The organism is Janibacter sp. A1S7 (genome assembly GCF_037198315.1).
GTDB lineage: Bacteria > Actinomycetota > Actinomycetes > Actinomycetales > Dermatophilaceae > Janibacter > Janibacter alittae.
On the sequence record NZ_CP144913.1, the window covers coordinates 3,240,380 to 3,296,696 of the forward strand.

The window sequence follows — 56,317 nt, forward strand, 5'->3', positions numbered from 1 at the left end:
GAGATGGAGCCCGAGGAGAGCCTGCCCGCACTCCTGGCCGGTGACTTCGACCTGGCGCTGTGCGAGGAGTACCCGGCCCACCCGCGGGCCGTCCCCCGCGGGCTCGAACGCACCGACCTCGTCACCGACGGCCTCCGGCTCGCCGTGCCGCGGTCATGGGGTCGGTTCGATCTCGTGGACCTAGCGGACGCCCCCTTCGCCATGGAGCCGATCGGCTCGACCTCCCGGGACTGGGCCGCCGCCACCTGCCGGACCGCAGGCTTCGAGCCGGACGTGCGCTACACGACGAACGACCTGCTCGTGCACCTGCGGATGGTCGAGCGCGGGCTGGCCGCCGCGCTCCTGCCCGACCTCGTCCAACCACAGGACCGACCCGACGTCCGCCTCCGGCCGCTCGACGGCGGACCGGTCCGACGGATCTTCGCCTGCACGCGGTTGGGCAGCGCCCGGCGCCCGGCGGTCCGAGCCGCGCTGGAGGTGCTCGCCGGCTGACCGACGGAATACCCATGGGGGGTATATGCTTGATCTGTCACGGGCACCCCGACGACTCCCCGGCCGGACCCGTCACCAGCACAGGAGTAGGCAGATGAGTTCCACAACCGACGCACCCACACCCGTCGCGGCGAACGAGGTCGAGCTGGTCATCACCGGGATGACCTGCGCCTCCTGCGCCAACCGCATCGAGCGCAAGCTGAACAAGCTGGACGGCGTGAGCGCCTCCGTCAACTACGCGACCGAGAAGGCGAAGGTCACCTACCTCCCCGACATCGCCCCGGACACCCTCGTCGCCACGGTCGAGCAGGCCGGCTACGGCGCGAGTCTGCCTCGCACGCAGGAGGAGACGAAGGGGGATGACCCGGCGGTCTTCGACGAGACGGACCAGCTGCGCCAGCGGCTGATCATCTCGGCGGTGCTGTCGATCCCGGTCATCGCGATGGCGATGGTCCCGGCGCTGCAGTTCACCCACTGGCAGTGGCTGTCACTGACCCTGGCCGCGCCGGTGGTCGTCTGGGGCGCCTATCCCTTCCACAAGGCCGCCTGGACCAACCTGCGGCACGGCGCGACGACCATGGACACGCTCGTGTCGATGGGTACGCTCGCCGCGCTCTCGTGGTCGGTGTACGCGTTGTTCTTCGGCACCGCGGGCATGCCCGGCATGACCCACGCCTTCGAGCTGACGGTCGAGCGCGGCGACGGTTCCGGCAACATCTACCTCGAGGCCGCAGCCGGGGTGACGACCTTCATCCTCGCCGGGCGCTACTTCGAGCAGCGGGCCAAGCGCCGGTCGGGCGCCGCCCTGCGTGCGCTGCTCGAGATGGGCGCCAAGGAGGTCACCGTCCTCGATGCTGACGGGACCACCGAGCGGACCATCCCCGTCGACCGGCTCGCCGTCGGGATGCGTTTCGTGGTGCGGCCGGGCGAGAAGGTCGCCACCGACGGGGTCATCGAGGACGGCACCTCCGCCGTCGACACCTCGATGCTCACCGGCGAATCGGTGCCGGTCGAAGTGGGACCGACGAACGAGGTCGTCGGCGCGACGGTCAATGCCGGCGGACGCCTGGTCGTGCGAGCCACTCGCGTCGGGAGCGACACGCAGTTGGCGCAGATGGCGCGCATGGTCGAGGACGCGCAGACCGGCAAGGCCCGGGTCCAGCGCCTCGCCGACCGGATCTCGGGGATCTTCGTGCCGATCGTGCTCGTCCTCACGCTCGCGACGTTGACCTTCTGGATCGCGATCGGTGCCGGCCTGTCGATGGCCTTCACCGCGGCGGTCGCCGTGCTGATCATCGCCTGCCCCTGCGCCCTGGGTCTGGCCACGCCGACCGCGCTCATGGTCGGCACGGGCCGCGGCGCCCAGCTGGGGATCCTCATCAAGGGCCCGGAGGTCCTGGAGTCCACTCGCACCGTCGACACGATCGTGCTGGACAAGACCGGCACGGTCACCACCGGCCGGATGACGTTGCGCGAGGTCGTCGCCGCCGAAGGCGAGGACGAGGCGGAGGTGCTGCGCCGTGCGGGTGCGCTCGAGGCCGCGTCGGAGCATCCCATCGCCCGCGCCATCGTCACCGGGGCCCGGGCGCGGGTCGGGGACCTGCCGCAGGTCGATGGCTTCGCCAATGTCGAGGGTCTCGGCGTCCAGGGCCTCATCCCCGAGGGAGGTGCGAGCACGACGATGGTCGTCGGTCGCCCCTCGCTGCTCGCCGACTGGTCGATGCCGCTGGACGCGCACCTGCAGGAGGCGATGGTCCGCGCCCAGCAGGACGGCGGCACTGCCGTCGCCGTCGGCTGGGACGGTCAGGCACGCGGCATCGTGGTCGTCGCCGACGCCATCAAGGAGACATCGCCGCAGGCGATCAGCGAGCTGCGCGGCCTGGGGCTGCGACCGATCCTGCTCACCGGTGACAACGAGGTCGTCGCGCGTGCCGTCGCCGCCGAGGTCGGTATCGCCGCGGAGGAGGTCTTCGCCGACGTCATGCCCGCCGACAAGGTCGCCGTCGTGGAGCGCCTGCAGAGCCAGGGCAAGGTCGTCGCCATGGTCGGTGACGGCGTCAACGACGCTGCCGCCCTGGCCACCGCCGACCTCGGACTGGCCATGGGGACCGGGACCGACGTCGCCATCGAGGCCAGCGACCTGACCCTGGTGCGCGGTGATCTGCGCGTCGCCGTGGACGCGATCCGCCTCGCGCGGCGCACTCTGGGCACGATCAAGGGCAACCTCTTCTGGGCCTTCGCCTACAACGTCGCCGCGATCCCGCTCGCGATGGCCGGGATGCTCAACCCGATGATCGCCGGCGCGGCGATGGCCTTCTCCTCGGTCTTCGTCGTCAGCAACAGCCTGCGGCTGCGGGGTTTCCGTGCCCACTGACCACGGTGCCGACCTCCCCCTTCGTCATGGGGATCCGTCGGCTCCCGGATCGATCGCTAGGGTCGGTGCATGAGCATCCAGAGCACATCCATCGCCCGCCTCGACGGCACACCCGGCACGCTGCGCGACCTCACCGGTGGCGGGCCCGCCCTGCTGGTCAACGTCGCCTCGAAGTGCGGCCTGACCCCGCAGTACACCGCCTTGGAGGCGCTGCACGAGGAGTACTCGCCGCAGGGCTTCGCGGTGGTCGGCCTGCCGTGCAACCAGTTCGGCGGTCAGGAGCCCGGCACCTCCGAGGAGATCGCCGAGTTCTGCTCCGCGACGTACGGCGTGAGCTTCCCGATGAGCGAGAAGATCGCGGTCAACGGCGCCGACCGCCACCCTCTCTACGAGGCGCTCGTCGACACCGAGGACGAGAGCGGCGAGAGCGGGGACATCCGGTGGAACTTCGAGAAGTTCGTCATCGACGGCGACGGCGCGCCGCTCGCGCGCTTCAGCCCGCAGGTGACCCCGGACGACGAGCGCGTGGTCGCCGCAGTCCGGGCTGCGATCGGCTGACCGGCGCGGAGGTGGACGCGCGGGGTGATCACCGCGCGTCCACCTCCACCCGAGGGCGGCTCGGTGCCGGCTCAGTCCTGCACGAGTTCCGCGAAGACGACGATGTTGTCCTGGTGTCGCCGGGCGTTCTCGTCGTAGGTGCCCCCGCAGGTGATGACCCGTAGCTCCGGGCCCTGTGTGGCGCCGTAGACGTCGACCTGCGGGAAGTCGGCCTTGGGGTACTCCTTCACCTGGGTGACCTCGAAGGTCGCGGTGCTGCCGTCGGCGCGGTCGACCTCGATCCGGTCGCCCTGGCGGGTGTCGCCCAGCTCGAAGAAGACCGAGGGGTTGTGACTGCTGCCGGTGACGTGGCCCTCGAGCACTGCCGGGCCGACCTCACCGGGTGTGGGTGAGCCGTCGTACCAGGCGACGTCGTCGTACCGGTCCCCCGAGGGGACCTCCAGTCCGCCCTGGGCGTTGAGGCCGAGCGGGTGGACCGGTGATTTCACATCGATGGACGGCAGCCGCACGGCCACCGGCTTCGCGGCCGGCAACGCCTCGGCGACCGAGGGCGTGGGTGAGGCTGTCGATGAGGATGATTCGCTCGCCGTCGCACCGGACCCACCGCCCGAGGTGCTCGGGCTGGCGGAGGGGGTCTCCCCCTTCGTCGTGCTGGTTGCCGCCGGAGGGGCCGGCGGGGGCCCGACCTGCTGGGACGCTGCCCAGGCGATCGTGCCCCCACCGGCGAGGAGCAGCCCGACTCCCCCGGCGACGAGCCCTGCGCGTCGCCGACCGGAGCCGGGCTGCTTCGTCTGCATCAGACGATCAGGCGTTCGTGCGCTTGCGAGCAGCGAACAGGCCCGCTCCGCCGAGACCCAGGGCAAGCGTGCCGAGGGCGATAGCGGCCGGGTACTCGATGCCGGTGGTGCTCGTGCCACCGGTCTCGACGCCACCCTCGGGCATGGCCATCTGCGCCACGTCGAGCGTGCCGCAGGCGGCCGGGGCGGTCGCCTCCAGGGGCAGGCTGTCGTCGAGCGAGGACTTGGCGTCCCCGTCGTACTCGCCGGAACCATCGAGGTCCACACCGTGGGCGACGACGACGCCGTCACCGTTGGCGATCTGCTCGGCGATCTCGTCGGAGACCGTGATCGAGCGCGAGTACGTGTAGCTGTCCCCGGTCGGGAAGTTGGGCACGTCCAGGGCGGCCGACGCGTCGGTCTTGCCCGGGTCCTTGGTCAGCGAGACGGCAACCGCGCCGTACTGGCCGGCCGCGTCCATGGTCGTCAGAGCGCCGTCGGGACCGGTGCCCTCCTGGTCGTTGGTCGGGCAGACGTTCTGACCGCCGATGTGGATGTGCTGGGCGTGCGGCGCGTCGGCCGTCAGGCCCTTGGTCTCGAGCTTGATGTCGACCTTGTTGCCGTCGACGGTCGCCCACGCGGTACCCGAGGCGCCCGAGTCGTTGAGCTGGGTCAGGTTGGCGGTCGCTTCGTGACCGTCCTGGCCCTGGGCGCTGGCGCCAGCGGCCATCGGCAGCCCGACGAGCGCGGCGAGTGCGGTTGCGGTGGCAATACGTCGTGTCGTTCGCATGACAGTCCTCCTGTTGTCGGCGACGAGGTGCCGCCTTGGTTGCAGAGGGGCTTCGGGGCGGTGGATCGATCCGGATTGGACGGGGGGAGGATTTTTTTCGCCTCGGGCGTTGGGCACGGTGTGCCAGCAGATCCTCCCGCCTCCGTCGCCCGCTTGCTCGACCTCGGTGTCCCCGCCCTCGCCGGGCTCACCGCCGATGCCTTCGTCGACCTCGCCCCACCCGCGCCGAGCCCACACGCCGTGCCGGTCGTCGCACCATCGCTCGTGCCGACGGCAACCCTGGCGTCGCTGCTGCGTCACACCGACAAGCCGGGATTCGTGGTCGAGGACCTGAGCGACCTCGCCGACTTCGTCCCCATCGACGGCGACGAGACTCCGCAGACCCACCTGTGGTGGATCACCGGCGTCGAGCGCGGCGACGAGATGAGCAACTGGACGCCGACCGAGGCGCTCCCGGCGATCCGCGGCCGCGGCCGTGTCCCGCTGACCGTGAGTGAGGGCGTCAGCTGGCTGCTGCAGGAGCCCGGGCGCCTCGAGCGCGGGCGGTGCTTCATGACGATCGGCTCGCGCAAACCCCGGGCGAAGGGTGGACTGGACCCGCGGACCCCGGCGATCTGGATCAGCAACGGCACCGGGCGGGACGGACGTGAACGCAGGAACGCCCCCAAGGTCGGCTGGTGCTGGGCGAACAATCGGCACCCGTGGCTGGGCTTCGCCTCGGCGGCTCGGCGGCACTGAGGGACGCCGGCTCTGCTGGAGAATCTCCCGCTCCGCACGAGTTCGGAACTCCTGCGGAGCGGGGGATTCTCGGGTTACCCGATCATCGGGAGGCCGGTGTGACCCCGCCGGGCCTCAGCCGGCGTGCCGCTCGGCGTTGGCCACGATCGCGTCGTGCAGCCACTGCGCCGCGCCGGGCTCGATGTCCTCGTAGTGCTGGGTGAAGCGCGGGTCGGACAGGTACATCTGCGCCAGGCACACCTGGAACTCGTGGTCGCAGTCGTAGAACCGCTCGATGCTCGCGCGGTGTCGTTCGGCGAGGGTGGCCGCCGCGTCACCATCGACGGGCTCGCCGGCACGGACCGCTGCCCCCAGGTCGGACTCGAAGGTCTCCGTCTCGGCCTTGACCCGCGCCCACTGGGCCCTGGTCATGCCCTCTGTCCGCTGTTGCGACTGCCGCCACTTGTCGGTGTCGCCCCACCGTTGCTGCGCCTGCGCCTGGTACTCCTCGTTGTATCCGTCGCCGAAGAGGGCCTTGAGGTCCTCGGTCGTCGCGGGCCGGTCTGTCATCTCTGCCTCCAGGGCGTGCTCGATCGCGTCGACCAGCTCGGTCATCCGTGCCAGCCGGTCCCTGACCAGGTCGCGCTGCCGCCGCAGGTGGTCGACCACCTCGGCCCCGTCCGCCTCGAGCAGCTCGCCGATCTCCTCCAGCGCGAACCCGAGCCGGCGGTAGACGACGATCGTGCCCAGGCGCTGCAGGTCCTGCGACGTGTACAGCCGGTAGCCCGCACGGGTGCGCTCGGAGGGCGGCAGCAGCCCGACCTCGTCGTAGTGGTGCAACGTGCGCACCGTCACGCCGAAGGTCTCGGCCACCTGTCCCACCGTGAGCGCCTGCACGGATCCAGTGTGCGCCGGCATCGCGATCTCGGTCATGGGAAGACCCTCCTGCCTCACGTCGCGTGAGGGTCAAGCCCGATGCGCGAAGGGGGCCCACGGACCGGATGCTGATGCGGACTGGCCAGTGGGGTCAGACCGACGAGGCCGTGATCGAGGACACAGGACGATCACGATTTGTTCAAAGTTTGTCCAATCTTCCCGGCCGGCGGCTGCCGCCCCCTACGTTGACCACGGCGACACCTCGTCGCCGACAACAGTGAGGACTCCCAGCGAACGACACGACGCATTGCCACCGCAACCGCACTCGCCGCGATCGTCGGGCTGCCGATGGCCGCTGGCGCCAGCGCCCAGGGCCAGGACGGTCACGAGCTGACCGCCACCCTGACCCAGCTCAACGACTCGGGCGCCTCCGGCACCGCGTGGGCCATGGTCGACGGCAACCAGGTCCACATCAAGGTCGACACCCAGGGCCTGCTCGAGGGTTCCCCGCACGCGCAGCACATCCACATCGGCGGGCAGGGCGTCTGCCCGACCGGCGACATGGCCGGCGAGGACGGCATCCTCTCCACCGCAGAGGGTGCTCCCGCCTACGGTGGCGTCAAGGTCTCGCTGACCGAGGAGCCCGGCAAGACCGACGCCGGCGCTGCCCTGGACGTGGAGAACTTCCCGGCCGGTGCGAGCAACAACTACGAGCGCACGATCACCGTCGACGACGCGCTCGCGCAGCAGATCGCCAACGGTGACGGCGTCGTCGTCGTCCACGGGATCGACCCGGACGGCTCCGGCGAGTACGACGGGGACGCGAAGTCCTCGCTGGACGACAGCCTGCCGCTGGAGGCGACCGCCCCGGCCGCCTGCGGTGAGCTCGAGCAGGCCCAGATGGCCATGCCCGAGGGTGGCGTCGAGACCGGTGGCACGAGCACGGCCGGCATGGAGTACCCGGGCGCCGTCGCGCTCGGCGCCCTCGCCCTGGCCCTCGGTGGCGCCGGCTTCGCTGCCAACCGTCTGCGCACCAACCGCTGAGGTCGATGAAGACAGGACGGCACGGCGCTCACCGCACCCCCGGATGGGTGGCTGTGGTGAGCGCCGGGCTGCTCCTGGCCGGTGGGGGCACGATCGCCTGGGCAGCGTCCCAGCAGGTCGGGTCCCCGCCGTCGCCCCCGGCCACCACCAGCACGACGCAGGCGTCGGGGAGCACGGCCGCAGGCTCGTCCTCGACGACGTCCGCCAAGCCCTCCCCTTCGCCCACGACCGCGCCGATGGACGCCGCCGAACCCACCGCGGTGCACATCCCCTCCATCGACGTCGAGTCACCGGTCCACCCGCTCGGCCTCAACGCCCAGGGCGGACTGGAGGTCCCCTCGGGGGACCGGTACGACGACGTCGCCTGGTACGACGGCTCACCCACACCCGGTGAGGTCGGCCCGGCAGTGCTCGAGGGCCACGTCACCGGCAGCAGTCACAACCCCTCGGTCTTCTTCGAGCTGGGCGACACCCGCCAGGGCGACCGGATCGAGGTCGACCGCGCCGACGGCAGCACCGCGACCTTCGAGGTCACCCAGGTGAAGGAGTACCCCAAGGCCGACTTCCCGCAGGTCGACGTCTACGGCGCCACACAGGGCCCGGAGCTACGGGTCATCACCTGCGGGGGCACCTACGACGAGAACGCCCGGCGACACCAGGACAACATCGTCGTCTTCGCGGAACTCGTGCAGGACTGAGAACGCACCGGGTAGGCCCTCACCGCGCGCCCCACGGCTTCGACCCGGAGCGCCGCGCCTGCGCGATCAGCACCATCCTCAGCCCCGGGACTCGGCCACGACCACCCGTCCCAGCTCCTGCGTGCAGCGGGTCAGGGCCACGTACAGCCCGTTGTGACCACGCGGCTCGGCGATGATGCCGTCGGGGTCGACGACGAGGACCGCATCCCACTCCAGGCCCTTGGCGCCGGCGGGGCTGACGACGGGGACCTCTGCGGCGAGTGCCTCGCGCAGCGCCGACACCCGGGCGGCCGGGGCCACCACCCCGACCGTGCCGCCGGTCCACCGCGCTGCCAGCTCCTCGGCCGCGGTCGCGGTGGCGGCGGGCAGGCCCCCTTCGTCGACCTCCCGCACCCACGGGTCCATCCCGCTGGATCGCACCGCTCGCGGCGGGTCGTTCTCGCTCCCGGCGGCGGCGAGGACCTCCCGGGTCAGTGCCATCACCTCGCGAGGAGTGCGGTAGCAGATCGTCAGTCGCGACTGCCGCCAGCGCTCCCCCAGCACCTCACCGACGGCGTCCTCCCACGTCGTGTGCGCGTGCGGCGCCTCGGTCTGGTCGATGTCCCCGACGGCGGTGATCGAGTACCCAGGTGAGCGGCGGGCCACCATCTGCCACTCCATCGGGGAGAGCTCCTGCGCCTCGTCGACGACGACGTGCCCGTAGACCCAGTCGCGACGCTCCCGGGCGCGTGCCGCGGTGACGTCCGCCTGCCGGCCCGGTTGCTCCTCGTCGCCGAGGAGATCGGTCAGGGCGTCGAGGAGCGGGATGTCGCTGGGCGCCCATCCCGCCGGTTCATCGGCGAGCAGACGGCGGTCGGCGGCGTCGAGCTCGGGGGCCAGCGCGGCCAGTCGCTCCTCGTCCGCCAGCAGGGCGGTCAGCTCCCCACCCGGGTCCCGGTCCGGCCACCACTGCTGCACCACGGAGGCGAAGGGGGCATCCACCCCGATCCGCGAGCGCAGCGCCTCGACCTCCTGCTCGCTGAGCTCACCATCGACCGCCGCGCCCGACGCACCGGTGGTCACGCCCCGGTCGTCGTTGCGGGCGAGGTTCGCGTCGACCGCCGTCAGGATGTCCTCCAGGCCCTCCTCGGCCGCGGCGAGCAGCTCACCCGACCGGTGCGCGACGAGCTCGGTGACGACGTCGACGAGCTGGGCGTGGACGATCCGGCGGGCTGCGTGGTGGCTGCGCCCGGCGCAGGCGCTGCGGACGAGACGCGCGATCGTCGCCTCCGGGACGACGTACTCCTCGCCCTCCCACCGGATGGTCAGGTCCCCGGGGGTCGGTCGCAGCGAGTGAACGAGGTCGGTCAGCACCCGCTGCCACAGCGCCCGGCCCTTGACCTCGGCCACCCGACGGGACTCCGTCCTCCCGGGGCGCACCTCGGGCAGGAGCGTCTCGCAGGTCGCCGAGACCACCGCGGTCTCCCCCAGTGCCGGCAGGACGGACCCGATGTAGTCGAGGAATCGCTGCGAGGGCCCGAGCACGAGCACCCCCGCGCGGGCGAGCTCCGGATACGCGAAGAGCAGGTAGGCCACCCGGTGCAGGGCGACGACGGTCTTGCCGGTGCCGGGCCCGCCCTGGACGACGAGCGCACCACGGGAGGGCGCCCGCACGATCTCGTCCTGCTCGCGCTGGAGCGTGGCCACGGCGGTCCCCATCCGACCGGTCCGACGCTCGTCGAGGGCGGCGAGCCTGCCCCTGCGGCTCCACGGCGGTCGCGGTGTAGAACGGTCGGGCGGCCGCCGCTCGCCAGTCCAGCACGAGCGGGTCGTCGAGCTCGTCCTGACCGGGCACCCCGACCCGTCCGATCCGCCGGACCTCGCCGTCGATGGCGTCGAGCCGTCCGAAGACCAGACCCGAGTCCGCACGCTCGAGGTCGGTCAGCCGGGTGCGGATGGACCGTTTCGCCGTGGCGGCGACCGATCCGTCCTCGACGGGCCCGTCCAACCGCACGGCCAGCTGACCGATCACCTCGTCCCGGCGGGCCAGGGCGGCGTCGAGCGCCTCCTGCTCCTGCGCGATGGCGGCATCGGGGATCTCGTGGTCGGGCATGCATCTCCTGGGTCGAGGACAGCGGGGCGTGGCGACAACGGATGGTGGCCGCGTCCTGTTCCGTCCCTCCCGACGCGCGACCAGCACCGCTGAGGCGTTTTTGAGGTCTTCCCGACCGCACGCCGGTCACGCGATGGGACAGGCTGGAGGCATGACGACGATGTCTGCCCCCTTCTCCGGACGGCTACGCCGGGACGACTGCCGTGTCGCGGACCTGCGCGAGCTCCTCGCGCACCAGCCCGACGTGACCCCGCCGCACGCCGACCACGTCGAGCAGCAGGTGCCCGTCTACACCGCGGCCACCCTCCGCGAGACGCTCGGCACCGAGTCCGGCGCGACCGGGATCGAGGCCGAGCTCGCCGAGGTCCTGGCGACCGGCGCAGGCATCTTCGTCATCACCGGCGCGCTGGAGCACGAGGTCGTCGACCGGGTCTCCGCGGATCTCGAGGAGATCATCGCCACGGAGAAGGCGGCCGGTGGTGAGGTCGGTGACCACTTCGCGGCGGCCGGCGCCAACGACCGGATCTGGAACGCCCTGGAGAAGCTCGCCGTCACCCACCCGGGGGACTTCGTCGACTACTACGCCAACGACCTCCTCGCCCTGGCCGCCCGCGCCTGGCTCGGCCCCGGCTACCAGGTCACCAGTCAGGTCAACGTGGTCAACCCCGGCGGCGTCGGCCAGACCGTCCACCGCGACTACCACCTGGGTTTCACCTCGCCGCAGGCCGGCGAGCGCTTCCCGCGGCACGTGCACGACCTCTCTCCCGTGCTCACCCTCCAGGGGGCGGTCGCCCACTGCGACATGCCGGTCGAGACCGGCCCGACCCTCTACCTCCCGCACTCGCAGAAGTACTCGCACGGCTACCTGGCCTACTGGCTCGAGGAGTTCCAGGAGTACTTCACCCAGCACCACGTGCAGCTGCCGCTGGCGAAGGGGGACGCGGTCTTCTTCAACCCCGCCCTCTTCCACGCGGCCGGGTCGAACACGACGACCGGGGTGCGCCGGATGGCGAACCTGCTGCAGATCTCCTCGGCCTTCGGCCGTGCCATGGAGGCGGTCGACCGGGAGCGCGTCGTCACCGCGATCTACCCGACGCTGCTGGCCCGCATCGCTGCCGGCGACGACGTCGGGCACGCGGTCGCCGCGAGCGCGGAGGGGTATGCCTTCCCGACCAACCTCGACCGCGACCAGCCGGTCGACGGGATGTCGCCGCCGACCCAGGCGGACATCGTCCGAGAGGCGCTCGCCGAGGGCGCCTCGCCGCAGGAGCTTGCCGATCGTCTCGACCGCCACGCCGCGGCCCGCCGCAGCAGCTGACCCACCCCCTTCGTCCCGAACAGACAGGACCCCGATGCAGCAGCTCCTCACCGACAAGGTCGTCCTCGTCGTCGGCGGCACCTCCGGTGTCGGCGCCGGCGTCGCCCGCGCCGCCGCCCGCGAGGGGGCGCACGTCGTCGTCACCGGTCGACGCCCCGAGCCCGGGCAGGCGCTCGTCGACGAGCTCGGCGAGCGCGTCACGAGCGTCACCGGCGACGTGTCCGACCCGACCGCCGCGAAGGGGGTCGTCGCCACGACGATCGAGCGGCACGGGCGGGTCGACTGCCTCGTCAACTGCGCCGGGCTGACCGACCGTGGCTCGATCCTGGACACCACGCCGGAGCTCTTCGACGCGCACGTCGCGACGAACCTGCGCGGGCCCTTCTTCACCATGCAGGCCGCGATCGCGGACATGACCGGTCGTGGGGCGCCGGGCACGATCGTCAACATCTCGAGCATCAGCGCGCGGGGCGGCCAGCCGTACCTCGCGCCCTACGTCGCTGCCAAGGCCGGGCTCGCGGGCCTGACGAAGAACGTCGCCCACGCGCACCGCTTCGACCGGATCCGGATCAATGCCCTCAACATCGGGTGGACGCAGACCGAAGGCGAGGACGCCACGCAGCGGCGCTTCCACGGAGCCGGCGACGACTGGGTCGAGCAGGCCAACGCGAGGCTGCCGATGGGCAAGCTCGGCCAGGTCGACGAGATCGCCGACGCGGTCGTCTTCCTGCTCTCGGAGCGCTCGGGGGTGGTCACCGGCTCCGTCGTCGACTGGGACCAGCAGGTCATCGGAGGGCAGGACTGACATGCGCATCGGACTGATCGGACTGGGCCGGATCGGCTCCTTCCACGCCGACACCCTCGCCGCCCTGGACGCGGTCGACGAGCTCGTCGTCACCGACCCGGTGGCCGCGGCGGTCGAGGCGGTCACCGGCCGACTGCCCTCGACCCGGGCGGTCGACTCACCCGAGGCGCTGCTCGCCGGCGGGGTCGACGGCGTCGTCGTCGCCGCGGCGACCAACACGCACGCCGAGCTGATCCGCGCCGCGGTGGCGAAGGGGGTCCCCACCTTCTGCGAGAAGCCGGTCGCCGGGACCATCGCGGAGTCGCTCGCCGTGGAGCAGGCCGTCGCCGGCAGCGACGTCCCCGTGCAGATCGGCTACCCACGCCGCTTGGATCCGGCCTTCGTCGCCGCCCGCGACGCGGTGCGCTCCGGGGAGCTGGGCCGCATCACCACCGTCCGGTCGACGACGCTCGACCCGGCGCCCCCGCCCGCGGCCTACCTCGCGGTGAGCGGTGGGATCTTCCGGGACTGCTCGGTCCACGACTTCGACGCGGTGCGCTGGGTGACCGGCCAGGAGGTCGTCGAGGTCCACGCCGTGGGCGCGGTCGACCCCGATGCACCCGAGGCGATGTACGTCGCCCACGGCGACCACTCGAGCGCGTCCGTGCTGCTGACCCTCTCGGACGGGACGATCGGCGTCGTGTCCAACACCCGCACCAACGGCCGCGGATACGACGTGCGCCTCGAGGTGCACGGGGTGCGCGACGCTGTCGCTGCCGGACTCGACGAGGGTCTGCCCCTGCGCGCGACCCAACCGGGGATCACCTGGCCGAGCGGTCCGGCGCACGAGTTCTTCATGGACCGGTTGGCACAGGCCTTCCGGCTCGAGCTCGCCGCCTTCACGCAGGTGGCCACCGGGGGGATCGACAACCCGTGCACGGTCGCCGACGCGATGGGCACGGCGTGGACCGCCGAGGCGGCGACGCTGTCCGCGCACGAGCGTCGCCCGGTGTCGGTCGAGGAGATCCGCGCCACGGTGATGCGGTAGCGGCACGCTGACGCCGTGGAGCCAGCACCCGTCCCGGGAAGGGGCCCGGCCCGCACGCGCGCACGTTGCTCTGCGACGATCTGGGCATGGACGGGCTGATCGAGCACCCGAAGCGCAGCGGCCGCCTCGACACCACCGCGGGCCCGGCGCTCGCCCGGCCGGCGGTCGTCGGCGCCGCCACGGACGCGACCGGAGTCGATGAGTGGAGCAGGTATGCCGACCTGCCCTGAGGCCTGCCACGTCGTCGTCGTCGGCGCCGGCGAGGCCGGCGCCCGGCTGGCACACGAGCTGCACGCCGGTGGTTGGCCCGGACCGATCACCCTCCTCGGGGAGGAGGACCGCCCGGTCTACGAGCGGCCACCGTTGTCCAAGAACGTCCTCGTCGACGACGAGCCCTCGCCGGTCGAGCCCTACCGGGAGGGCCGGCTCGAGTGGCCGGGACTGACCGTGCGGACCGGGGTCACCGTCCGGTCGATCGACCGCACCGACCGGACGGTGCGGCTGGCCGACGGCGAGGAGATCGCCTACGACCGGCTCGTCATCGCCACCGGCGCCCGGTCCCGCCGCCTGCCCGGACTCGCCGTGGGCGTGCACACGCTGCGCACGTGGGACGAGGCGCTGCAGCTGCGGTCGGTCCTGCACAGGCGTGGCTCACTGCTCGTCATCGGCGCAGGTCTCATCGGTCTCGAGGTCGCGGCGAGCGCCCGGTCGCGGGGTATGGCCGTGACGGTCGTCGAGATGCGCCCGCGCGCGCTCGAGCGGGCCGTGCCGGAGCCGGTTGCCGAGGTGCTCGCGGAACGGCACCGCGCCGAGGGTGTCTCGCTCCACCTGGGGACGACCGTGGAGAGCCTGGAGCAGGACGAAGGGGGGTGGCTCGCCCGCCTGTCCGACGGCACCGAGGTCACCGCGGACGCGGTCGTGGCCGCGGTCGGCTCCGTCCCCGAGACCGCGCTGGCGAAGGCAGCCGGGCTCCCCGTGGACGACGGGATCCTCGTCGACGGGCAGATGCGCACGAGTGACGAGCACGTGTGGGCGATCGGCGACTGCTGCGCCGGCCCGGTCGACGTGCTCGGCCGGCGGGCGCGGCTCGAGTCCTGGCGGATGGCGCACGACCAGGCGGTCACCGCGGCGGCAGCGATCCGGGGCGAGGACGTGCGGCACACCGCGGTCCCGTGGTTCTGGTCCGACCAGTACGACCTGTCGCTGCAGGTCGCCGGGGCGGCAGCCGCGGCGAGGTCGTGGGTGCGACGCCCCCACCCGGACGGCAGCACCGTGCACCTCGGCCTCGACGAGGCGGGCCGCGTCGTCTGCGCCGCCGGCGCCGGTGGCCCCCGGGTCGCCAAGGACGTGCGGATGAGTGAGCGGCTCATCACCAGCGGGACGGTCGTCGATCCCGGGCTCCTCGCCGATGCCGACACCCCGCTCAAGTCGCTGCTGCGCTCCTGACCCGTGCACGTCGGCTCCCTCCTGCTCGACGTGAGGTCCACCATCGGGGCAGGCACTCCCTTCGCCACCCGGGTACTGACAAACTGGTCCCTGACGCCGACGTCACCCAGGAGGATCCCGTGAGCACCATCCCGCCCGAGGACATCGACACCACCGGCCACGCCGGGCTGCTCATCGGATCGCGGTGGAGTCCGCCCGCTGACCCGACCTGGGTGGCGGTGATCGCGCACGGCTACGGCGAGCACATCGGCCGCTACCAGTGGGTGGCCGACCGGCTCACCTCCGACGGTGCCGTCGTCTACGCGCACGACCACGTCGGCCACGGGCGCAGCGCCGGCGAGCGGGTGCTCATCGAGGACTTCGAGCCGGTCGTCGACGACCTGCACCTGCTCGTGCAGCGCGCCCACGAGGAGAACCCCGGCCTGCCGCTCGTGCTCATCGGGCACTCCATGGGTGGGATGATCGCCGCCCGCTACACCCAGCGTCACGCCGACTGCCTGGCCGCGACCGTGCTCTCCGGGCCGGTGCTCGGGTCGTGGGAGCCGACCGCCCTGGCTGACCTCGACGAGATCCCCCCGACCCCCATCGACCCCACGACCCTCAGTCGGGACGAGACCGTCGGCTCGGACTACCAGGTGGACGAGCTCGTGTGGCACGGCGACTTCAAGCGTCCGACGCTGCACGCCCTGCGGAGCGCGCTCGACGCGATCACCGAGGGCGGTCGGCTGACCGTCCCCACGATCTGGCTGCACGGCGCGGACGACCAGCTCGTGCCGATCGGCCCGAGTCGCGCCGGCTGGGAGCAGATCGCGCCCGAGGGTGCGCCCGCGAAGGCCTATCCCGGAGCCCGACACGAGATCTTCAACGAGACCAATCGCGAGGAGGTCCTCGACGACGTGCTCGCCTTCGTCCACGAGCAGATCGCCTCCTGAGCCCGACCCCTCCCTTCGTCGCACGAGCCCAAGCAGCTGCGACAGGTCGGAGGCCACACGGCTGCCCCCTTCGCACGAGCCCAAGCAGTTGCGAAGGGGGCACGGGCGGTCAGTCGTTCTGTGGGAACCCGAGGTTCAGCCCACCGTGGCTCGGATCGAGCCAGCGCTGGGTGACCGCCTTGGTCCGGGTGAAGAAGTGCACGCCCTCGATGCCGTGGGCGTGGGTGTCGCCGAAGAGCGAGTTCTTCCACCCACCGAAGGAGTAGTACGACATCGGGGTGGGGATCGGCACGTTGATGCCCACCATGCCGACCTCGACCTCGTGCTGGAAGCGTCGCGCCGCGCCGCCGTCGTTGGTGAAGATCGTCGTCCCGTTGCCGTAGGGGTTGTCGTTGATGATCTGCAGCCCCTCGTCGTAGGAGGGGACCCGCACGATGCACAGCACCGGGCCGAAGATCTCGTCGGTGTAGATCGACATGTCCGGGGTGACCCGGTCGAAGAGCGTCGGCTGCAGGAAGAACCCGGGACCGAGGTCGGCGGCACCCTCCCGACCGTCGATGACCAGCTCTGCACCGGCGGCGACGCCCGCCGCGACGTAACCGGTCACCTTGTCCAGGTGCGCACCCGTCACGAGCGGGCCCATGTCCGACTCGCCCATGCCGTCACCGGTACGCAGGGTCCTGGTCCGCTCGGCGATCTTGGCCACGAGCTCATCGGCGATGGAGTCCGTCGCGAGCACGACGGAGATCGCCATGCACCGCTCCCCCGCCGCCCCGTACCCGGCCGAGACCGCGGCATCGGCCGCGAGGTCCAGGTCCGCGTCGGGCAGGACGAGCATGTGGTTCTTCGCGCCACCGAGCGCCTGGACGCGCTTGCCACTGGCGACGCCGCGCTCGTAGACGTGGCGCGCGATCGGCGTCGACCCCACGAACGAGATCGCCTTGACCTCGGGGTGGTCCAGCAACGCGTCGACGGCCTCCTTGTCGCCGTGCACGACGTTCATCACGCCGTCCGGCAGGCCCGCCTCACGCCACAGGTCGGCGATGAGGTTGACCGCGCTCGGGTCCTTCTCGCTCGGCTTGATGATCACCGCGTTGCCCGTGGCGACGGCGAGCGGGACGAACCACAGCGGCACCATGGCAGGGAAGTTGAAGGGTGAGATGATCCCGACGACCCCGAGCGGCTGCAGGATCGAGTACGCGTCGATGGCGGTGGAGACGTTCTCGGAGAACCCGCCCTTGAGCAGGTGGGGGATGCCGCAGGCGAACTCGACGACCTCCTGGCCCCGGGAGATCTCGGCGACCGCGTCCTCGTAGGTCTTGCCGTGCTCGGCGGTGATGACCTTCGCGATCTCGCCCTTGCGCTCCTCGAGCAGCTGGCGGAAGGCGAAGAGGATGCGCACCCGCTTCGCCAGCGACACGCTGCCCCACTCCTGTGCAGCGGACGTCGCGTGCGCCACGACCTCGTCGACGAGCTGTGCACTGGCCAGGTCGAGCGCGCCGGTCACCTCACCCGTCGCCGGGTTGAAGACCTCGCTGGTGCGCTCGGCCCGCCCCTGCCAGGAGGCGTGCCCGACGAGGTGGGTGATGCGGGTGGGGGTGCTCATGTTCTGCTCCTTGGACGATACTTTGTAAATACATACTATCAATTGCACCTGCGGACGGGCCGGCCAACATGGTGGTTCGGCCGCGTCTGCGTGGGCGAATGCGTGTCCGGCCTAATCTGCCCGGGCGGATTCGGTGGAGGGGGCGAGGGTGACCTCGACGGGGCGGCCGGTGGCCAGGGACTCCATCCCGGCGGTGCACACGACGGTCGAGGCGTACCCGTCCCAGCTCGTCGGCCCGACGAGCCCACCGCGCCGGGTGGCGTCGACCCAGGCCTGCACCTCGATGTCGTACGCCCGCTCGAAGCGCGTGCGGTAGTCGGGGTCGATACCGCCACCCCAGCTCCCTTCGCCACCGTCCGGGTCGACGTGGGTGGTGTAGATCCCCGAGGCGGGTCGGCCGATGATCGCGCTGCCCGTCTCGGCGACCGCCTCGCACCGCACCTCGTAGCCGGTGCGACTGTTGACGAAGACCTCGTTGGTCACGACCGCCCCGGAGGCCATCCGGAAGATCGAGACCTGCGGATCGACCACGCCCTCGAGCGCATGGCTCGTCGGCGTCGGGGAGATCACCTGCACCGAGGCGATCTCCTCACCGAGGAGCCACCGCGCGCAGTCGACCTCGTGGACGAGGCTGTCGCGCACGATCATCTCCGAGCGGAAGTGCGGGTTCGGCACGCTCAGGTTGCGGTGGGTCTGGTGCAGCAGCAGCGTGCGACCCCATCGGCGTGAGTCGAGCAGCTGCTTCAGCCGCGCGTACTCCGGGTCGAAGCGCCGCATGAAACCGACCTGCACCAGCGGACGTCCCGCAGCCCGCTCGGCCGCGATGACCTGCAACGAGGAGTCGCTGTCCATCGTCAGCGGCTTCTCGCACAGCACCGGCGTGCCGCGCTCGATGCACGCCAGCAGCTGCTCGGGATGGACCGACCCCGGCGAGGCGAGCAGGACCGCGTCGACGCCGTCGTCGGCGATGAGTTCCATCGGGTCGGCGACCACCCGAACGCCACCGCCGAGCGCGTCGGCGAGCCCCTGCGCCCGGCCCGTGTCCGGATCGGCGATGGCCACGAGGGTCGCATTGGCGATCCGGGTGGCCACCCGCCGAGCGTGGTCGGCGCCCATGACCCCGACCCCGACCACACCGACCCGTAGCGGGCCGGTGGCCGGTGTGGCGGACGAAGGGAGGGTCACGCCTCTCCCTTCGTCCCGTCGTCGTGGACGCCCGGTGTGTCGGGGCCGGTCGGCTCGGCCTGCCGATCGTCCGGGTCGGTGGTCGTTCCCGACCCGGCACCGCCGAGCTCGTGCTGCAGCTCGGCCAGCTCCTGCCCGCCGGCCATCTCGGCCGTCAGCTGGTCGAGGGAGAGCTCGTCACGGTGGGTGTCGAGCGTGAGCCTGCCGAGCTTGAGGACGATGAAGCGGTTGCCCACGAGGTACGCGTGGTGCGGGTTGTGGGTGATGAAGACGACGCCCAGGCCGGCGTCGCGCGCCTTGGCGATGTACTTCAGGACGACCCCGGACTGCTTGACGCCCAGGGCAGCGGTCGGCTCGTCGAGGATGATCACCTGGGCGCCGAAGTAGATCGCCCGGGCGATGGCGATGCACTGCTTCTGACCGCCCGACAGGCCTGCCACCGGACGGTCGAGGTCGCCGATGAAGATGCCCATCTTGGACAGCTCCTCCTCGGCGATCTGCCGCATCCTCGCCGCGTCGAGGAAGAGACCCTTGCGGAGCTCGTTGCCCATGAAGAAGTTGCGCCACACCGACATCAACGGGGCCAGGGCCAGGTCCTGGTACACCGTCGCGATGCCGAGGGCCTGCGCCGCACGGGGCGACGCCAGGTTCCGTTTGATCCCGTTGACGGTGAACGTGCCGGTGGTGTGCTCGTGCAGCCCGGCGATGATCTTGATCAACGTGGACTTGCCGGCACCGTTGTCGCCCAGGACGCAGGTCACCTCACCCGCATGGACCTCGAGGTTGACCCCGCGCAGGGCGTGGACGTTGCCGTAGGACTTGCCGACGTCCTCCAGGGTGACCAGTGGCGCCGTCGTCTCCGGCCGATCGGTGGTTCCGGGTGCAGTGGTCATCAGCCATCCGCCTTCTTCTTCACGTACATGTTGACCAGGGTCGCCAGCAGGAGCATCACGCCGAGGAAGGTGTAGAACCAGTCGACGTTCCAGCCGGCGTAGTTGATGCCCATCTGGGTCATCCCGAAGATCAGCGCCCCGAGCGCGGCGCCGATGACCGAGCCGAAACCACCGGTGAGCAGGCAGCCCCCGACGACCGCGGCGATGATGTAGATGAACTCGTTGCCGACGCCCTCCGCCGACTGCATGACGTTGTAGGAGAAGAGCAGGTGCATGCCCAGCACCCAGGCGCAGAACCCGACGAAGACGAAGAGCCCGATCTTCACCGCCTTGACGGGAACCCCGACGGCACGGGCGGCCGCCGCGTCCCCGCCGACGGCGAAGATCCAGTTGCCCACCCGGGTCCTGGTGAGCACCAGCGACCCGACGACCACCAGCAGCACCCAGTACGCGACGAGCGCCTTGATGCTCACCGGACCGATCTGGGCCTGCCACGCGAAGACGTTCTTCGCGGAGGTGAAGCCCGCCATGTCCGAGATCTGCGGTGTCGAGACCGTCCCACCGACGAGCCGGGTGACGGCGAGGTTGGCTCCCTGGAGGATGAAGAAGGTACCGAGGGTGACCAGGAAGCTCGGCAACCCGGTACGCATCAGCAACCATCCGTTGAAGGCGCCGACGAGCAGCGAGAAGACCAGGGCGGCCACCACACCGACCCACACGTTCAGCCCGAAGTTCCACGCCGTCAGCGCGGCGGTGATGCCGGATGCCGTGGCCGCCACCCCGGTGGACAGGTCGAACTCGCCGCCCACCATGAGCAGGGAGACCCCGACCGCCATGACGCCGATCGCGGCGGCCGCATAGAGGATCGTGCCGACGTTTCCCACGCTGCGGAAGCTCGGCGCCACGGCGATGAAGAGGATCGCCACGACGATCGCTCCGATGAGCGCGCCGACCTCCGGGCGTGCGAAGAGGAGGTTCAGGCTCCCCCTGGCCACCACCCGGTCATCGGCGGGCTGTGTGGACTGCGCAGTCACCGCGGATCACTTCTCCAGCAACAGGTCGACATTGCTCTCGTCCACGAAGGCGGGGCCGGTCAGGACCGGCTGACCGCCGCCGACCTCCATGCCCTTGTTCACCTTCAGCCACAGCGAGTCGACGGCCAGATAGCCCTGGACGTAGGGCTGCTGGTCGACGGCCCAGATGATGTCGCCGTCCTTGATCGCCTGCAGCGCCTGGTCGTTGAGGTCGAAGGTCGCGACCTGCGCGTCGCTGCCGGACTCGTCGACGGACTTCAACGCGATCATCGCGAAGGGGGCACCCAGGGTCAGCACGTTGGTGATGCTGTCGTCCTGCTGCAGCTTCGCGGTGATCGTCGACTGGACATTCGCCGTGTCGGTGCCCTTGACGTAGATCTTCTCCGACTTGTCGAAGGTCTTCGCGACGCCGGCGCAGCGCGCCTCGAGTCCGATGTGTCCCTGCTCCTGGATCACGCAGAGCGTCTTTCCTGCCTTCTCCTCCTTCAGCCGCTCACCCGCCGCCTCTCCGGCGAGTTCGTCGTCCTGGCCGAAGAAGGAGAGGGCACCCATCTCCTTCCAGTCGTCCATGCCGGCATTGAGCGCGACGACGGGGATCTCGGCGTTCACGGCCTTCTCGACGTTGCCCTTCATCGCGTCCGGCTTGGCCAGCGTGACGGCGATGCCGTCGACGCCCTTGTCGACGGCCTGCTGCACGAGCCTGGCCTGGTTCGACCCCTCCGGATCGGCGGTGTACTGCAGGTTGACGTTGTCCTTCTTCGCCGCGTCCTCGGCACCGGAGCGGACCTGGTCCCAGAAGGTGTCGCCGGGCGCGGCGTGGGTGATGAAGGCGACGGTCATCTGCTCGGTGTCGGCGCCTCCTGCGGATCCGCCTCCGTCGTCGTCGGTGGTCTCCTTGCCGCCGGAGGAGGAGCAGGCGGCGAGGACGAGTGCTGCGGCGGCCGACGTCGCGACGACGCTGGCGCGAGTGAAACGTGACATGGGTTCTGCCTCTTCGTTCGGGCCACCGCTCCTGTGCGGTGGACGGGGGTTCATGTCCGGGGGGACCCGGGTTCCTTCAGGTGCTGGTCGACGGGGGCCAGATACGTGCGTTGGTGTGCCTTGTGCCGGGTGTACTGGGCATGTGCCTCCTGGGTGCTCGCCAGCTCGCTGACCTGACTGACCGGGACGTCCCACCACGAGGTGGAGTCCGGTGCGGATACGTGCGGATCGGTCTCCACGTGGATGACGACGGGTCCGCCGTCGGCGGGCGCCCCCTTCGCCTCCCGGATGGCGTCCGCGAGGCTCTCGCGATCGTGGACCTCGATGACCCGACAGCCCAGCGACCGGGCGTTGGCCGCCAGGTCCACGGGCAGCCGCTCACCGTCCAGCCGGCCGGTCGTCCCGTCGCGGGACCGGTAGGCCGTGCCGAAGCGCTGCGAGCCGAGCGACTGCGACAGCGCACCGATCGAGTGGAAGCCGTGGTTCTGCACCAGGACGACGATGACCTTGGTGCGCTCCTGCACGGCGGTGACCAGCTCGGTCGGCATCATCAGGTACCCGCCGTCGCCGACCATCGCGAAGACGTCTCGGGTCGGGTCGGCCCAACGCACCCCGATGGAGGCGGGGATCTCGTAGCCCATGCACGAGTAGCCGTACTCGACGTGGTACGCCCGACGGTCACGCACCCGCCACGTCTTGTGCAGGTCACCGGGCATCGAGCCGGCGGCGCAGAGGACGACGTCGCGCGGGTCGCTCAGCTCGTTGACCAGGCCCAGGACCTCCCCCTGGGTGAGCAGTCCGTCGGCGAGCTCGTCGGTGATCTCGGGCGAAGGGAGGTGGCTCGCCTCGACCTGCGCGTCCCACTGCGCCCACACCCGCACCTGCTCGTCCCGGTAGTCCTCGGGCACCGACCAGCCCGCCAGGGCGGCGGTCAGCGCGGTGAGGCTCTCGCGGGCGTCCCCGAGCACCGTCAGGCCGGCGTGCTTCACCGCGTCGAAGGAGCCGATGTTGAGATTGACGAAGCGCACGCCCTCGGCGGCGAAGGCCGTTCGGGAGGCGGTGGTGAAGTCCTGGTATCGGGTGCCGACGCCGATGACGACATCCGCACGCGCCGCAACCGTGTTGGCCGCTGTGGTGCCGGTGGAGCCGACCGCGCCGAGGAGACGGGGGTTGCCGTGCAGGAGCGACCCCTTGCCGGCCTGGGTCTCGCCGACGGGGATGCCGGTCGCGGCGCAGAAGTCCGCGAGCGCGTCCTCCGCGCCGGAGTAGTGGACACCGCCGCCGGCGACGACCATCGGGCGTCGCGCCGAACGGATGACCTGCGCTGCGGCCTCGATCCGGACGGGCTCGGCCGGCGGTCGGGCGATGTGGTGGGTGCGCTCGGCGAGGAGCTCGAGCGGCCAGTCGTGGGCCTCGGCCTGCACGTCCTGCGGAAGGGAGATGGTCGCCGCCCCCGTCTCGGCCGGGTCGGTGAGCACCCGCATCGCCGCGAGCAGGATGCTTGGCAGCTGCTCGGGCCGGCGCACCTCGTCGTAGAACCGGGAGAGCGGGCGGAAGGCGTCGTTGACGGTGAGGTCGCCGCCGTGCGGGGCCTCGAGCTCCTGCAGCAGCGGACCGGCGGCACGGGTGGCGAAGGTCGAGCTGGGCAGCAGCAGCACCGGCAGCCGGTTGATCGTCGCCAGTGCAGCGCCGGTGAGCATGTTGGTGCTGCCCGGCCCGACTGATGCGGTGCACGCCCACGTCTGCAGCCGGTCGCACTGCTTCGCGTAGGCGACGCAGGTGTGCACCATCGCCTGCTCGTTGCGGGCGAGCACGTACGGCATGGCCGGGAGCCCGCTTCCCGTGCCGTCGAGCTCCTGCTGGAGCAGCGCCTGCCCGATCCCGGCGACGTTGCCGTGGCCGAAGATGCCGAAGGTGCCGGCGAAGAGCCGCTGGCGGCGGCCGTCCCGCTCGCTGTACTGCTGGGCGAGGAAGCGCACGACGGCCTGACCGACGGTCAGCCGGACCGTTGCCGTCGGGCCCGCTGCGCCGGACGAACTCACGTCGATGCTCACTGTCCGCCTCCCAGGGGTAGCCGGGGGTCGACGTCCTGATCGACCCAGGTGGCCCGGATCTCACCGTGCGCGGGGTCGTCGCAGATCAGCCAGACCCGTTCGGGCCCCGGCCCGGCCATGACGTTGAGGTAGTAGAGGTCGGCGTCCGGTGCGGCCATCGCCGGCCCGTGCCAGCCGTGCGGCACGAGGACCGTGTCACCCGTCGCGACCTCGGCGAGGACGTCGATGGGTCGATCCTGCGTGCCGTAGACCTGGTGGTACCCGACCGGCTGGCGGCCGTCATCACGGGTGGTGCCGCGGGTGAGCGGCGAGCGCCCCTGCGCGACGTCGTCGACCGACTGCGTCTCGAAGTAGTAGATCTCCTCGAGGGCGCTCTCCTGCCCGGGGCGGTCCGTGTCGTGCTTGTGCGGGGGGTAGGAGCTCCAACCGCCGGCCGGGGTGACGACCTCGCAGGCCAGGATCTGCTCGGCGTCGGGCAGGGCGTCCGGCATGGCGAAGCCACGCACCTCGCGGCTGCAGACCCCGGCTCCGCGCAGCTCGACCGGCACCCGGTCGGCGGGGGTGTGCACGACCCTGCGGCCGCCGCCGGTGGCGTCCTCGACGCGTGCCCCGCACAGGGCGATCCGGACCGGTCGGTCGTCGGTGTTCGTCAGGGTCACCTCACTCGAGGCGGGCAGGTAGAGGGTGTCGCTCGGGCCACTGAAGACCGAGGGGCGACCGGCCAGCACGAACCGTCCGCTCCCACCCGCGTGGCCCACGACGACGTCGGCGCCCCCGACGAGGGGGACGAGGACGCCCTCCTCCTGCACCAGGGTGTGGCTGATGGATGCCCCGGGGGGCAGGACGGCGACGCGCAGGGAGGTGTGCTGCCAGCCCTCGATCGCATCGGTGATCTCGACGGCCCAACCGGACCCTCCGGGAGCGAAGGGGTGGAACCAGCGTTCGTTGTCCGCCCCGGCGCGGGGGACGTGGTCACTCATGCGGCACCTCCGTGGACGAGGTCGGCGGCGATGTCGACGGCTCCGGCGACATCGCCGTCCGGCGGGTAGAGCAGGGCGCGGCCCACCACGAGGCCGCGGACCTGCGGCAGGGCCAGGGAGCGACCCCACGCGGCGTAGGTGTCCTGCGGGTCCCCCTTCGGGTCACCACCGAGCAGGAGTGTCGGCATCGTCGTGGCGTCCAGGACGCGCTCCAGCTCGTCGACGACGGGCAGCTTCAGCCATGTGTGGGCGCTGCTCGCGCCGAGCCCGGAGGCGACGGTGATCGACTTGATCGTGCTGTCCGGGTCGAGGAGGTTGACGACCTTCCCGTCCCGCCGAGCGGACCAGAAGGGCTCGACCATGGCCATGATCCCGAGCTCGGCGAGCTCGGTCACGGCGGCGGCGCCCGCCTCCAGGGTCGCGACCGTGCCCAGGTCGTCGAGCGCGATCCGGATGAGCATCTTGCCGCCGTCGATGCCCCGCCGGACGATTTCGGCGGCGGTGTACCCGGTGAAGCGGTCGTCGAGCTCGAAGGCTGCCCCCTGCAACCCGCCGCGGTTCATCGAGCCGATGGCGACCTTGTCGTCCAGCGCGCCCATGAGGAGCAGGTCGTCGAGGACGTCGGGAGTGCCCAGGACGCCGTCGACGCCGGGGCGGGAGACGGCGGTTGCCAGCCGGGTCAGCAGGTCGGCGCGCGGCGCCATCGCCATCGCCTCGCCGCGCACGCCGAGGGCGCCACGGGCGGGGTGATCGGCCGCCACGAGGAGCATCCGACCGTCCGGGGCGAGCAGGTCGCGGCGGGGTCGCTCGGCCCACCGACGGGCGATGAGCCCGGGGGTCTCGGCCCGCACCTCGTTGAGCTGGGCGACGTCGACCGCCGTGGGGACGGAGCCGGTCGTCGACCCGGTCGTGGCGTCGGCGCTCATGAGCGAGCTCCTTTCGCGGCCCACTGCGCCAGTCCGTCCTCGACTTCGGCGGCGGTCGGCATGGCGGTGCTGCACTCGAGCCGCGAGGCGACGATCGCCCCGGCCACGTTGGCGAACTCCAGGACCCGCCGCAGGCCCCACCCCTCGAGGAGTCCGTGCACGAGGGCACCGCCGAAGGCATCGCCGGCGCCGAGTCCGTTGACCACGTCCACGAAGTACGGCGGAACCTCGAGGCGCTCGTCGGCGGTTGCGGCGAGCACACCCTTGGGGCCCTGCTTGACCACGGCCAGCTCCAGTCCGCGCTCGAGGAGCGCGTCGGCCGCGCGGTGCGGATCCGTCTCACCGACGGCCACCTCGCACTCATCCGTGTTGCCCACCGCGATGGTCACGTGCTCCAGGGCCCGGCCGACCTGCGCGGAGGCCTCGCTCGGGTCGGTCCAGAACATCGGCCGGTAGTCGAGGTCGAGGACCGTGTGCCGCTCCCGACCGCGGGCGGCGAAGGCGGTGTGGTGTGCCGCCCGCGAGGGCTCCTGGCACAGACCGGTCACCGTCGTCCAGAAGACGCGGGCGGAGCGGATCTGCTCCAGCGGGAGGTCGGTATCGGTCAGCATGAGGTCAGGCGCCGTGGGGTAGCGGTAGAAGTAGAGCGGGAAGTCGTCCGGCGGGTGCACCTCGCAGAAGGTCACCGGGGTCGGCGGCCCGTCCCCCTCGATCGGGGTGATGAAGTCACCGACGACACCGAGGCGCTCGGCCTCGGCCCGGACGTAGCGACCGAAGGCGTCGGCGCCGGTCTTGGTCACCAGGGCGGCACGTCGGCCGTACCTGGCCGCGGCCACGGCCACGTTCGTGGCCGATCCACCCAGGAACTTCTCGAAGGTACGCACCTCCTCCAGGGGCACGCCGTGGTCGAGCGGGTAGATGTCCACCCCGGTGCGACCCATGGTGACGAGATCGAGCACGTCAGTCCCCCTTCGCCAGGGAATCGGCAATCGACGTCAGGTGGGCCACGGAGGTGCGCACGTCCGCGACGGGGTCACCGCTTCCCTTCGGCGTGCTCGGGTCCGCAGGGTCACCCGCGAGGATGGTGTCCTGCTCGAGCACGTACCAGCCGGCGTAGCCGGCGCCCTCCAGGGCGGAGACGATGGCTGCGATGTCGACGTCCCCCTCGCCGAGGGCGACGTACATCCCGGCGGCCACGGCGTCGGTGTAGGCAACCGCGCTCTCCTGGACCTTGCGCGCCCAGGCCAGGTCGACGTCCTTGAGGTGCATGTGGGCGATCCGGTCGGGGTGCTCGACCGCGACCGCGACCGGGTCACCACCGCCGATGAGCAGGTGGCCGGTGTCGAGGCACAGCCCGATGGACGACCCCGTCAGGACCCGGCCGGTCTCCGTACCGCTCTCGATCATCGTGCCGACGTGCGGGTGGAGGGTGGCGGTCAGGCCGAGCGCCGCAGCCGCCTCGTCGATGCGGTCCAGGTTGCGCAGGAGCGTGGTCCACCCGGCCTCGTCGAGCTGGGGACGGGAGTCGTAACCCTCGGCTCCGGTGGCCGCGGCGATGATGACGGTCGAGGCGTGCGCGGCGACGAGCCCGGCCATCGCGGCCTCGACGACCGGAAGGGGGTCGTGCTGCGGGTCGTGGAGGACGACGGGGACGAACTGGCCGACGGCGGCGAGCCCGTACTCGGCGAGGGTGTCCGCCTTCCCCTGCGGGGAGTCGGGAAGGAAGCCGTCCGGGCCGAACTCGGTCGCCGCGAGGCCCAGCTCACGCATCTGGGTCAGCACCAGGGGAGGCTCGTGCTGGAACCCCCACCCGGGGACCTCGCAGACCCCCCAGCAGATCGGCGCACCGGCGATGCGCTGGGTCAGCGGGGGACGCGATGTGCTAGTCCGGGTCATGTCACAGTCCTTCTATCTCGGTCAGGGGCACGGGGCGTGCCTCGGCGCGCGAGAGCTCGCAGGCCTCGGCGACGCGGAACGCCGCCAAGGCGTCCGCGATGGTGCAGGGGCTCGGTCCGCGGTCGGCTGCCACCTGCAGGAAGGCGGTGAGCTCGTCCCGGTATGCAGGCAGGAATCGCTCCATGAAGGTGCGCCGGGCGGGGCCGTGGGGGAAGCCGACGCCCTCCTGGGCACTGCGCATCGGCAGGGCCTCGTCCAGACCGGCAGCAAGCGTTCCCAGCTCCCCGTGGACCTCCATCCGCACGTCGTACCCGGCCCCGTTGTAGCGGGTGGCGGACACGAGCACGAGGGTGTCGTCGTCCAGCGTCAGCAGGGCGGCGCCGGTGTCGACGTCACCGGCGGCACCGAAGTGGGCTGCTCCCTTGTTCGCCCCGACCGCGTACACCGAGGCGACCTCACGGCCGGTGACGAAGCGCACGGCGTCGATGTCGTGGACGAGGCAGTCGCGGTAGATCCCGCCCGAGGTCGGGATGAAGGACGGGTGCGGGGGCGTCCGGTCGTGGCTGGTGGCCCGGATCGTGGTGATGAATCCCAGCTCGTCGGCCGTCACCGCCTCGCGCAGTCGACGAAACCCCGGGTCGAAGCGTCGGTGGTGACCCACGTGCACCGGTGTGCTCGTGCGTGCCGCCAACCGGGCCAGGTCGATCGTTTCCGCGAGACCACCCGCCACGGGCTTCTCGCAGAAGGTCGCCACTCCCGCCTCGAGGCCCCCACGAATCCACTCCGCGTGGCCCGGCGTGGCCGTGGCGATGACGAGACCGTCCAGCCCGTCGAGCAGCTCCCGGGAGTCCGTGACGACCTCGACGGACTTGTCGGGGTGGGCGGCGCGCAACCGGGCGCCCGTCTCCCGGGCCGTCTCACCCCGGGCATCCGTGACCACGAGGGTCGTCACGGCCGGCAGGCCGAGCAGGGTGTCGGCGTGGAAGGCGCCGATCCGGCCGAGGCCGGCCAGTCCGATACGCATCCGGCGCTCCTTCGCGTAGGTTCCGGGTCTGGGGCAGTCATTGGTGATGCGAGTCACTCTTCCCCAGGCACAGTCACCATGTCAATAGTTTGTCATGACATATGGACGTATGCCTGTCAGCAGGGGTGCCGTATGCTCGCCGACATGTCAGCGCAGCAGCTCGAGGTGGTCATCGACCGCGAGTCGCCGGTGCCGCTCTACCACCAGCTCGCCGAGCAACTCACCGCCGCCGTCGACGACGGCCGGCTCGAGCCCGGGGACCCCTTCGAGAACGAGGTCGCCCTCGCCCAGCGACTGAGCGTCTCCCGACCGACTGTGCGTCGGGCCATCCAGGAGATGGTCGACCACGGCCTCCTCGTGCGCCGCCGTGGCCTGGGCACCACGGTCGCCAACCGCAAGGTGCACCGCCGGGCGCGCCTGTCATCGCTCTTCGACGACCTGCAGGCCGAGGGCAGGGAACCCCGCACTCGAGTGCTGTCCATGGAGACCCGCACGGACGAGCGCGCCTCTGCGGCACTCGACCTCGAGCCGGATGCGCAGCTGTTGTCCATCGTGCGCGTGCGCCTGGCCGCAGACCTTCCGCTGGCGCTCCTGCACAACTGGCTCCCGCCGGCCCACGCCGACATCACTCGCGCGGACCTCGAGCACCAGGGCCTCTACGCCCTCCTGCGGCGGCGTGGAGTCAGACCCGTCGTCGCCCAGCAGTCCATCGGCGCACGCATGCCGACGGCCGAGGAGCGCCGGGAGCTCGACCTGGGCAAGGGCCATCCCGTCCTCACGATGACCCGGATGGCCTTCGACGCCGCGGGCGCGGCGATCGAGTTCGGCGACCACGCCTATCGAGGTGAGGACTACACCATCGACCTGATGCTCGACGAGCGCTGATCCCCGACCACGCGATGCCGTCACGGACGGTCGTCGGCACCACCGCTCAACTGGTGATCGTCACCTCGTGGAGGGAGACCCCCCACCCCGTGGCCCGCGTGTCGGTGACCAACCGGACCTGTCGCGCCGAGGTCGGATCGATCCGGATGGTGTCGATCCCCCCGTCGCTGCCGCGCACGGTCTCCACCGTCTGCCAGCTCGCGCCGTCCAGGCTCACCTGGATGCGGTAGTCCTCGGCGTACGCCCGCTCCCAGTCGAGGGTGATCCGGCTGACCTGCCGCGGGGTGTCGAACTCGACCTGCCACCAGGCGTCATCGCCCCACCTGCCGGCCCACCGGGTCGTGCGCCGGTCGTCGATGGCGTTGCCGGCGCGGAAGGAGCCCCCCAAGGACCACTGGACACTGCTCGCCGACGGCCTCGCCCCCTTCGTCAGGTCCTGCTCGGGCACCCAGGAGGCGGTGTTCTGCCAGGACCGCAGGTAGGACTCCGGACCGCGCAGGAGATCCTCGACGACCTCCTGCCCCTGTCCGCCCTCGAGGGTGCGCATGTCCTCGACCCAGTCGGGGACCATCCCGTAGTGGGCCACGCCGTCCGTGTTGTAGTCCCACACCCGCTGTCCGGTGACCTGGCGGTCGACCGACCCCTCACCCATGACCAGCGGGAAGGGGTAGCCCAGCGGCTGCTCGGCGGCGTCCGCGCGCGGCGGTGGGGTACCGCCGAACCCGTTCATGTCCATCCCGAAGCCGTAGCCGACGCCGTACTCCTCGCGCAGGTCGTCGTCCGCAGCCCCCTCGGCGACGAAGCTGCGCGCGTCGTGCCCGTACTGGGCGACGAAGCCGCCGAGCCGGTAGATCCGCTCGGTGAAGTGCTTGTCCATCCACGAGTGGCTCGAGACGACGCCCGGATACCCCTCTGCCTCGAGGACCTCCATCGTCCGCTTGGCCGCCTTGACGCTCTGGTGGTCCAGCTCGACGAGCATGCCCCGGTCCATCATCCCGCGAAGGGCGTACTCGCCCAGACCGGTCAGGCCCCGCTTGTTGCAGTGCGGGCCCTCCGGGTAGATCGGCAGGGCCTGGACGGGGAAGGCCTCGGCGATGTCCGCGGGGACGACCCCACCGGCGACCGTGTTGTCGTGCAGGTCGGTTCGGCACTGCTCGACCTGCCAGAAGTTGCCGGTGTTGAGGAAGTTGCCGATGTTGACGATGACCCCCTGGGTGCCCGCGTCGAAGCGCACCCCGCACAGGGCGTTGTCGAACTTGTGGCACAGGAACATCGACCGGATCCCGAGGTTCTTCACCTCGTCCAGACCGGCGTCGATCTGCTGCTTGGTGCACTTCGGGACCCCGAGGGCCAGGCCGCAGCCGAAGGGATTGGAGATCTCCATCCCGAGGATGACGGCGAGCTTGCCCTGCTCGATGTAGCTGCGGGCTTCCTGCGGTGTGTAGGCGATCCGGAACCACCCCTTGCCCGGACCTCCGTGGCGCGCGTCGATGAAGGCCTCGAGGTCCTTCGTCTTCTGCACCTGCCGGCGCACGGTGTCCATGTCGTTGCAGGAGTGCGTGTTCACCTGGGTCGGCAGCGAGCACAGGATGTTGTTGTTGACCGCGTCGGCGACCATGATCCGCTGACCACCACGCCAGGCCCGCTCGACCCAGCGGTAGTACATCTGCTGGTGCGTCAGCGAGGACCACTTCGGGGCGTCCCCGAAGGAGGGCCACAGCTGCGTGGAGTGCGGGTCGAGGGGCCCCTTGCCCTCGAGGCTGGTGAGGTTCTCGATCAGGGCCGTGCGTCCATCGCTGCCGTGGCTGTCGCAGTCGACCAGAGCGCTCCCGACGCCGTCCTCGCTGAAGGTCTCACCACAGACGATGTCGCCGCCGAATCCCTCGTTGGACATCAGGTGGGTGTGTGCGTCGATCAGACCGCGGACCTCACCGTCCTGCGTCGTGCCACCCGCGGGTTCACCGGTGACGTTGACCTCGGAGTCCTCGGCCTGGGGGTTCGACTGCTCGTACCAGGGGACGGATCCTGCATTCGCCCCCGGAATCGCCAGGGCGAGAAGAGCCGTCACCAGCACGGCGACGAAGGGAAGGACGCGCCGAGGACGTGGCCTGGACAAGGGAACTCCGATCGGTGGCGGAAGAGGACGACCGAGAGGCTACCGGCCAGTAATGAATCTGTATACCCCGCAGTAACCTTCGACCCGCGCCGCATGACGATCGGTCGAGGGGGAGACTGGCGCCCATGCCGTCGAACTCTGCGACCGTGCCGAGCGCCGGACCACGCGAGGTCCTGGCACTGGCAGTTCCTGCCTTCCTCGCGCTCGTGGCCGAGCCGCTCTTCCTCATGGTCGACGCCGCCATCGTCGGCCGGCTCGGCGTCGTGCCCCTCGCCGGCCTGGGGACCGCGAGCTCGGTCCTGCTCACTGCGGCAGGAGTCTTCGTCTTCCTTGCCTATGGCACGACCAGCGTCGTGGCCCGCCAGGTCGGTGCGGGCTCGCAACGGGGTGCGATCGAGGTCGGTGCCGGAGGGGTCTGGCTGGCCGCCGGCCTCGGCGTGGCGGGCGGCCTGGTCGTCGGGCTGCTCGCCCGGCCGGTCGCGGCCGTCTTCGGTTCGTCCCCGGCAGCGCTCGACCAGGCCGTCACCTACTTGCACATCAGCGCCCTCGGCCTGCCGGGAATGCTCCTCGTCCTCTCCGCGACCGGCATCCTGCGCGGCCTGCAGGACACCCGCACGCCCCTGGCGGTCTCCGTCGTCGGCTTCGGCGCCAATGCCGCCCTCTCGGCGGTCCTCGTCCTCGGCCTGGACCTGGGGATCGCCGGCGCCGCCTGGGGCACGGTCATCGCCCAGTGGGGCATGGCACTCGCCCTCCTGGCCGTCGTGCTGCACCGCGGCCGGGGGGTGGGCGCCTCCCTTCGCCCGCACGTCGGCCGCGTGGTGGCCGCCGCCCTGGACGGCGCGCCGCTGCTCGTGCGCACCCTGGCCCTGCGCGCGATCCTCCTGCTCACCGTCTACGTCGCTGCGGGCTTCGGCGACGTGCCGCTCGCGGCGTACCAGGTGACGACGACCATCTGGTCACTGCTGACCTTCGCGCTCGACGCCCTGGCCATCGCCGGCCAGGCGCTCACCGGCGCCTCCCTCGGCGGCGGCAATGCGGCCGGCGCACGAGAGGCCACCTCGCTCATGGTGCGTTGGGGGGTGTGGGGCGGCGTCGGGCTCGGCGTGCTCATCCTGGCCCTGCACCGGGTCATCCCGCACCTGTTCACCCAGGACCCGCAGGTGCAGGCCGCGATCGCCGGCGGCCTCGTCGTCGTCGCCCTCGCCCAACCCCTCTCGGGCTATGTCTTCGTCGTCGACGGGGTACTCATCGGCGCCGGGGACGGCCGCTGGCTGGCCGGCTCGATGATCCTCGTGCTGATCGCCTACGTCCCGGTCGTCGCACTGGCACGTTTCCTCGGGGACGGGCAGGGACCGGTCGCATCGGTCGTCGTGCTCTGGCTCGCGTTCACCGTCTTCATGCTGCTGCGAGGAGCGTGCATGGCTTGGCGGATCCGGGGGGACGCATGGGCCGTCCTCGGGGCCGAGCGCCCACGTCGGGGGTGACCGCTGGGCGCACCAAAGGTCACGGTTGGGTAAAGTAGGCTTCGTGACCGGCGTCACACGGGCTTGTCGGGTGTTGGGTAACTCTTCATGGTGTCCCCACTGCTCATACCGACCGCCGAGTCCGGACCGCTGAAGGCCGTCGAGGACTCGATCAACAGTTTCTTCGAGCCCTTCGCCGCTTGGATCTCCGGCTGGGTGTTCTACGCCTTCCCGGTCGCCGGGATCTCGATCCCGATCGTCGTGATCTGGCTGGTGGCAGCGGCCACGATCATCTCCATCTTCCTGGGTTTCCCGCAGTTCCGCTCGCTGAAGCTCTCGCTCGAGGTCGTCAGGGGCAAGTTCTCCCACGCTGACGACCCCGGCGAGATCACCCACTTCCAGGCCCTCTCGTCAGCCCTGTCCGGGACCGTGGGCCTGGGCAACATCGCGGGTGTCGGCGCCGCGATGGCCCTCGGTGGCGCCGGCGCCACCTTCTGGATGATCGTCTGCGGTCTGCTCGGCATGGCGACGAAGTTCGCCGAGTGCAGCATGGGCGTGAAGTACCGCAAGCAGAATGCGGACGGGACCTTCTCCGGCGGGCCGTTCAAGTACATGCCGATCGCCTTCGGTCGCCTCTTCGGCAAGGTGCCGGCGATGATCCTCACCGGCGGCTTCGCGATCGCCATCTTCGGCTTCGGCGTCGGCGGCGGCAACATGTTCCAGGCCAACCAGACCTTCGTCCAGGCCCGGGACGTCACCGGCGGGAGCGACGGCTTCCTCGGCTCCGACGGCGCCGCGCTGATCTTCGGCCTGGTCCTCGCCGGGCTCATCGCCGCGGTCATCCTCGGTGGTATCCAGTCCATCGCCCGCGTCACGAGCAAGCTGGTGCCCTTCATGGGCATCATGTACGTCATCGCGTGCCTGTTCGTCATCTTCGCCAACTTCACGCAGATCGGCAGCGCCATCGGTTCGATCATCCAGGGCGCCTTCACCCCGCAGGCCGGCCTCGGTGGCCTCGTCGGCGTCCTGATCGTCGGCTTCCAGCGCGCCGCCTTCTCCAACGAGGCGGGCCTGGGCTCCGCGCCCATCGCGCACTCCCCGGTCAAGACCCGTCGCCCCACCTCGGAAGGCTTCGTGGCCCTGCTGGAGCCCTTCATCGACACCGTGATCGTCTGCACGATGACCGCCCTGACGATCATCATCGCGGACGCGCCGTCCTTCCAGGGCGGCATCGACCAGGTGATCGACGGCGGCGCCGTGCCGGACGGGGTCACCCTCACCTCCGACGCCTTCGAGACCTTCCTCCCGTGGTTCCCGATCGTGCTCGCCGTGGCCGTGGCACTCTTCGCCTTCTCGACCCTGATCACGTGGAGCTACTACGGGGAGAAGGCCTGGGAGTTCTTCTTCGGCCACTCGAAGACGTCGCTGAACCTCTACCGCCTGATCTTCTGCACCTTCACCGTCATCGGTACGGTGCTGACCTTCGGTCAGGTGCTGACGATCACCGACTCCTTCCTCTTCATCTGCGGCTTCATCAACCTCGCTGCGCTGTACATCCTCCTGCCGGAGATCCGTCAGGACATGCGGGAGTACATCGCCGACCGCAAGTCCGGTCGCCTGTACGAGCTCGGCGCCGAGGACGATGCCCACCTCGCCGAGATCCGTGCCGAGCACGGCAACACCGGTGAGCTGCCCAAGATGGAGGGCACCGAGCAGCACCACCACACCAAGGAGTAGTCCGGCACCAGCGACGGGGGCTCGGCGGTCATCGACTGCTGAGCCCCCGTCGCGTGCGTGCCCGTGGTCCACTCAGAGCACGGCCGGCCGCTCGGTATCGGCGTACGAGTACCAGCCGGTGGCGGCGAGCGCCTCGGCGATCCGCCGCCGACCCGACGCTCCCTCAGTCGTCACCACGGCGAGCTCCTCCGGGCGAAGGGGGGTGACGGACAGCGCGTGGACCCGCGCTCCGTCGACGGCGTAGCCCGTGGACCGCCCGGGCAACCGGACACCCAGAAGAACGCCGAGGCGGCCGTCGGAGACCCACGCGGCCGGGGCGCCCTGGCCGGTCACCTCGAGCGAGAGCAGGTCGTGCTCGGCGAGCGCGTGCGCGACGGTGTCCGCCGCTCCGGCCACGGCGCCGGCACACTCCTCCAGCACCGCGACGAGCCACTGACCGGCACCGGTGTCGTCACCGGTGAGCTCGACGCTCTCGACGTACAGCTCGATCCCCAGACCGGGCGCGTCCCCGGGCTCGTCCGTCGCCATCGGATTGCTCAACCCGTCGGTCGTCACCACACCGGCATGGGTGGTGACCACCCGGCGGTAGCTGGAGGCACCGTCGGGCCACAGGGACGGCTCGTCGACGTCGCCGAGAGGGCCGCGGGGCCGGCCGGGCTCGCCGACGGCGCGCCAGAACTCGTCCCGCAGCCGACGGCACCTGTTGCCCGGATCCGAAGAAGTCACACCTGCATCCTGCCCTCAGCCCGTCGTCACCGGAAGTCGGCCGCCCCGATGCACCGGCGCGGCCTCAGTCGCCGTAGCGCAGCTCGACACGCCGGTTCTTCTCCCGGCCCTGCGGGTTGTCCTCGCCGCCGCGCTCGTTGGGTTCGACCGGCTCGGACTCCCCCTTCCCACTGACCTCGAGGGTGAGGTCGTCCCGCTCGTCCTCGATGACCTCGGCGACCGCCTCGGCCCGCTCGGCGGAGAGCTTCTTGTTGTCGGACTTTGAGCCGACCGAGTCGGTGTGCCCGACGACGGCGACCTGCGCGTCGTCCGGCAGTTCCTCGACGGCTTCGGCCACGGCCTGCGTGGCCGAAGAGGTGAGGGTGGACTCCCCGAAACGGAAGAGCACGTCGGTCTGGAGGCTGACGACGGTCTCGTCGCCGGTCTCCTCGACCTCCGGCTCGAAGGCATCGAGGTCGGGCACCGTGATGGCGCTGAGTTCCGGGACGTCGATGCCGACACGGTGGTTCGCGATCTCCGAGTCGGGCATGCTGGGCAGGTTGTCGATGGTCAGCGGGTCGTCACCGGCAGCCTGCGCACTCGTCCCCAGGAGCACCAGAGGTACCGCCAGGCAGGCAGCAACCAGCGGACGCGTCAGGCGACCACCTGAGCGGGACAACGCGGTCACTGCGGCATCGGGACGTCGACGATCTCCGGGCGCGCGGAGAGGATCTGCAGGTCCATCGCCTCCACGCCCTCGCGCGGCAGCGGGAAGGCCGTGAACATGTAGAGGGGATCGCCGAGCGGGGCCTTGGTCAACACGGAGTCGCTCGTCAGGTCGTCGACGTTGCGGTACTTCTCCATGTTGTCCATGTCGACGAAGACCGGATCGAACCCGGTGTCACCCAAGAGGTCGTATGCCGACGTCAGCTGGGTCCCGCGTCCCTCTCCGGTCAGACGGAAGGTGGCGAGCATGACGTTGTCGTCCCGGCGCAGCTCGACGAGCTCGACGGTCGTCTCCTCGACGGTGTCGTGGTTGAGCCGGTCCAAGGTCACCTCCGCGATGGCCTCGGGCGGGTTGTCCAGATCGATGTTGGCGGCCTTGGCGCCGTTCTCCTCCGCGTCGGCGTTGTCGGAGGACGACTCGGATCCCTCGGCGGACTGGGACTGGGACGAGTCCGACGCGGACTCGTCCTGCTCGAGCATGGAGCAGCCGCTCAGCACGGTGGCGGTGGCTGCTGCGAGCGCGACGACGCGTGTGCGCATGGCTGTTGTGTCCCCTTCGACGTTCCCTGATGAACCGCTGCGAGGGTAGCGCACGGGCGTGCGGCGAGCACGACGAAGGGGGTCGGTCACCTCGCGGCGGCCGACCCCCTTCGAGGGTGTGCTCGGATCAGCCCGCGACGACGTCGAGGGAGACCGTGGCCTGCACCTCGGGGTGCAGCCGGACCAGGGCCTGGGCCGGGCCGACGTTCTTGATCGGCGTCGGGATCTCGATCGTGCGACGGTCGATCTCCGGGCCACCGCCGGCCCGGATCGCCTCGGCGATCTCGCGGCTGGTGACGGCGCCGAAGAGGCGGCCGGAGTCGCCCGCGTGGGCGGCGACGGTGACCTGCTGGGACTCGAGGTTGCCCTTGATGGAGGTGGCCTCCTCCAAGGACTGCACGGCCCGTGCTGCACGACCGGCGGCGATGGCGTCGACCTGCTTCTGCGCCCCCTTCGTCCACTGCGTGGCCAGACCACGACGGTAGAGGAAGTTGCGGGCGTAACCCGGCTTGACGTCGACGACGTCACCGGCGGTACCGAGGCCGGACACCTCGTGGGTCAGGATGACCTTCATGTTCTGCTCCTGGTTCTTCTCGGCCGCGGATCAGCGGTTGGACGAGGAGTAGGGCAGCAGCGCCATCTCCCGGGCGTTCTTCACAGCGGTCGCGATGCGGCGCTGCTCCTGGACGGAGACGCCGGTGACGCGACGGGCGCGGATCTTGCCGCGGTCCGAGACGAACTTGCGCAGCAGGTTCGCGTCCTTGTAGTCGATGTTCTCGACCTTCGCCGCCTTCAGCGGGTTGGCCTTCTTCTTGGGCTTGCGCACAACGGGCTTGGCCATCGTGGTGCTCTCCTTCGTGTTTCACGAGAGCCCGAGGGTGGTCCTCGGGATGGGGATGTGTGTCAGTGCCCGGGCGAACCGGGCGGTGAGAGATCGATCAGAAGGGCGGCTCGTCGTAGCTGGGCGCGTTGCCCCAGCCACCACCGCCCTGCTGGCCACCGGCGGGCTGACCGCCGAAGCCGGGCTGCGGCTGGCCGCCACCCTGCTGGCCACCGGTCGCCCAGGGGTCGGACTGCTGGCCGCCGAAGCCACCGCCGGAGCCGCCGCCCTGGGGGGCGCCTCCGCCCCAGCCGCCGCCCTGGCCGCCCTGGCCCCCGCCGCGCTGGGTCTTGGTCACCTTGGCGGTGGCGTAACGCAGCGACGGACCGACCTCGTCGGCCTGCATCTCCATGACGGTGCGCTTCTGCCCGGTCTCCTTGTCCTCCCAGGAGCGGGAGACGAGGCGGCCGGTGACGACGACGCGCGCGCCACGGGTCAGCGACTCGGCAGCGTTCTCCGCAGCCTCGCGCCACACGGAGCAGCGCATGAAGAGCGTCTCCGCGTCCTTCCACTCGTTGGTCTGACGGTCGAAGGTGCGCGGGGTGGAGGCAACGGTGAAGTTGGCCACGGCCGCGCCGCTCGGGGTGAACCGCAGTTCCGGGTCAGCCGTGAGGTTTCCGACGACGGTGATGGGGGTCTCGCCTGCCATGGGTTTCCTTCTCGATCGGTGATCGTCTCAGGTGAGGCCGTCAGCAACTGCCGACGACCAGGGGGACGCCTCAGGCGCCGACGCGCATGATCTTGCTGCGCAGGACCTGCTCGGAGAGGCCGAGCTGACGCTCCAGCTCCTTGTTCGTCTCCGGCGTGCACGTCATCTCGGCGACGGCGTAGAGGCCCTCGGCCTTCTTGTTGATCTCGTACGCGAGACGGCGGCGGCCCCAGTGGTCGACCTTCTCCACGGTGCCACCGTCCTTGGTGACGACGGTGAGGAACTTCTCGAACAGCGGCTGGACGGCCCGCTCGTCGTTCTCCGGGTCGAAGATGACCATGAGTTCGTACTGACGCATGCTGATAACCCGCCTCCTTCGGTCTGTGCGGTCACGGTCTCTCCGTGACAGGAGGGTCTGTGCATCTGCACCCGACCGTCGGACGACATGTCGGGGACGGTTTCAGGGTATCGGCTGCACTCCCTTCGCACCAAAGCGTGCCCGAGGGTGGCCGGCGGGGTCAGGACCGCGCCGGCTCCTGTGGACGGGACGCCGGCGCGAAGGGGGCCTGTGGACGGGCTACCGGGTTGTCCACCGGCGTGTACCAGACGCTCCACAGCAGGAAGCCCCAGGCGATGGCCCGACCGAGTACGACGACCGCGTACCACTGCGCGGGCAGGCCGACGTCCGGGTCCGACATACCACCGATGTAGACCCAGAGCGCAGTGGCGTGGACGGCCTCGACCGCGACGAACCCCAGGTGCGTCCGCCACGAGACGCCGGCAAGGATCGCCAGCGGCAGGACCCACAGGGCCGCCTGGACCGGGACCGCGGTGCCGGTGAGGGCGACCACCGGGACGGCGAAGGCCGCCACCTGCGCCCACGTGGCCGGACGCCAGGCCCGTCGGGCCATCACGACCGCTCCTGCGGCCGCCCCGAGCCACCCGAGGAGTGCCACGACCTGCACCGTCCGCCCGGGGAGTGCGTGGCCCACCAGTCCCGGGATCCTCAGCACGGATCCGTAGCCGGCGCTCTCGTCCCACCACGAGATGAGCGGTCCGGTGACGACCTCCGGAGCGAGGACGAGCAGCACGATCCCGACCCCCGCCGCCGTGCCGAGTGCGATGGCCACGGTGCGCACCGCCGCCTCACGGCACCCGAGGCGTCGGGAGGAGATGAGCAGGGCGAGCAGGACGATGCCGACCCACGCATGACCCGTCAGGGCCAGACCGAGCAGCACGCCCGCCGTGGTCGGCCGGCGCAGACTGTGCGCGAGCACGGCCGCCAGGACCAGCACCACGACCACGGGGTCCGCGGACAGCAGCGCCGCGACGACGTAGACCGGCGACAGCGCCAGCTGGGTCGCCAGGTCGAGGCGCTGCGGCCGCGTCCGGGCCACGCACCACACCCCGACCACCACACAGAGGGTGATGAGCACCGTCCACATGACGAAGTACCACCGGGTCGCCTCGAGCCACCCGGAGTCCGCCGGGACGAAGCCACCCAGCAGGGCCATCAGCCCCGACAGCAGCGGCATCTGGGTCGGCTCCTGACCGGAGGTGAACCACCCGGCCAGACCCGCGTCGAGGCCGGCCAGCTGGTACTGCGCCGGCAGGTCCGAAAAACATCCCCGCCAGAACTGCTCGTCACCGTTCCACCCGTTGGCCACGCAGTGGCCCTGACGCAGGACCGCCGCAGCCATGGGCACCAGGACCATGGCGACGATCATGGGTACGAGGTGGCGCGGCGATCGTTGCCGGCCCGCGACCCGACGCCCGAGCCGGCCGCCGATGACGGCGCTGGCGTCCTGCGGGAGCAGGTCACCGGGCACGGACTCCTTGGGCACTATCCGGGCCCGTCCTCACGACCGTTCGTCCCCCCGCCCGGCTGCGGCGGGAGGGTGATCGTCGGGTCCGGCTTCGTGGTCGTCGTCGACGTCGGTGACGGCGGGGACGGCGGGGACGGCGGCGGGGAGGACGTGGTCGGGCTCGGTGGCGTGGTCGAGGAGGTCGACGAACTCGTCGGGCTGCTCGAGGACGAGCTCGACGACGAGCTGGACGAGCTCGACGAGGACGAGCTGGACGAGCTCGACGTGGACCGGCTGCTCGTCGTGGGCTCCGGCTCCTGCGTGGCCGTCGGCTCCGGCGGCGGCGGTGGTGGTGTGTACGGCGCCGGCGCATCGGAGGGAAGGTCATGCGGCCGGGCCTTGACGTTGCCGGGTGGCGGCAGCTGCTTGACCGGCTCACCCCGGAGGGCACCGATCATGTAGTCGGTCCAGATCTGCGCCGGCACGGTGCCGCCGGTGATCTCGGCGAAACCACCGATGTTCGTCAGCTCGTTCTTCTTGACGAGGGTGCCGTCGCCCTTGTACATGCCGACGGCCGTGGCCAGCTGACCCGGCGTGAATCCGTCGAACCAGGCCGCGTAGTTGTTGGAGGTCGTCCCCGTCTTGCCCCCGACGGGCCGTCCGAGGTCGGCGACCGTCGGATAGCCGGTGCCGCCGGGGTCGTCGACGCGGCTCATCCCGTGGATCGCGTCGCGGGCGACGTCCTGGGGGAAGACCCGACGCACGTTCGGCGTGGCCTCGTAGTCCATCGAACGGTCGCCCGTGCCCGTGACCGACGCGATGTAGTACGGATCGGCGCGCATCCCCTCCGCCGAGATCGTCGCGTAGGCATTCGCCATGTCGATCACCCGGACGGCGTCGGTACCGAAGACGTTGGTCGGGTCGGTGTTCAGCGGGACCTGCTTCTCACCGACCCACGACTTGACACCCGCCTCCTTGGCCGCCTGCGCAGTGGCCTTCGGGGTCGCGGCGAGGTTGAGCTGGGCGTAGTAGGTGTTGATCGACTTCTGCGTGGCCGTGCGCATGTCCACGGGGCCGTAGGAGACGCTGCCGTAGTTGACGACACCGCCCTGCTCCTGGATGTCGGTGGCGCCCGGGCCGTCGTAGATGAAGGCGTCGTCGTAGAAGGGACTCTTCCCGCTGTACATGGTCGACAGCGGGAAGCCGTCGCGCAGCGCGGCGATCATGGTGAAGGGCTTCATCGTCGAGCCGGCCTGCATCTTGCCGTCCGTGGCGGCGTTGAAGTAGCCGAACGTGCCCTCTCCGAACCTCGGGCCGCCGTACATCGCGCGGACGGCCCCGTCCCCGGGCTCCACCGAGGCCAGTCCGATGTGCAGGTCGGACGTGCGGTCACCGGTCGGGCGGTTCGACTCGACCGCCTTGGCCGCGGACTCCTGGGCCTCCTTGTCGATGGTCGTGACGATCTTGAAGCCACCACGGTCGATCTGGGCGTCGGTCAGGTCGAGCTCCCGTCGCAGCTCGGCGCGCACCTCCTCGGTGATGAACCCGATGTCGTCGTCGCGTGCCTTGGAGCGGTCGGGAGTCGTCGTCTCGGGGAAGGTCGCGTCCTGCCGTTCGGCGGCGGTCATCCAGCCTTCGTCGACCATCCCGTCCAGCACGTAGTTCCACCGGTCCTGGACCCGCTCCGTCTGCTCCTCGCCGAGGGCGGGGTCATAGAGGGACGGCGCGTTGACGACGCTGGCCAGCAGGGCGCCCTCGGACGGGGTCAGGTCCTCCACGTCCTTGTCGAAGTAGGCCTCGGAGGCGGTCTGGATGCCGTCCGCGCCACGTCCGAAGTAGATCGTGTTGAGGTAGTTCTCCAGGATCTGGTCCTTGCTCAGCTCGCCGTCGATCTTGACGGAGATGAGGATCTCCTTGAACTTGCGCACATAGGTCTGGTCCTGGGTGAGGAAGTAGTTCTTCACGTACTGCTGGGTGATCGTCGACCCACCGCCGCGGTCGTCGCCGAAGAGCACGCCGCTCACGGCGCGGGCGATACCCGTGGGCGAGATGCCGCTGTTGTCGTAGAAGCTGCGGTCCTCGGCGGCGATGAACGCGTGCTGGACCTCCTTGGGCACCTCGTCCAGGTCGACCGACTCGCGGTTGACCTCGGCGATCCGGTCCATCTCGGTCTCGCCGTCGGAGTAGTAGAGGACCGAGGCCTGCGCGACCGCCTGGTCGTTCGGCTTCGGGATGTCGATGACCATGTACGCGATGACGAGACCGGCCACCCCCAGGGCCACGAGGGCCGCGAACGCCAGGAGAAGGGTGCGCAGGATGCGTCGTCCTCCGCCGCGGCCACGCCCGGAGCCCCGGCGTCCGCGCTGGGCGGCGCGGCGCCGACGCGCGTCGGCGCGGGTGCGGTGGTGATCGGCCATGGAGACACCTCGGAGGAGCGAAGGGGGCGGTCGTGCGCACCCCAGTATGAACGGTGATCGAGCGACGCATGTACTCGTGCCCGACATATCCATTCGATACATCGCGTAGGATGCTCTCTCGTGCGCCGCCGAGAAATGCTCGAGTTCGCCGTGCTGGGCCTGCTCCACGAGAGCCCGCTGCACGGCTACGAGCTCCGCCGACGCCTCAACTCCCGACTCGGTCCCTTCCGTGCCCTCTCCTTCGGCACCCTCTACCCCTGCCTGGCCGGGCTCCAGGGCAGAGGTCTCGTCAGTGGCGAGCACGACGAGGCCACCACCGGCCGGCGTCAGCGGATCACGTACACGCTCACCGACGAGGGCCGTGCGGTCTTCGCCGCCATCGCCGACCGCAGCGACCCGGGCAGCTGGGAGGACGACGCCTTCGACGTCCGGGTGGCCTTCTTCGCCCGGACCGAGCGCGAGGTCCGGCTGCGCATCCTCGAGGGCCGGCGCGCCCGGCTGGCCGAGAGGCTGGCCGCCATGCGCAGCGACCACCCGGTCGGCGAGCGCGCGGACCGCTGGACCGACGCCCTTCGCACCCACGGTGAGGACTCGACCGAGCGCGCCCTGGCCTGGATCGAGGACCTCATCGAGACGGAGCGGCAGGCTCCCCGGGTGCGCCCGGGCAGCCTGACCGACCCCGGCCACCCCGCTTTCAACCCACCACGGACCCAGCCCCCCACCAAGGAGAACCCATGAGTTCCATCCGCGTCGGCATCGTCGGTGTCGGCAACTGCGCCAGTTCACTCGTGCAGGGCGTCGAGTACTACCGCGATGCCGCTGCCGGCGACACGATCCCCGGCCTGATGCACGTGACCTTCGGTGACTACCACGTGTCCGACGTGCAGTTCGTCACGGCCTTCGACGTCGACGACAAGAAGGTCGGCAAGGACCTGTCCGAGGCGATCAACGCCTCGGAGAACAACACCATCAAGATCTGCGACGTCCCCACCACGGGCGTCGAGGTGCAGCGCGGCCACACCCTCGACGGGATCGGCAAGTACTACGCGGAGACCATCGACGAGTCCCCCGCCGCCCCTGTCGACGTCGTGCAGGCGCTCAGGGACGCCGAGGTCGACGTGCTCGTCTCCTACCTCCCGGTGGGGTCGGAGGAGGCCGACAAGTTCTACGCGCAGTGCGCCATCGACGCCGGAGTCGCCTTCGTCAACGCCCTGCCGGTCTTCATCGCCTCCGACCCGGAGTGGGCCAGGAAGTTCCAGGACGCTGGTGTGCCGATCATCGGTGACGACATCAAGAGCCAGGTCGGCGCCACGATCACCCACCGCGTCATGGCCAAGCTCTTCGAGCAGCGCGGCGTCGCCCTCGACCGCACGTACCAGCTCAACGTCGGCGGCAACATGGACTTCAAGAACATGCTCGAGCGCGAGCGCCTGGAGTCGAAGAAGGTCTCCAAGACCCAGGCCGTCACCTCCAACCTCGAAGGGTCGCTCGCCGGCAAGAAGGACGACCGCAACGTCCACATCGGCCCCTCGGACTACGTCGCCTGGCTCGACGACCGCAAGTGGGCCTACGTCCGCCTGGAGGGTCGCGCCTTCGGCGACGCCCCGATCAACCTCGAGTACAAGCTCGAGGTCTGGGACTCCCCCAACAGCGCAGGCATCATCATCGACGCCATCCGGGCGGCCAAGATCGCCAAGGACCGCGGTATCGGCGGCGCCCTGCTGTCGGCGAGCTCCTACCTGATGAAGTCGCCGCCCGAGCAGCGCGAGGACACCGAGGGCCGCCGCCGCCTGGAGGCCTTCATCGCCGGCGACGAGCCCCGCTGAGCTCACCGTGGCGAAGGGGGTCGGTCCGGTGCGTCCGGGCCGACCCGGGCCACTGCTGCGCGGAGCGGTCGATGGGACAAGTCACAGTCGTTTTCGTACAGTTGGGCGCATGACCGCGTTGAGCAGGGGACGGCCACACCGCACGTCGACCAGAGGTGTGGTGAGCGCGGCCTCCGCGGCCGCGCTCGTGCTGTCCGGGCCGGCGTTCGCGACGCCCGCCCACGCCGAGGACGAGCTGCCGGTCCTCGGGCAGGTGAAGGCGGTCTCGTACGACGACACGCCGGAGACCACCCTCGACGTGCTCATCAGCGTCCACGGAGTGCGCCGTGTCGATGGCGCGACCATGGTCTACTACTCCGCCGGCTACACCCCCGAGTCGACTCCGGGCTCCGACCGGCAGACGCTGACCCACGCCTTCGGGTTCGAGTCGACGATCTCTCCTCTCCACGGGCGCGGAGAGAGGTTCGGCGACGTCGCCGTCCTCGACGTGCAGAGCGGGAAGGCCTACACGACCCTCTACAGCGGGGCGGACATGAGCGATCTCGGCGCCTCCGACTGCGTCTGCTTGTCCTGGACCAGTGCCCTCCCGGACGAGCCGGAGCCGGGCACGGCCTACGTCGGCGCGGCGGCCGTGCCGCCGATCCCTGACGACGTGGATCACGTCTCGCTCCGGGTACTCGGGCACTTCGTCACGAACGTGCCGGTCGAGGACGGGCCGATGCAGCCGGAGATCGAGCCGGAGGAGCCGATCGCCGTCGGGATGGGGTGGCCCGAGGTCGACACCGAAGCGATCGACGCCGTCGCTGACCCCGCGCAGTTCGTGCTGCCGCTGACCACCCACTCGGTGACCGAGGACTCCGCGATCAGCGAGCGCGAGGGTGCGGACTCCCGCTCGCTCGATTTGTCCGCCGACGTCCTCTTCGCCTTCGACAAGGCAAGTCTGACGGGCAAGGCCAAGCAGGAGATCCGCACCGCGGCCGACCGGATCAAGGAGACCGACGTCAGCGGCACCATCACGGTCACCGGCCACACCGACTCCGAAGGCGCCGAGGACTACAACCAGAAGCTGTCGGAACGGCGCGCCGAGTCGGTGGCCAAGGCCCTCACGCCGATGCTCCCCTCCGGGGTCAAGCTGACCACCGAGGGCAAGGGCGAGAGCGAGCCCATCGCCAGCAACGAGACCGACGCGGGAATGGACCTCAACCGTCGTGTGACGATCACCCTCCCGGAAGCCACGTGATGACCCGTACCACCACACTCGCCGCCGCTGCTGCGGCCACCCTCGTCGCCGTGACCGTGTCGGCCTGCACCGGCGACTCCTCGACCGACCCCACCAGCAGCTCGAGCGACACCAACTCCAGCCAGAGCGACAGCTCCTCGGCCACTCCCGTGGACCGCAGCGATGCGGTGTTCGACGCGTACGACGGGACGACGGTCCTCGGCTCGACCACCGGCACGGTCAATCTCGGCGTCGGTTCCGGCGACCCTGAGGTCGCAGGCGAGGAGGTCACCTTCGAGGTCACCGGCGTCACCGCCTCGCAGGAGGCGACCGTTCTGCACTACCAGCTCGTCGCGGACGAGAGGGTCGACTTCAGGGTCAGGGGCGAGTTCTGGGAGCAGCAGCCCTCCCTGCGGGTCCCCGGCTCGGACGAACGCATGCAGTCGGTGACCGCTGCCCTCCCCCCGCACGGCAGCGACAAGGGGTTGGAGGTCTGCGCCTGCACGGCGATCTACACCACCTTGACCGAACCCCAGCCGCAGGAGGTCGTCTACCCACCCCTGCCCGAGGGCACGAAGAAGATCGACGTCATCCTCCAGGAGCTCGATCCGGTGACCGTTCCGGTCACCCGGTAGGACGCACGGGCCTCATCCCGCCAGGGCGGGCTCGAGGCCAAGGTCCGTGATCAGGGACGCGTCGACGCTGAAGTCCAGACCCCAACCGTCGTCCTCGTTCCACTCCCAGAGAACGGGGATGTCCAGACCACCGCACTGAAGGGTGTCGGACACGTCATCGACAGGTGGCGGAGTGCTCGTCGACGACGTGGACGATGACGGTGACGACGAAGGACTCGTCGACGTCGAGGTCGAGGGGGCCGGCGGCTCCTGGGACGGGTTGCACGCGCTGAACGGCATGCCCAGCTTCGCATCGGCCGACCGCCGCTCACGCTGCCCCGACTCGAGGACGGCCTTGCTCTCCACGGTGACCCGGATCCGGTCCTGGGCCGGGCTGTAGCTGTAGGAGACCAGGGTGGCGTCGTTGCGGCCGGCGAAGTCCTGCGCGTTGGCCTGCCCCAGGCTGCCGGGAATCGCCTGCCCGTTCACGAGCGCCGAGACGATCTGCCCCGGAGCGTCATCGACGATGGACTCGGCGCCGGCCAGTGCGGCGGCATCGGCGGCAGCCTGCAGACCCGACGCCTCATCCGTCGCCTTGCTCAGTCGAGTGGCGAACAGCAGGGCGAAGCCGAGCAGCAGGATCGACACGACGATGATGATCGACATCGCCGCAGCTCCTGATTCGCACTGACGTCCACCAGCGCGCGGCCGTTGGTCCTGACCACCCCTCGCTCGCATGGGTACATCCTCTCGGCTCGTTCTCCATCCGCAAGTCGGGCCCCGACCTGCGACAAGGGCCGGGGTGCACAGCGCACCCCGGCCCTACCTCAGGCGGTCCCGGAACCAGCGTCCCCGGGCCGCCCTCGGATCACTTGTCCAGGATCTCGTTGACGGAGTCGGTCACGGCGCCCGCGACGTCTGCGTCGTTGATGACCGTGATGACGGCACCGACGATGATGGCAGCGACGATGAGCATGCCGACGTACTCCAGCGCGCTCGCGCCGCGCTCACGGTCCGACAGGCGCTGCGACAGCGTGTGCTGGACGACGATGAACTTGGCTGCGACCTTGTGCGTCATGATGATTCTCCTTGGATCGAGACTGTGGGGTGGTTCCCCGGCCCCCTGAGACCGAGGAACCTTCGTCCGCGTGAACAAGAGAGACATTACGGTCGGTTCCATCGGGCCGGCAGGGCCCTCGGACCCGTCCTCGGGCCCAAGATCTCCTTGGGCCCGTAGGCCCAGTCAGCTGCGCAGCCAGTAGACGATGGCCTCGGCCCGCGACTCGACACCCAGCTCGGCGAAGATGGCGTTGATGTGGTTCTTCACGGTCTTCTCCGCCAGGAAGAGCTCTGCGGCGATCTGCTGGTTCGATCGGCCCTTCGCCACCAGCTCCATGACTTCGACCTGACGCGGGCTCAGCGCCGTTGTCGTCTCTGCTGCGTCGTCCGTGCCCGCGGCCGGGGACGACGCAGCGCCCTGGGAGCTGGCCGCGCCGCCACGCAGCACGGCCAGGGCAGGGCCCGAGAAGGCTCCGGCGCCGGCGGCGCACTGTCGGATCATCGCTGCGAGGAACTGTGCATCGAAGGTCCCGTGGACAAGGTACCCACTCGCGCCCCGGCGCAGCGCGTCCTGGATGACATGGCTCTCGTCGGTGAACGTCATCATGATCACGGTCGCCCTCTCGGCGAGCTCGGTGATGACCGACACCCCGTCTCGCTTGGGCATCCGGACGTCGAGGAGCACCACGTCCGGCCGCGTCTCGGCCATGAGGGCGAGCGCTTCGTCACCATCGCCTGCCTCCCCGACGACGTGGAGGTCTGCCTCCGTCGACAGCAGTGCCTGCAGCCCCATGCGGACGACCGGGCTGTCGTCGACCACCAGAACCCGAAGTCTCGTGCTCACGCCTCGATCAGCCCTTCCCTGTGGATGTTCAGCATGACACTCGTCCCCTGGCCCGGAGCGGACGCCACCTCGACCAGTCCACCGATGCGCGCCATCCGCTCCCGGATGCCGGAGACCCCGTGGTGCCCGGCACGGGCAGCGGCACCCAAGGCGGTGTCGGTCATGCCGACACCGTCGTCAACCACCGTCAGAAGCAGCCTGTCCGGGCTCGGGCTCTCCAAGGAGAGGGCGACCCGGCACGGGCCCGCGTGGCGGTGCACGTTGTCCAGGGCCTCGGTGACGCAGTGCACGAGTTCGTACCGCACGGCCTCGTCCTCGGTGTCAAGATCCTGCCGCACGGTCAGCTCGATCTCTCGACCGGTGGTGGACTGCCAGGCCATGGCCACCTCGGCGACTGCCGAGGACAGGCTCTGGTCGGAGGACCGCTCACGGAGGGAGGACATGATCTGACGCATCTGGTGCACGGCCTGACCGGCCATGACCTGCAGCTCGTGGGCGCGTTCCCGGGCGTCCGGGGGGTTCTTCTCCACCAGCGAGGGAAGGGCAGCACTGGTCATGACGATCCCCTGCAGCGACTTCGCCATCGAGTCGTGGATCTCGCGTGCGATCGCCGTGCGCTCACTCGCCGCCGCTGCGCTGGCGATCGCGTCCCGGACAGCCCCCTGCGCACGACGCTCCCCCTCGACCGCGCGGGCGATGACAAGCCCCAGCAGCCACAGGACGACGAAGACGAAGGGGACGATGGCGGTGACCACGAAGTCCCGGAAGGTCCCTGTCGTCAGCAACGAGAGGATGTAGAGGGCCAGCAGGCAGATGATGACGATGCCTCCTGCGATGCGATCAACCCACAGCCCCAGCAGCAGGGCGGTCGGCAACAGCACGAGCACCAGGGGGGAGTCGACCCCGGTGAAGGCCACAGCCGTCGCCATGAGGGCGAGGTCGACGAGTGCCAGGCTCGGATGCTTGCTCACCATCCGCAGGTACTCCGGGCGCGCCAGGCCGACATAGGACGTCAGGCCAGCGGCCACGACCCCGATGAGGATCGCGGGCGTCAGCTCCCGTCCCACGACGAGGGCCAGTGCAGCGAGCAGTCCGACCAGACGGACGACGAAGGCCGTCTGGGTGACACTCGCCAGCAGGCGTGGCGGGGTGTGGACGTCAGCCACCGAGCAACGACCCCAACTGCGCGCCGCCGACCGCCACGTACATGCCACCGACGATGAGGATGATCGTCGCCGGCACCATGACGGCCGTGACCACCATCGTCACGCGTGGCTCCATCCGGGCCGCGAGCTGGCGCATCCGCTGTGCAGCCGCCTTGCGCATCTCCCCGGCGATCTGGTTGAGGGTGTCGACGAGGGGGGCGCCCAGCTCCTCGGACTGCAGGTAGGCGGTGACGAACTCGTCCATCGCCGCGGAGTCCGTGCGCTGCCGCAACGAGGTGAACGCCGACCGGACGGTGGCTCCGTTGTTGATCTGGTGGAGCACCGTCATGATCTCCTCGCCCACCGGGCCCTCGAAGCGCTGGGACACCGTCCCCAGGGCCGAACGGAATCCGACCCCGGCACTGACCGTGACCGCGAGGACGTCGAGGAAGTCCGGCAGGTCCCGGTCGATCTGCTCCCGGCGCTTGCGAGCCAGGCCGGAGAGCCGCGCCAGGGGCAGGACGACCACGGCGGCAAGGGCCAGCAGGACCTGGACGACGTTGGCCTGGACGACGGCGATGACCACCACGGGGGTGAGGATGATGATCCAGCGGGAGGCATTCGACAGCAGGGAGTCGACGCTCATCCCGTTGGGCCGACCGGCCACGTCGACCTGGTGCTGCAACCAGCGGATGACCCGCGGAGGAAGGATCGTCCGCAACCTCGACCCCAGGGCCGACGCCATCCGCTGGAAGGCGCTCTCTCCCTCGCTCCTCCTGCGTTCCTCTGCGCGCAGGAGGACGAAGTCCTCGGCCAGCAGGTGCTCGGAGGGGTCCGACCGCAACAGGTGGTAGCCACGGAAGACGAGGACGACGACCAGGAGGGCGACCAGTCCGGGGATGGCTCCGATCAGAAGGCTCATCACTCGACCTTCGTCATGCGTCGGATGATGAGCACGCCCGTGGCGAACAGCACGCCGGCGGTGACGAGGACGATCTGACCGACGATCTCCGTCGTCATCTTCTGGACCGTGCCCCCTTCGATGATGTTGAGCAGGAGGAGGATGGCGAAGCCGATGAGGACCATCATGTTGGACGTCGCCACGGACTGCGACAGCACCGTCTGCACCTCGCGGCGGGTCTCCTTGCGTTGGTCCAGGGCTGCCGCGATGTCACGCAGCGCGGACACCAAGGACCCGCCCGAGCGGGCCGAGACGATCAACGTGGAGATCAGGACGTTGCTCTCCCGGGTCCCGACGCGATCCTTCAACTCCGCCAGGGCCGAGTCGAGCGACGCACCGAACTTCATGGCATTGGCGACCCGCCCGAGCTCGGTGCGAGCAGGTTCGGTGAGCTCGTCACCCGCGATCGCGACGGCCGTCGGTAGGGACAAGCCGGCATAGCTCGCGTTCGCGAGGACCCGCGCCAACTCGGGCAGCTGCGCGGTGAACTTCTCCCGGCGCCGTTGCTGTTCTCGCTGGAGGTACCACCGCAGGGCGAAGTACCCGACGACGACACCGAGGAGCGCCAGGGTCGGGGCCACGAAGTTCCACAGAACGTAGGTGACCACGATGCCCACGCCCACGGCACCGCCGAGGACGAGCACCGGGCGCAGGGCCACGCCGGCGACGTCCAACTCGTTCTTCAACCAGCCCCCCAGCCGGGTTCGCGCCAGCCGTCGGTCCAGCACTTCGATCAGGGGCGCGTCGTCCGACAGTCGGGTGCTCTCGGCCCTGAGCACCGCCCGACGACGTTCGGCAGACAACTCGACGAGCTCCCGGACACCGAAGACGACGAGCAGGGCGGCAACGACTGAACCACCCACGATCACCAGGACCGTCATGTCGCGGTCCCGGACCCCGACGCTTCGCTGGGGGGCCCGCCCCCGAAGGGCGTCGTGTCGATGTTCCCGTAGCGGAGACGCTCGAGGAACTCCTCGGGGATCTCGTGCTGGACGAAGAGACCAGCCGACCCGTCGGGATTCTGTCCCCGGGCGTCGAAGGTCGTCAGCGGGATGAGGTTGAACTCCTCCTGTCGGCGGCTGGCGACATAGCAGATCTCTGTGACCCGCCGGCTTCCGTCCCTCTGGCGACCGAGCTGGACGATGACGTCGATCGCGGAGTTCGTCTGCGAACGCAGGGCGTGGAAGGGAACGTCGACCTCACTCATCGCCGCCAAGGTCTCCAGGCGGGCGAGTGCATCGTCGGTGGAGTTGGCGTGCACCGTCGTCAGGGATCCGTCGTGACCGGTGTTCATCGCCTGGAGCATGTCCAGCGCCTCCCCACCGCGGCACTCACCGACGATGATGCGATCCGGACGCATGCGAAGGGAGTTGCGCACCAGGTCACGGATCGTCACCTGCCCACGTCCCTCGACGTTCGGCGGGCGGGTCTCGAGCCTGATCGTGTGCGGCTGGTCCAGGCTGAGCTCGGCTGCGTCCTCGATCGTGACGATCCGCTCGTGCCGCGGGATGAAGGAGGACAGGGCATTGAGCAAGGTCGTCTTGCCGGAACCGGTGCCGCCGGAGACGACGACGTTGAGGCGGGCGGTGACACACGCTTGGAGCAGCGCGGCAGAGCGCTCGTCGAGACTGTGGTGCTCGCGAATGAGCGTCTGCAGGCTCAGGGCGCGCGGGAACAGACGGATCGTGACGGTCGGGCCATTGAGCGCAAGCGGTGGGAGCACGACATTGACGCGCGCGCCGCGGGGCATCCTGCTGTCCGCGGGCAGGCGGGCATCGGCCATCGGGCTCGACTCGTCGACACGACGGTTGACCGTGGACACGATCCGATCGATCGTCTGGAGCAGCTGCTCCTCGCTGCTGAAGGGCGCCGGCCAGCGCTCCAGACGGCCGGCACGCTCGACGAAGATCGTGTCGTGACCGTTGATCATGACCTCGCTGACTTCCGGGTCGGCGAGGATCGGCTCGAGGACACCCAGACCCACGGCCTCGTCGACGACGCGGCGGATGAGCTGGTTGCGCTCGCTCGCGGAGACGACGACGCCCTCGCGGGAGACGAGGTGGGCGATGACGCGCTCGAGACGCGCTCGACGTTGGTTCGCGTCGAGCTGGTTCAGCTCGTGGAGGTCGACCTCCTCGAGCAGCAGCCGGCGGAAGAAGGCGACCTGGGACTCGTCCTCGGTCGCCTGCCCGACGGGGCTGTCGCCGGCGAAGGAGGTGTACGAGCGGCTCACGGGATCACCGGCATCTCGACCGAGCGCGTGACGGAACCGAGCGAGAACGGCAAGACCGTCGGGATCTCGACCTCGACGGTGTACTGATAGCCGTCTCCTGCGGTCAGGGTCCCGTGGGACGTCCTGGGCTCGAGCGTGCCGCCAAGGGACTCCTGCACGGCGGTCTTGGGGTTGCCACCCGTGGCCTCCGCACGAGCGCCGGCCCGAGCCGCCTCCCCCGTCTCCACGACGGTCCATCCGACGACCCCGACCTGGAGCGCGATCATCGCCGACAACAGCAGGACGGGCAGCGTCCCGGCGACCTCGAGCGCTGCGGCTCCCCGCTCACGGCGCACGGTCATGGCTCCATCACCACCCCTTCGGTCACGGTCAGTTCCTGGGGTAGGCCGGGGACGTCGAAGGAGACCGGGATGTCCATGCGCACGGTGACGGTGTCGCCGTGCGCACTGACGTCGACGCCCGAGCCGAAGGGCTCCGGAACCGAGTTGCGCGCCTCGGTCCGAGCGGCGCCCTCATCGCTGCTGATGGCCCACTCCCGGGTGGCGGCCCCACTCGCGTGCCCGGTGTAGATGAAGGTCAGCCCGGTGACCGCGAGCTGCCAGCCGAGGACGGCGAGGATGAGGGCCAGCGGGATCATGGCAGCGTTCTCGAGGGCCACGGCGCCCCGCTCCCGCACGGCCGCCCCCGGCGAACGCGGCACGGGAACGGTCGACTCCGCTGCCGGGGACGCGGCGACCGCAGCCCCCTTCGCTGCTCCGCCGTGCCCGGACCCGTCCTCGGTGGACCTGCTCGTGGCCTTCGACTGCGCCGCCTGCTCGTTCTTGCGTTCTTTGCCTCGTCGGCGGCGCACCCGCGGCGGCGCCGGCGGCGGTGCGGCAGCGGACGTGCCGGCCTTGCCCGACAGGCCCAGGTCGCAGCGAATCGCACGGATCAGACGCCACCAACCCGCCTCGGTGACCGAGCGCGGGTCACGATCGTTGATCGCCTGCTCGAGCACCCTCGGGCTCAGGGGGATCGTGGTGTCGAGGACACTCGCAGTCGTCAGCTTCCCCACTGCCGAGCTCGGGAAGAGGCTGGCCTTGTCGACCTGGTTGACGAGGATCATGCACGACGCCTCGTCAGTGACACCCAGCGCCTCCCAGGCCTGCATCCGCTTGCGCATCGCCCGCACGGCGAGGACGTCCGCGGTCGTCACCACGAGAGTCATGCCGACTGCCTCGACGACCGCGGCCTGAGTCGGCGAGACGTGCCCGCCACCGTCGACCACGACGAGGTCGAAGTCCCGACGCAGCAACTCGATGATCGCCCGCAGTGCATCCGGGGTGACGTACTCCGCCTCCCGGACGTCCACCGGCGCGAGCATCATGTACAGCCCGGTCTCGTGGTGGACCAGGGCATCCCGAACGGTCTGCGCCGTCATGTCGTCCGACACCCGGGCGACATTGGCGATCGACACCGCCTGTCGGACCTCGAGAAGCGCGCTGACATCGCCCTTCTCCACGTCCGCGTCGACGACGCAGACGCGCGCGTCCGGACTCTCCATGAGGTGGTCGAGGGCCAGGTGGGTGGCGACGGTCGTCGTGCCCACCCCTCCCTTCGCACCGACCACGGCCAACACCTTGCCCCGGCGGCTGGTGGTGACCTCCATGCCCTCGAGCACGGAGCGCATGGAGTTGGACCACCCGACCGCCGTGTCGAGGTGTGTGGCCACGTCCTCGTAGGCGAAGGGGTAGCCGATCACCCCCCGAGCGCCGGCGGACATGGCCTGGATCGTCTTCTCCGGCGTCCGGAGCGCCGAGATGACCAGAACCGATGTCCCGGGGGAACGGCGACTCAGCTCGCCCACGATGACACTCGTGGGGTGCGGACCGAGGTTCTCGTCGACGAGGACAACCAACGGGTTCGCCCGACGTGTTCGCTCCAGGAGCGCGTCCGTGGTCTCGGTGATCGCCTCGACCTGGTAGTCCCCCTGCTCGTCGAGGATGCCCGAGAGGTCCGAGGCCAGGTTGGGATCCGGAGTTCCGATGATGACGCTGGTCATTTGTTCTGCCCTTCGGTCACGGCCTTGCCCCCGAGATCATCGGCATCGAACTCCTCCACGTCGCTCTCACGGTCAACACCGACGTCGCTCGGCAACGCCACCAGACGCACCTCGTCGGCGAAAGCGGCCGCATAGGTCACGGCCATGGACTTCTCCGGCGACAACGCCAGGGTGACCGGGATGACCGACTGCTCGGTCAACCCGCCCTGGGTCGTCTTGGTGACCGTCTGCTTGCCTGCGATGGAGACGACCCGCACATCCTTGTCGATGAGCTTGACGCTCGCCGGCAGACCGGGAACGTCGCCGAACACCGCGATGATGTCGACACGGTCGCCGGGTCGCACACGCCCGGCGACGCCGGTGACCGAGTTGACATTGATCGCGATCTCACGCTCGTCGCGGTCGAGACTGGAGCTGGGAATGAGCATGTCCGAACTGACCGTGCTCCCGGAGTTGACCCGGAAACCGATCCGCCGCCCCTGCAGGTCACTCATGCTCAGGACGGAGGACTCCGCTGCCCAGCGTGCGGGCACCTCGACCGGCTCGATGTTCTTGGCGCTCAGCGGCGTGTAGGGATCGATGGCCTCCATGGCGCGATAGACCGTCACCCTGGACCCGACCTGGCTGTTCACCGACGCCACGTAACCAGTGACGACGAAGAAGGTGGCGACGGCGACGAGCGCGGCGATGATGATCATCACCAGTCCTCGGCGTTGACGGGGGTTCACGCAGTCTCCTGGGAGTCGTGGTCGAGTCGGGCACGGCAGAACGGGCACACCCGGCCGGACACGGTGAGTGAGCAGACGGGGCAGGAATGAGTGGGCAGGGCGTCATCACGACCGAGACGCACGTACTCGACCCCGGGGGACCCGTACCGCGCAGCGGTCGAGCCCACCGCAGGCAGCGTGTCCCCCTCCGCCCCGAAGATCTCGGTGAGGACCTCCCTGGCCATGGGGTCACCGGTCTCCTCACTGACGAAGTGGCCGGCATGCTCCGCGATCGCCCCGGAGGCTGCGGCCGAGGCGACGACCAGGGGCTCGGGGCTCATCGCCGCGATGTACCCGCGCCCGCCGGGCAGCATGGAGCGCAGGTGCTGGGTGAACTTCGGCTGCGGAGCCCGCAGCCTGTGGACCCGGCGCAACCACACGCCCGCGTGGGTCGTTTCGAGCATCGACTGCAGCTGGGCGACCACCTCGGTCGAGTCGGCACGACTCTCCAGGGCGGTCATGCCGCACGCTGCCAGCGCCAGGAGGGGCACCTCGCGCTCTAGCACGCTGAAGGCGACCTGCGGGTACTGTCCAGCAGCGATGGTGGTCTGCAGCTTGGCCTGCGAGTGCGTCTCCGGTCGGGTCAACACGACCACATGCGTGGCCGAGGAGACCTGAGTCCAGCCGCTCAACGCGACGGGGTCGTCTGCGGCGACGACGACGAGCGGGACGTCCTCCCGCACCCACGTGCGCACGGACTCCTCTGACTGCGTCCCGTCGACGACGGCGACCGCGAGTCGCATACAACCCCCTGATCCAGCGCAAGCGCCCACCCGGCGCCAACTCGTCAACCGGAACCCTGCCAAATAGTAGATGATGTGCGGGATCTGACAACTCGAAGGGGACTTTCGACCATGGCGAGGAGACGGACCATCCGTCGACGCACCAGTCTCGACCGCGCGCACCGCACGGGCACGACGCTCAGCTCCGTGCTCTTCCTGGTGGCTCTGATCTCGATCGGTGTCGGTTCGTACGCCTGGCAGCTGGATCGCAATCCGCCGACCCGTGTGGTCGCGGACGACCCGGTCCCGCTGGGCGGGACGCCGCTTTTCGATCCGGGAGTCACCCTCTTCGTCCATGAGGGTGGGCTCGAGGGCTCGCGACCGGACCAGTGGGGCTGCGCGCTGTCGACGTCGGACGGACGGCGCACCCTGAACGAGC

56 protein-coding genes (2 of these 56 cut by a window edge) are annotated in these 56,317 nt (G+C 70.3%); 20 read left to right on the forward strand and 36 right to left on the reverse strand.

The features are described from left to right. The 3 genes from V1351_RS15630 to V1351_RS15640 all read left to right on the forward strand — a co-directional run. Window positions 1-492: the 3' portion of a LysR family transcriptional regulator gene (locus V1351_RS15630; protein ID WP_422389034.1), read on the forward strand. Its footprint begins 378 nt before the window's first position; the window shows 492 of its 870 coding nt (coding positions 379-870); its start codon lies off the left edge, out of view; it ends in the stop codon at window positions 490-492. A gap of 94 nt (window positions 493-586) precedes the next feature. Then, window positions 587-2,866: a heavy metal translocating P-type ATPase gene (locus V1351_RS15635; RefSeq protein ID WP_338749245.1), complete on the forward strand. Its 2,280-nt coding sequence runs from the start codon at window positions 587-589 to the stop codon at window positions 2,864-2,866. Between the two features lie 69 nt (window positions 2,867-2,935). Further along, complete coding sequence (locus tag V1351_RS15640; protein ID WP_338749247.1) at window positions 2,936-3,424, forward strand: glutathione peroxidase; 489 nt, start codon at window positions 2,936-2,938, stop codon at window positions 3,422-3,424. Between the two features lie 71 nt (window positions 3,425-3,495). Here V1351_RS15640 and V1351_RS15645 read toward each other — a convergent pair whose 3' ends face one another. Then, the gene (locus V1351_RS15645; protein WP_338749249.1) at window positions 3,496-4,221 is read right to left on the reverse strand and encodes a class F sortase; all 726 of its coding nucleotides are present in this window, start codon (window positions 4,219-4,221) and stop codon (window positions 3,496-3,498) included. Between the two features lie 7 nt (window positions 4,222-4,228). After that, window positions 4,229-4,990 carry a CHRD domain-containing protein gene (locus V1351_RS15650; protein WP_338749251.1) on the reverse strand — a complete coding sequence of 254 codons (762 nt, stop codon included), beginning with the start codon at window positions 4,988-4,990 and terminating at the stop codon, window positions 4,229-4,231. Window positions 4,991-5,110: 120 nt separating this feature from the next. On the opposite strand from V1351_RS15650, the gene V1351_RS15655 reads away from it, so the two are divergent. Further along, window positions 5,111-5,728 carry a DUF5701 family protein gene (locus tag V1351_RS15655; RefSeq protein WP_338749253.1) on the forward strand — a complete coding sequence of 206 codons (618 nt, stop codon included), beginning with the start codon at window positions 5,111-5,113 and terminating at the stop codon, window positions 5,726-5,728. A gap of 114 nt (window positions 5,729-5,842) precedes the next feature. On the opposite strand, the gene V1351_RS15660 is transcribed toward V1351_RS15655, so the two are convergent. After that, the gene (locus V1351_RS15660; protein ID WP_338749255.1) at window positions 5,843-6,640 is read right to left on the reverse strand and encodes a MerR family transcriptional regulator; all 798 of its coding nucleotides are present in this window, start codon (window positions 6,638-6,640) and stop codon (window positions 5,843-5,845) included. 291 nt (window positions 6,641-6,931) lie between these two features. Between V1351_RS15660 and V1351_RS15665 the strand changes: the two genes are divergently transcribed. Further along, entirely contained in the window at window positions 6,932-7,627 is a 696-nt protein-coding gene (locus V1351_RS15665; protein WP_338749257.1) for a CHRD domain-containing protein, read from the forward strand. Window positions 7,628-7,683: 56 nt separating this feature from the next. Next, complete coding sequence (locus V1351_RS15670) at window positions 7,684-8,325, forward strand: class F sortase (protein ID WP_338749259.1); 642 nt, start codon at window positions 7,684-7,686, stop codon at window positions 8,323-8,325. Between the two features lie 78 nt (window positions 8,326-8,403). Here the strand turns inward: V1351_RS15670 and V1351_RS15675 are convergent, their stop codons facing one another. Next, window positions 8,404-10,011 (reverse strand): HelD family protein, encoded by a 1,608-nt coding sequence (locus V1351_RS15675; protein WP_338749261.1) that lies wholly within the window; start codon window positions 10,009-10,011, stop codon window positions 8,404-8,406. Window positions 10,012-10,568: 557 nt separating this feature from the next. Here V1351_RS15675 and V1351_RS15680 point away from each other — a divergent pair. The 6 genes from V1351_RS15680 to V1351_RS15705 all read left to right on the forward strand — a co-directional run bounded on the left by V1351_RS15680 (window position 10,569) and on the right by V1351_RS15705 (window position 15,945). Beyond that, window positions 10,569-11,735 (forward strand): phytanoyl-CoA dioxygenase family protein, encoded by a 1,167-nt coding sequence (locus tag V1351_RS15680; RefSeq protein WP_338749263.1) that lies wholly within the window; start codon window positions 10,569-10,571, stop codon window positions 11,733-11,735. A gap of 34 nt (window positions 11,736-11,769) precedes the next feature. Next, on the forward strand, window positions 11,770-12,540 hold the full coding sequence (locus V1351_RS15685) for an SDR family oxidoreductase (protein ID WP_338749265.1): 771 nt from the start codon (window positions 11,770-11,772) through the stop codon (window positions 12,538-12,540). 1 nt (window position 12,541) lies between these two features. After that, entirely contained in the window at window positions 12,542-13,567 is a 1,026-nt protein-coding gene (locus V1351_RS15690) for a Gfo/Idh/MocA family protein (RefSeq protein ID WP_338749267.1), read from the forward strand. A gap of 86 nt (window positions 13,568-13,653) precedes the next feature. Next, entirely contained in the window at window positions 13,654-13,797 is a 144-nt protein-coding gene (locus tag V1351_RS15695) for a hypothetical protein (RefSeq protein ID WP_338749269.1), read from the forward strand. Continuing rightward, window positions 13,781-15,013 (forward strand): NAD(P)/FAD-dependent oxidoreductase, encoded by a 1,233-nt coding sequence (locus tag V1351_RS15700; protein WP_338749271.1) that lies wholly within the window; start codon window positions 13,781-13,783, stop codon window positions 15,011-15,013. The genes V1351_RS15695 and V1351_RS15700 overlap by 17 nt, the downstream gene beginning before the upstream one ends. Window positions 15,014-15,132: 119 nt before the next feature. Then, window positions 15,133-15,945: an alpha/beta hydrolase gene (locus V1351_RS15705; protein WP_338749273.1), complete on the forward strand. Its 813-nt coding sequence runs from the start codon at window positions 15,133-15,135 to the stop codon at window positions 15,943-15,945. Window positions 15,946-16,054: 109 nt separating this feature from the next. Here the strand turns inward: V1351_RS15705 and V1351_RS15710 are convergent, their stop codons facing one another. The 11 genes from V1351_RS15710 to V1351_RS15760 all read right to left on the reverse strand — a co-directional run bounded on the left by V1351_RS15710 (window position 16,055) and on the right by V1351_RS15760 (window position 28,524). Continuing rightward, window positions 16,055-17,551 (reverse strand): CoA-acylating methylmalonate-semialdehyde dehydrogenase, encoded by a 1,497-nt coding sequence (locus V1351_RS15710; RefSeq protein WP_338749275.1) that lies wholly within the window; start codon window positions 17,549-17,551, stop codon window positions 16,055-16,057. 111 nt (window positions 17,552-17,662) lie between these two features. Then, window positions 17,663-18,736 carry a Gfo/Idh/MocA family protein gene (locus tag V1351_RS15715; protein ID WP_338749277.1) on the reverse strand — a complete coding sequence of 358 codons (1,074 nt, stop codon included), beginning with the start codon at window positions 18,734-18,736 and terminating at the stop codon, window positions 17,663-17,665. After that, entirely contained in the window at window positions 18,733-19,629 is an 897-nt protein-coding gene (locus tag V1351_RS15720; protein ID WP_338749279.1) for an ATP-binding cassette domain-containing protein, read from the reverse strand. The genes V1351_RS15715 and V1351_RS15720 overlap by 4 nt, the downstream gene beginning before the upstream one ends. Continuing rightward, window positions 19,629-20,663, reverse strand: a complete 1,035-nt coding sequence (locus tag V1351_RS15725) for an ABC transporter permease (protein WP_338749281.1) — start codon at window positions 20,661-20,663, stop codon at window positions 19,629-19,631. The genes V1351_RS15720 and V1351_RS15725 overlap by 1 nt, the downstream gene beginning before the upstream one ends. A 6-nt stretch (window positions 20,664-20,669) precedes the next feature. Beyond that, the gene (locus tag V1351_RS15730; RefSeq protein ID WP_338749283.1) at window positions 20,670-21,644 is read right to left on the reverse strand and encodes a sugar ABC transporter substrate-binding protein; all 975 of its coding nucleotides are present in this window, start codon (window positions 21,642-21,644) and stop codon (window positions 20,670-20,672) included. 50 nt (window positions 21,645-21,694) lie between these two features. Further along, window positions 21,695-23,686 carry a 3D-(3,5/4)-trihydroxycyclohexane-1,2-dione acylhydrolase (decyclizing) gene (gene iolD / locus V1351_RS15735; protein ID WP_338749285.1) on the reverse strand — a complete coding sequence of 664 codons (1,992 nt, stop codon included), beginning with the start codon at window positions 23,684-23,686 and terminating at the stop codon, window positions 21,695-21,697. Between the two features lie 8 nt (window positions 23,687-23,694). Then, window positions 23,695-24,678 carry a 5-deoxy-glucuronate isomerase gene (gene iolB / locus V1351_RS15740; protein WP_338749287.1) on the reverse strand — a complete coding sequence of 328 codons (984 nt, stop codon included), beginning with the start codon at window positions 24,676-24,678 and terminating at the stop codon, window positions 23,695-23,697. Continuing rightward, complete coding sequence (locus tag V1351_RS15745) at window positions 24,675-25,604, reverse strand: class I fructose-bisphosphate aldolase (RefSeq protein WP_338749289.1); 930 nt, start codon at window positions 25,602-25,604, stop codon at window positions 24,675-24,677. Before V1351_RS15745 ends, iolB begins: the two co-directional genes overlap by 4 nt. After that, window positions 25,601-26,545: a 5-dehydro-2-deoxygluconokinase gene (gene iolC / locus V1351_RS15750; RefSeq protein ID WP_422389035.1), complete on the reverse strand. Its 945-nt coding sequence runs from the start codon at window positions 26,543-26,545 to the stop codon at window positions 25,601-25,603. The genes V1351_RS15745 and iolC overlap by 4 nt, the downstream gene beginning before the upstream one ends. Before the next feature lie 19 nt (window positions 26,546-26,564). Then, entirely contained in the window at window positions 26,565-27,500 is a 936-nt protein-coding gene (locus V1351_RS15755; protein ID WP_338749293.1) for a TIM barrel protein, read from the reverse strand. A 1-nt stretch (window position 27,501) separates the two neighbouring features. Beyond that, on the reverse strand, window positions 27,502-28,524 hold the full coding sequence (locus V1351_RS15760) for a Gfo/Idh/MocA family protein (RefSeq protein WP_338749295.1): 1,023 nt from the start codon (window positions 28,522-28,524) through the stop codon (window positions 27,502-27,504). A gap of 144 nt (window positions 28,525-28,668) precedes the next feature. On the opposite strand from V1351_RS15760, the gene V1351_RS15765 reads away from it, so the two are divergent. Continuing rightward, window positions 28,669-29,409: a GntR family transcriptional regulator gene (locus V1351_RS15765; protein WP_338749297.1), complete on the forward strand. Its 741-nt coding sequence runs from the start codon at window positions 28,669-28,671 to the stop codon at window positions 29,407-29,409. 46 nt (window positions 29,410-29,455) lie between these two features. Here V1351_RS15765 and V1351_RS15770 read toward each other — a convergent pair whose 3' ends face one another. After that, window positions 29,456-31,525 carry a discoidin domain-containing protein gene (locus V1351_RS15770; protein ID WP_338749299.1) on the reverse strand — a complete coding sequence of 690 codons (2,070 nt, stop codon included), beginning with the start codon at window positions 31,523-31,525 and terminating at the stop codon, window positions 29,456-29,458. Between the two features lie 125 nt (window positions 31,526-31,650). On the opposite strand from V1351_RS15770, the gene V1351_RS15775 reads away from it, so the two are divergent. Both V1351_RS15775 and V1351_RS15780 read left to right on the forward strand, forming a co-directional pair. Beyond that, complete coding sequence (locus V1351_RS15775; protein ID WP_338749301.1) at window positions 31,651-33,009, forward strand: MATE family efflux transporter; 1,359 nt, start codon at window positions 31,651-31,653, stop codon at window positions 33,007-33,009. 87 nt (window positions 33,010-33,096) lie between these two features. Continuing rightward, the gene (locus V1351_RS15780; protein WP_338749303.1) at window positions 33,097-34,725 is read left to right on the forward strand and encodes an alanine/glycine:cation symporter family protein; all 1,629 of its coding nucleotides are present in this window, start codon (window positions 33,097-33,099) and stop codon (window positions 34,723-34,725) included. A gap of 72 nt (window positions 34,726-34,797) precedes the next feature. Here V1351_RS15780 and V1351_RS15785 read toward each other — a convergent pair whose 3' ends face one another. The 9 genes from V1351_RS15785 to V1351_RS15825 form a co-directional block, all read right to left on the reverse strand. Next, the gene (locus V1351_RS15785; protein ID WP_338749305.1) at window positions 34,798-35,451 is read right to left on the reverse strand and encodes a hypothetical protein; all 654 of its coding nucleotides are present in this window, start codon (window positions 35,449-35,451) and stop codon (window positions 34,798-34,800) included. A gap of 64 nt (window positions 35,452-35,515) precedes the next feature. Continuing rightward, window positions 35,516-36,118, reverse strand: a complete 603-nt coding sequence (locus V1351_RS15790) for an OmpA family protein (RefSeq protein WP_338749307.1) — start codon at window positions 36,116-36,118, stop codon at window positions 35,516-35,518. Further along, window positions 36,115-36,696 (reverse strand): hypothetical protein, encoded by a 582-nt coding sequence (locus V1351_RS15795; protein WP_338749309.1) that lies wholly within the window; start codon window positions 36,694-36,696, stop codon window positions 36,115-36,117. Before V1351_RS15795 ends, V1351_RS15790 begins: the two co-directional genes overlap by 4 nt. A 127-nt stretch (window positions 36,697-36,823) precedes the next feature. Next, the gene (rplI, locus tag V1351_RS15800; protein ID WP_338749311.1) at window positions 36,824-37,270 is read right to left on the reverse strand and encodes a 50S ribosomal protein L9; all 447 of its coding nucleotides are present in this window, start codon (window positions 37,268-37,270) and stop codon (window positions 36,824-36,826) included. A 30-nt stretch (window positions 37,271-37,300) separates the two neighbouring features. Beyond that, window positions 37,301-37,537: a 30S ribosomal protein S18 gene (gene rpsR, locus V1351_RS15805; RefSeq protein ID WP_159298264.1), complete on the reverse strand. Its 237-nt coding sequence runs from the start codon at window positions 37,535-37,537 to the stop codon at window positions 37,301-37,303. 97 nt (window positions 37,538-37,634) lie between these two features. Then, window positions 37,635-38,225, reverse strand: a complete 591-nt coding sequence (locus V1351_RS15810; protein WP_338749317.1) for a single-stranded DNA-binding protein — start codon at window positions 38,223-38,225, stop codon at window positions 37,635-37,637. A gap of 70 nt (window positions 38,226-38,295) precedes the next feature. Beyond that, complete coding sequence (gene rpsF, locus V1351_RS15815) at window positions 38,296-38,583, reverse strand: 30S ribosomal protein S6 (RefSeq protein WP_338749319.1); 288 nt, start codon at window positions 38,581-38,583, stop codon at window positions 38,296-38,298. Between the two features lie 160 nt (window positions 38,584-38,743). Further along, entirely contained in the window at window positions 38,744-40,069 is a 1,326-nt protein-coding gene (locus V1351_RS15820; protein ID WP_338749321.1) for a hypothetical protein, read from the reverse strand. Beyond that, on the reverse strand, window positions 40,069-42,447 hold the full coding sequence (locus V1351_RS15825; RefSeq protein ID WP_338749323.1) for a transglycosylase domain-containing protein: 2,379 nt from the start codon (window positions 42,445-42,447) through the stop codon (window positions 40,069-40,071). Before V1351_RS15825 ends, V1351_RS15820 begins: the two co-directional genes overlap by 1 nt. A gap of 120 nt (window positions 42,448-42,567) precedes the next feature. Between V1351_RS15825 and V1351_RS15830 the strand changes: the two genes are divergently transcribed. From V1351_RS15830 to V1351_RS15845, 4 genes are all read left to right on the forward strand, one after another. Next, window positions 42,568-43,185 (forward strand): PadR family transcriptional regulator, encoded by a 618-nt coding sequence (locus V1351_RS15830; protein WP_338749325.1) that lies wholly within the window; start codon window positions 42,568-42,570, stop codon window positions 43,183-43,185. Continuing rightward, entirely contained in the window at window positions 43,182-44,273 is a 1,092-nt protein-coding gene (locus tag V1351_RS15835) for an inositol-3-phosphate synthase (RefSeq protein WP_338749327.1), read from the forward strand. The genes V1351_RS15830 and V1351_RS15835 overlap by 4 nt, the downstream gene beginning before the upstream one ends. Window positions 44,274-44,382: 109 nt before the next feature. Beyond that, window positions 44,383-45,513 (forward strand): OmpA family protein, encoded by a 1,131-nt coding sequence (locus V1351_RS15840; RefSeq protein WP_338749329.1) that lies wholly within the window; start codon window positions 44,383-44,385, stop codon window positions 45,511-45,513. Beyond that, window positions 45,513-46,127 carry a hypothetical protein gene (locus V1351_RS15845; RefSeq protein WP_338749331.1) on the forward strand — a complete coding sequence of 205 codons (615 nt, stop codon included), beginning with the start codon at window positions 45,513-45,515 and terminating at the stop codon, window positions 46,125-46,127. Before V1351_RS15840 ends, V1351_RS15845 begins: the two co-directional genes overlap by 1 nt. Window positions 46,128-46,139: 12 nt before the next feature. On the opposite strand, the gene V1351_RS15850 is transcribed toward V1351_RS15845, so the two are convergent. The 11 genes from V1351_RS15850 to V1351_RS15900 form a co-directional block, all read right to left on the reverse strand. Next, the gene (locus V1351_RS15850; RefSeq protein WP_338749333.1) at window positions 46,140-46,772 is read right to left on the reverse strand and encodes a pilus assembly protein TadG-related protein; all 633 of its coding nucleotides are present in this window, start codon (window positions 46,770-46,772) and stop codon (window positions 46,140-46,142) included. A 202-nt stretch (window positions 46,773-46,974) separates the two neighbouring features. Then, on the reverse strand, window positions 46,975-47,184 hold the full coding sequence (locus V1351_RS15855; RefSeq protein WP_338749335.1) for a hypothetical protein: 210 nt from the start codon (window positions 47,182-47,184) through the stop codon (window positions 46,975-46,977). Window positions 47,185-47,349: 165 nt separating this feature from the next. Continuing rightward, window positions 47,350-48,009 carry a response regulator transcription factor gene (locus tag V1351_RS15860; protein WP_338749337.1) on the reverse strand — a complete coding sequence of 220 codons (660 nt, stop codon included), beginning with the start codon at window positions 48,007-48,009 and terminating at the stop codon, window positions 47,350-47,352. Further along, window positions 48,006-49,175, reverse strand: a complete 1,170-nt coding sequence (locus V1351_RS15865) for a sensor histidine kinase (RefSeq protein ID WP_338749339.1) — start codon at window positions 49,173-49,175, stop codon at window positions 48,006-48,008. Before V1351_RS15865 ends, V1351_RS15860 begins: the two co-directional genes overlap by 4 nt. Then, entirely contained in the window at window positions 49,168-50,076 is a 909-nt protein-coding gene (locus tag V1351_RS15870) for a type II secretion system F family protein (RefSeq protein ID WP_338749341.1), read from the reverse strand. Before V1351_RS15870 ends, V1351_RS15865 begins: the two co-directional genes overlap by 8 nt. Then, the gene (locus V1351_RS15875; protein WP_338749343.1) at window positions 50,076-50,996 is read right to left on the reverse strand and encodes a type II secretion system F family protein; all 921 of its coding nucleotides are present in this window, start codon (window positions 50,994-50,996) and stop codon (window positions 50,076-50,078) included. Before V1351_RS15875 ends, V1351_RS15870 begins: the two co-directional genes overlap by 1 nt. Beyond that, window positions 50,993-52,348, reverse strand: a complete 1,356-nt coding sequence (locus V1351_RS15880; RefSeq protein ID WP_338749345.1) for a CpaF family protein — start codon at window positions 52,346-52,348, stop codon at window positions 50,993-50,995. Before V1351_RS15880 ends, V1351_RS15875 begins: the two co-directional genes overlap by 4 nt. Then, on the reverse strand, window positions 52,345-52,689 hold the full coding sequence (locus V1351_RS15885; protein ID WP_338749347.1) for a TadE/TadG family type IV pilus assembly protein: 345 nt from the start codon (window positions 52,687-52,689) through the stop codon (window positions 52,345-52,347). The genes V1351_RS15880 and V1351_RS15885 overlap by 4 nt, the downstream gene beginning before the upstream one ends. Continuing rightward, window positions 52,686-54,389, reverse strand: coding sequence for a P-loop NTPase (locus tag V1351_RS15890; RefSeq protein WP_338749349.1), 1,704 nt, complete (start codon window positions 54,387-54,389; stop codon window positions 52,686-52,688). The genes V1351_RS15885 and V1351_RS15890 overlap by 4 nt, the downstream gene beginning before the upstream one ends. Then, window positions 54,386-55,117 (reverse strand): Flp pilus assembly protein CpaB, encoded by a 732-nt coding sequence (cpaB, locus tag V1351_RS15895; protein WP_338749351.1) that lies wholly within the window; start codon window positions 55,115-55,117, stop codon window positions 54,386-54,388. The genes V1351_RS15890 and cpaB overlap by 4 nt, the downstream gene beginning before the upstream one ends. Next, on the reverse strand, window positions 55,114-55,899 hold the full coding sequence (locus tag V1351_RS15900; protein ID WP_338749353.1) for a hypothetical protein: 786 nt from the start codon (window positions 55,897-55,899) through the stop codon (window positions 55,114-55,116). The genes cpaB and V1351_RS15900 overlap by 4 nt, the downstream gene beginning before the upstream one ends. Window positions 55,900-56,010: 111 nt before the next feature. Here V1351_RS15900 and V1351_RS15905 point away from each other — a divergent pair, with 111 nt between their 5' ends. After that, on the forward strand, window positions 56,011-56,317 hold the 5' portion of the coding sequence (locus V1351_RS15905) for a hypothetical protein (protein ID WP_338749355.1). The gene runs 254 nt beyond the window's last position; 307 of the gene's 561 nt are visible here — the first part of the coding sequence; its start codon is at window positions 56,011-56,013; its stop codon lies beyond the right edge, outside the window.

Excerpts from the sequence above, each read along its gene's own strand:
- V1351_RS15635 (WP_338749245.1), top strand. The coding sequence starts at position 587 with ATGAGTTCCACAACCGACGCACCCACACCCGTCGCGGCGAACGAGGTC.
- V1351_RS15640 (WP_338749247.1), top strand. The coding sequence starts at position 2,936 with ATGAGCATCCAGAGCACATCCATCGCCCGCCTCGACGGCACACCCGGC.
- V1351_RS15645 (WP_338749249.1), bottom strand. The coding sequence starts at position 4,221 with ATGCAGACGAAGCAGCCCGGCTCCGGTCGGCGACGCGCAGGGCTCGTC.
- V1351_RS15650 (WP_338749251.1), bottom strand. The coding sequence starts at position 4,990 with ATGCGAACGACACGACGTATTGCCACCGCAACCGCACTCGCCGCGCTC.
- V1351_RS15660 (WP_338749255.1), bottom strand. The coding sequence starts at position 6,640 with ATGACCGAGATCGCGATGCCGGCGCACACTGGATCCGTGCAGGCGCTC.
- V1351_RS15665 (WP_338749257.1), top strand. The coding sequence starts at position 6,932 with ATGGCCGCTGGCGCCAGCGCCCAGGGCCAGGACGGTCACGAGCTGACC.
- V1351_RS15680 (WP_338749263.1), top strand. The coding sequence starts at position 10,569 with ATGACGACGATGTCTGCCCCCTTCTCCGGACGGCTACGCCGGGACGAC.
- V1351_RS15685 (WP_338749265.1), top strand. The coding sequence starts at position 11,770 with ATGCAGCAGCTCCTCACCGACAAGGTCGTCCTCGTCGTCGGCGGCACC.
- V1351_RS15690 (WP_338749267.1), top strand. The coding sequence starts at position 12,542 with ATGCGCATCGGACTGATCGGACTGGGCCGGATCGGCTCCTTCCACGCC.
- V1351_RS15695 (WP_338749269.1), top strand. The coding sequence starts at position 13,654 with ATGGACGGGCTGATCGAGCACCCGAAGCGCAGCGGCCGCCTCGACACC.
- V1351_RS15700 (WP_338749271.1), top strand. The coding sequence starts at position 13,781 with ATGCCGACCTGCCCTGAGGCCTGCCACGTCGTCGTCGTCGGCGCCGGC.
- V1351_RS15710 (WP_338749275.1), bottom strand. The coding sequence starts at position 17,551 with ATGAGCACCCCCACCCGCATCACCCACCTCGTCGGGCACGCCTCCTGG.
- V1351_RS15720 (WP_338749279.1), bottom strand. The coding sequence starts at position 19,629 with ATGACCACTGCACCCGGAACCACCGATCGGCCGGAGACGACGGCGCCA.
- V1351_RS15730 (WP_338749283.1), bottom strand. The coding sequence starts at position 21,644 with ATGTCACGTTTCACTCGCGCCAGCGTCGTCGCGACGTCGGCCGCCGCA.
- iolB (WP_338749287.1), bottom strand. The coding sequence starts at position 24,678 with ATGAGTGACCACGTCCCCCGCGCCGGGGCGGACAACGAACGCTGGTTC.
- V1351_RS15745 (WP_338749289.1), bottom strand. The coding sequence starts at position 25,604 with ATGAGCGCCGACGCCACGACCGGGTCGACGACCGGCTCCGTCCCCACG.
- iolC (WP_422389035.1), bottom strand. The coding sequence starts at position 26,545 with ATGGGTCGCACCGGGGTGGACATCTACCCGCTCGACCACGGCGTGCCC.
- V1351_RS15755 (WP_338749293.1), bottom strand. The coding sequence starts at position 27,500 with ATGACCCGGACTAGCACATCGCGTCCCCCGCTGACCCAGCGCATCGCC.
- V1351_RS15760 (WP_338749295.1), bottom strand. The coding sequence starts at position 28,524 with ATGCGTATCGGACTGGCCGGCCTCGGCCGGATCGGCGCCTTCCACGCC.
- V1351_RS15765 (WP_338749297.1), top strand. The coding sequence starts at position 28,669 with ATGTCAGCGCAGCAGCTCGAGGTGGTCATCGACCGCGAGTCGCCGGTG.
- V1351_RS15775 (WP_338749301.1), top strand. The coding sequence starts at position 31,651 with ATGCCGTCGAACTCTGCGACCGTGCCGAGCGCCGGACCACGCGAGGTC.
- V1351_RS15780 (WP_338749303.1), top strand. The coding sequence starts at position 33,097 with ATGGTGTCCCCACTGCTCATACCGACCGCCGAGTCCGGACCGCTGAAG.
- V1351_RS15795 (WP_338749309.1), bottom strand. The coding sequence starts at position 36,696 with ATGCGCACACGCGTCGTCGCGCTCGCAGCAGCCACCGCCACCGTGCTG.
- rplI (WP_338749311.1), bottom strand. The coding sequence starts at position 37,270 with ATGAAGGTCATCCTGACCCACGAGGTGTCCGGCCTCGGTACCGCCGGT.
- rpsR (WP_159298264.1), bottom strand. The coding sequence starts at position 37,537 with ATGGCCAAGCCCGTTGTGCGCAAGCCCAAGAAGAAGGCCAACCCGCTG.
- V1351_RS15810 (WP_338749317.1), bottom strand. The coding sequence starts at position 38,225 with ATGGCAGGCGAGACCCCCATCACCGTCGTCGGAAACCTCACGGCTGAC.
- rpsF (WP_338749319.1), bottom strand. The coding sequence starts at position 38,583 with ATGCGTCAGTACGAACTCATGGTCATCTTCGACCCGGAGAACGACGAG.
- V1351_RS15825 (WP_338749323.1), bottom strand. The coding sequence starts at position 42,447 with ATGGCCGATCACCACCGCACCCGCGCCGACGCGCGTCGGCGCCGCGCC.
- V1351_RS15835 (WP_338749327.1), top strand. The coding sequence starts at position 43,182 with ATGAGTTCCATCCGCGTCGGCATCGTCGGTGTCGGCAACTGCGCCAGT.
- V1351_RS15840 (WP_338749329.1), top strand. The coding sequence starts at position 44,383 with ATGACCGCGTTGAGCAGGGGACGGCCACACCGCACGTCGACCAGAGGT.
- V1351_RS15845 (WP_338749331.1), top strand. The coding sequence starts at position 45,513 with ATGACCCGTACCACCACACTCGCCGCCGCTGCTGCGGCCACCCTCGTC.
- V1351_RS15850 (WP_338749333.1), bottom strand. The coding sequence starts at position 46,772 with ATGTCGATCATCATCGTCGTGTCGATCCTGCTGCTCGGCTTCGCCCTG.
- V1351_RS15855 (WP_338749335.1), bottom strand. The coding sequence starts at position 47,184 with ATGACGCACAAGGTCGCAGCCAAGTTCATCGTCGTCCAGCACACGCTG.
- V1351_RS15870 (WP_338749341.1), bottom strand. The coding sequence starts at position 50,076 with ATGAGCCTTCTGATCGGAGCCATCCCCGGACTGGTCGCCCTCCTGGTC.
- V1351_RS15875 (WP_338749343.1), bottom strand. The coding sequence starts at position 50,996 with ATGACGGTCCTGGTGATCGTGGGTGGTTCAGTCGTTGCCGCCCTGCTC.
- V1351_RS15885 (WP_338749347.1), bottom strand. The coding sequence starts at position 52,689 with ATGACCGTGCGCCGTGAGCGGGGAGCCGCAGCGCTCGAGGTCGCCGGG.
- V1351_RS15890 (WP_338749349.1), bottom strand. The coding sequence starts at position 54,389 with ATGACCAGCGTCATCATCGGAACTCCGGATCCCAACCTGGCCTCGGAC.
- V1351_RS15900 (WP_338749353.1), bottom strand. The coding sequence starts at position 55,899 with ATGCGACTCGCGGTCGCCGTCGTCGACGGGACGCAGTCAGAGGAGTCC.